The sequence below is a fragment of the Tersicoccus mangrovi genome, from assembly GCF_036881825.1.
Lineage (GTDB): Bacteria > Actinomycetota > Actinomycetes > Actinomycetales > Micrococcaceae > Tersicoccus > Tersicoccus mangrovi.
On record NZ_JBAJMW010000005.1, the window covers coordinates 346,030 to 403,700 of the forward strand.

The 57,671-nt window shown below is 72.4% G+C and carries 45 protein-coding genes, 1 tRNA gene, 1 pseudogene and 2 riboswitches (1 of these 49 running past the window's edge); of the genes and pseudogenes, 15 read left to right on the forward strand and 32 right to left on the reverse strand.

All coding sequences use genetic code 11. From position 1 onward, the window contains the following. The first annotated feature begins 126 nt into the window (after positions 1–126). Positions 127–768 carry a GntR family transcriptional regulator gene (locus V6N00_RS12140; protein ID WP_334232667.1) on the forward strand — a complete coding sequence of 214 codons (642 nt, stop codon included), beginning with the start codon at positions 127–129 and terminating at the stop codon, positions 766–768. A 27-nt stretch (positions 769–795) separates the two neighbouring features. Here V6N00_RS12140 and V6N00_RS12145 read toward each other — a convergent pair whose 3' ends face one another. From V6N00_RS12145 to V6N00_RS12155, 3 genes are all read right to left on the reverse strand, one after another. Further along, positions 796–3,378, reverse strand: a complete 2,583-nt coding sequence (locus tag V6N00_RS12145) for a GcvT family protein (protein WP_334232668.1) — start codon at positions 3,376–3,378, stop codon at positions 796–798. A 46-nt stretch (positions 3,379–3,424) separates the two neighbouring features. Beyond that, positions 3,425–4,561 (reverse strand): aromatic ring-hydroxylating oxygenase subunit alpha, encoded by a 1,137-nt coding sequence (locus V6N00_RS12150; protein ID WP_334232669.1) that lies wholly within the window; start codon positions 4,559–4,561, stop codon positions 3,425–3,427. Between the two features lie 113 nt (positions 4,562–4,674). Next, a complete protein-coding gene (locus V6N00_RS12155) occupies positions 4,675–5,967 on the reverse strand; it encodes an NAD(P)/FAD-dependent oxidoreductase (RefSeq protein WP_334232671.1) in 1,293 nt (430 codons plus the stop codon). A gap of 293 nt (positions 5,968–6,260) precedes the next feature. On the opposite strand from V6N00_RS12155, the gene V6N00_RS12160 reads away from it, so the two are divergent. Together V6N00_RS12160 and V6N00_RS12165 are read left to right on the forward strand one after the other, a co-directional pair. After that, complete coding sequence (locus V6N00_RS12160; RefSeq protein WP_334232752.1) at positions 6,261–6,599, forward strand: bifunctional 3-phenylpropionate/cinnamic acid dioxygenase ferredoxin subunit; 339 nt, start codon at positions 6,261–6,263, stop codon at positions 6,597–6,599. Between the two features lie 74 nt (positions 6,600–6,673). Then, complete coding sequence (locus V6N00_RS12165) at positions 6,674–8,584, forward strand: BCCT family transporter (protein WP_334232672.1); 1,911 nt, start codon at positions 6,674–6,676, stop codon at positions 8,582–8,584. Between the two features lie 77 nt (positions 8,585–8,661). Here V6N00_RS12165 and V6N00_RS12170 read toward each other — a convergent pair whose 3' ends face one another. Both V6N00_RS12170 and V6N00_RS12175 read right to left on the reverse strand, forming a co-directional pair. Further along, positions 8,662–10,089, reverse strand: a complete 1,428-nt coding sequence (locus tag V6N00_RS12170; RefSeq protein ID WP_334232674.1) for an LLM class flavin-dependent oxidoreductase — start codon at positions 10,087–10,089, stop codon at positions 8,662–8,664. Then, positions 10,082–11,488, reverse strand: coding sequence for an MFS transporter (locus V6N00_RS12175; RefSeq protein WP_334232676.1), 1,407 nt, complete (start codon positions 11,486–11,488; stop codon positions 10,082–10,084). The genes V6N00_RS12170 and V6N00_RS12175 overlap by 8 nt, the downstream gene beginning before the upstream one ends. Positions 11,489–11,524: 36 nt before the next feature. Next, positions 11,525–11,641: riboswitch (SAM riboswitch) on the reverse strand. A 191-nt stretch (positions 11,642–11,832) separates the two neighbouring features. On the opposite strand from V6N00_RS12175, the gene V6N00_RS12180 reads away from it, so the two are divergent. Beyond that, positions 11,833–12,525 carry an SDR family oxidoreductase gene (locus V6N00_RS12180; RefSeq protein WP_334232677.1) on the forward strand — a complete coding sequence of 231 codons (693 nt, stop codon included), beginning with the start codon at positions 11,833–11,835 and terminating at the stop codon, positions 12,523–12,525. Between the two features lie 148 nt (positions 12,526–12,673). On the opposite strand, the gene V6N00_RS12185 is transcribed toward V6N00_RS12180, so the two are convergent. From V6N00_RS12185 to V6N00_RS12205, 5 genes are all read right to left on the reverse strand, one after another. After that, positions 12,674–14,581, reverse strand: a complete 1,908-nt coding sequence (locus tag V6N00_RS12185) for an LGFP repeat-containing protein (protein ID WP_334232679.1) — start codon at positions 14,579–14,581, stop codon at positions 12,674–12,676. 242 nt (positions 14,582–14,823) lie between these two features. Then, entirely contained in the window at positions 14,824–15,738 is a 915-nt protein-coding gene (gene sucD, locus V6N00_RS12190; RefSeq protein ID WP_334232681.1) for a succinate--CoA ligase subunit alpha, read from the reverse strand. Between the two features lie 18 nt (positions 15,739–15,756). Further along, complete coding sequence (gene sucC, locus V6N00_RS12195) at positions 15,757–16,920, reverse strand: ADP-forming succinate--CoA ligase subunit beta (RefSeq protein WP_334232682.1); 1,164 nt, start codon at positions 16,918–16,920, stop codon at positions 15,757–15,759. A 235-nt stretch (positions 16,921–17,155) separates the two neighbouring features. Further along, positions 17,156–19,756, reverse strand: coding sequence for a DNA helicase PcrA (pcrA, locus tag V6N00_RS12200; protein WP_334232683.1), 2,601 nt, complete (start codon positions 19,754–19,756; stop codon positions 17,156–17,158). A 116-nt stretch (positions 19,757–19,872) separates the two neighbouring features. Next, entirely contained in the window at positions 19,873–20,091 is a 219-nt protein-coding gene (locus V6N00_RS12205) for a hypothetical protein (protein WP_334232685.1), read from the reverse strand. A 209-nt stretch (positions 20,092–20,300) separates the two neighbouring features. Between V6N00_RS12205 and V6N00_RS12210 the strand changes: the two genes are divergently transcribed. After that, positions 20,301–20,377 (forward strand) — tRNA-Arg (locus tag V6N00_RS12210). A gap of 54 nt (positions 20,378–20,431) precedes the next feature. Here V6N00_RS12210 and rraA read toward each other — a convergent pair. From rraA to V6N00_RS12245, 7 genes are all read right to left on the reverse strand, one after another. Continuing rightward, positions 20,432–20,965, reverse strand: coding sequence for a ribonuclease E activity regulator RraA (rraA, locus tag V6N00_RS12215; protein WP_334232687.1), 534 nt, complete (start codon positions 20,963–20,965; stop codon positions 20,432–20,434). Between the two features lie 68 nt (positions 20,966–21,033). Then, positions 21,034–22,935, reverse strand: coding sequence for an ABC transporter ATP-binding protein (locus V6N00_RS12220; protein ID WP_334232688.1), 1,902 nt, complete (start codon positions 22,933–22,935; stop codon positions 21,034–21,036). 179 nt (positions 22,936–23,114) lie between these two features. Next, positions 23,115–26,180 carry an alpha-mannosidase gene (locus V6N00_RS12225; RefSeq protein WP_334232689.1) on the reverse strand — a complete coding sequence of 1,022 codons (3,066 nt, stop codon included), beginning with the start codon at positions 26,178–26,180 and terminating at the stop codon, positions 23,115–23,117. A 66-nt stretch (positions 26,181–26,246) separates the two neighbouring features. Further along, entirely contained in the window at positions 26,247–27,494 is a 1,248-nt protein-coding gene (locus V6N00_RS12230) for a molybdopterin-binding protein (protein ID WP_334232690.1), read from the reverse strand. A gap of 178 nt (positions 27,495–27,672) precedes the next feature. Continuing rightward, positions 27,673–28,794, reverse strand: coding sequence for an NlpC/P60 family protein (locus tag V6N00_RS12235; protein WP_334232691.1), 1,122 nt, complete (start codon positions 28,792–28,794; stop codon positions 27,673–27,675). Positions 28,795–28,953: 159 nt separating this feature from the next. Further along, positions 28,954–29,697, reverse strand: a complete 744-nt coding sequence (locus V6N00_RS12240) for a C40 family peptidase (protein ID WP_334232692.1) — start codon at positions 29,695–29,697, stop codon at positions 28,954–28,956. A gap of 36 nt (positions 29,698–29,733) precedes the next feature. Beyond that, a riboswitch (cyclic di-AMP (ydaO/yuaA leader) is annotated at positions 29,734–29,878 on the reverse strand. 371 nt (positions 29,879–30,249) lie between these two features. Next, complete coding sequence (locus V6N00_RS12245) at positions 30,250–30,942, reverse strand: metal-dependent transcriptional regulator (RefSeq protein ID WP_334232693.1); 693 nt, start codon at positions 30,940–30,942, stop codon at positions 30,250–30,252. Between the two features lie 357 nt (positions 30,943–31,299). On the opposite strand from V6N00_RS12245, the gene serC reads away from it, so the two are divergent. Then, a complete protein-coding gene (gene serC, locus V6N00_RS12250) occupies positions 31,300–32,424 on the forward strand; it encodes a phosphoserine transaminase (RefSeq protein ID WP_334232694.1) in 1,125 nt (374 codons plus the stop codon). A 95-nt stretch (positions 32,425–32,519) separates the two neighbouring features. On the opposite strand, the gene V6N00_RS12255 is transcribed toward serC, so the two are convergent. The 3 genes from V6N00_RS12255 to V6N00_RS12265 are packed head-to-tail and all read right to left on the reverse strand — an operon-like array spanning position 32,520 to position 35,342. Then, a complete protein-coding gene (locus tag V6N00_RS12255; protein ID WP_334232695.1) occupies positions 32,520–33,773 on the reverse strand; it encodes an MFS transporter in 1,254 nt (417 codons plus the stop codon). Further along, positions 33,770–34,966, reverse strand: coding sequence for a DUF3027 domain-containing protein (locus tag V6N00_RS12260; RefSeq protein ID WP_334232696.1), 1,197 nt, complete (start codon positions 34,964–34,966; stop codon positions 33,770–33,772). The genes V6N00_RS12255 and V6N00_RS12260 overlap by 4 nt, the downstream gene beginning before the upstream one ends. After that, the gene (locus tag V6N00_RS12265; protein ID WP_334232697.1) at positions 34,959–35,342 is read right to left on the reverse strand and encodes a cold-shock protein; all 384 of its coding nucleotides are present in this window, start codon (positions 35,340–35,342) and stop codon (positions 34,959–34,961) included. The genes V6N00_RS12260 and V6N00_RS12265 overlap by 8 nt, the downstream gene beginning before the upstream one ends. A 233-nt stretch (positions 35,343–35,575) precedes the next feature. On the opposite strand from V6N00_RS12265, the gene V6N00_RS12270 reads away from it, so the two are divergent. The 6 genes from V6N00_RS12270 to V6N00_RS12295 all read left to right on the forward strand — a co-directional run bounded on the left by V6N00_RS12270 (position 35,576) and on the right by V6N00_RS12295 (position 42,883). Beyond that, complete coding sequence (locus V6N00_RS12270; protein ID WP_334232698.1) at positions 35,576–35,866, forward strand: hypothetical protein; 291 nt, start codon at positions 35,576–35,578, stop codon at positions 35,864–35,866. Continuing rightward, on the forward strand, positions 35,863–38,193 hold the full coding sequence (locus V6N00_RS12275; RefSeq protein WP_334232699.1) for a helicase-associated domain-containing protein: 2,331 nt from the start codon (positions 35,863–35,865) through the stop codon (positions 38,191–38,193). The genes V6N00_RS12270 and V6N00_RS12275 overlap by 4 nt, the downstream gene beginning before the upstream one ends. Before the next feature lie 49 nt (positions 38,194–38,242). Further along, positions 38,243–39,904 (forward strand): DNA repair helicase XPB, encoded by a 1,662-nt coding sequence (locus V6N00_RS12280; protein ID WP_334232700.1) that lies wholly within the window; start codon positions 38,243–38,245, stop codon positions 39,902–39,904. A gap of 119 nt (positions 39,905–40,023) precedes the next feature. Next, positions 40,024–40,734, forward strand: a complete 711-nt coding sequence (locus tag V6N00_RS12285) for a response regulator transcription factor (RefSeq protein WP_334232701.1) — start codon at positions 40,024–40,026, stop codon at positions 40,732–40,734. 12 nt (positions 40,735–40,746) lie between these two features. Continuing rightward, a complete protein-coding gene (locus V6N00_RS12290) occupies positions 40,747–42,327 on the forward strand; it encodes a sensor histidine kinase (RefSeq protein WP_334232702.1) in 1,581 nt (526 codons plus the stop codon). Between the two features lie 262 nt (positions 42,328–42,589). Continuing rightward, positions 42,590–42,883 carry a WXG100 family type VII secretion target gene (locus V6N00_RS12295; protein ID WP_334232703.1) on the forward strand — a complete coding sequence of 98 codons (294 nt, stop codon included), beginning with the start codon at positions 42,590–42,592 and terminating at the stop codon, positions 42,881–42,883. A gap of 176 nt (positions 42,884–43,059) precedes the next feature. Here the strand turns inward: V6N00_RS12295 and V6N00_RS12300 are convergent, their stop codons facing one another. The 7 genes from V6N00_RS12300 to V6N00_RS12330 form a co-directional block, all read right to left on the reverse strand. Continuing rightward, positions 43,060–44,079 (reverse strand): ribonuclease HI family protein, encoded by a 1,020-nt coding sequence (locus V6N00_RS12300; RefSeq protein WP_334232704.1) that lies wholly within the window; start codon positions 44,077–44,079, stop codon positions 43,060–43,062. A gap of 141 nt (positions 44,080–44,220) precedes the next feature. Then, positions 44,221–45,264, reverse strand: coding sequence for a cation diffusion facilitator family transporter (locus tag V6N00_RS12305; protein WP_416385087.1), 1,044 nt, complete (start codon positions 45,262–45,264; stop codon positions 44,221–44,223). Positions 45,265–45,410: 146 nt separating this feature from the next. Further along, complete coding sequence (locus V6N00_RS12310) at positions 45,411–45,785, reverse strand: ArsR/SmtB family transcription factor (RefSeq protein WP_334232705.1); 375 nt, start codon at positions 45,783–45,785, stop codon at positions 45,411–45,413. Between the two features lie 42 nt (positions 45,786–45,827). Next, entirely contained in the window at positions 45,828–46,712 is an 885-nt protein-coding gene (locus V6N00_RS12315; protein ID WP_334232706.1) for a DUF4031 domain-containing protein, read from the reverse strand. A 217-nt stretch (positions 46,713–46,929) separates the two neighbouring features. Further along, positions 46,930–48,558: a chaperonin GroEL gene (groL, locus tag V6N00_RS12320; protein ID WP_334232707.1), complete on the reverse strand. Its 1,629-nt coding sequence runs from the start codon at positions 48,556–48,558 to the stop codon at positions 46,930–46,932. A 279-nt stretch (positions 48,559–48,837) separates the two neighbouring features. Beyond that, on the reverse strand, positions 48,838–49,473 hold the full coding sequence (locus tag V6N00_RS12325) for a GNAT family N-acetyltransferase (protein ID WP_334232708.1): 636 nt from the start codon (positions 49,471–49,473) through the stop codon (positions 48,838–48,840). Positions 49,474–49,507: 34 nt separating this feature from the next. Continuing rightward, a complete protein-coding gene (locus tag V6N00_RS12330) occupies positions 49,508–49,804 on the reverse strand; it encodes a DUF3263 domain-containing protein (RefSeq protein ID WP_334232709.1) in 297 nt (98 codons plus the stop codon). A gap of 155 nt (positions 49,805–49,959) precedes the next feature. Here V6N00_RS12330 and V6N00_RS12335 point away from each other — a divergent pair, with 155 nt between their 5' ends. Beyond that, positions 49,960–50,634, forward strand: coding sequence for a uracil-DNA glycosylase (locus tag V6N00_RS12335; protein WP_334232710.1), 675 nt, complete (start codon positions 49,960–49,962; stop codon positions 50,632–50,634). 53 nt (positions 50,635–50,687) lie between these two features. Here the strand turns inward: V6N00_RS12335 and V6N00_RS12340 are convergent, their stop codons facing one another. The 5 genes and pseudogenes from V6N00_RS12340 to V6N00_RS12360 all read right to left on the reverse strand — a co-directional run bounded on the left by V6N00_RS12340 (position 50,688) and on the right by V6N00_RS12360 (position 55,753). After that, entirely contained in the window at positions 50,688–51,419 is a 732-nt protein-coding gene (locus tag V6N00_RS12340) for a DUF3349 domain-containing protein (RefSeq protein WP_334232711.1), read from the reverse strand. Then, complete coding sequence (locus tag V6N00_RS12345) at positions 51,419–51,718, reverse strand: hypothetical protein (RefSeq protein WP_334232712.1); 300 nt, start codon at positions 51,716–51,718, stop codon at positions 51,419–51,421. Before V6N00_RS12345 ends, V6N00_RS12340 begins: the two co-directional genes overlap by 1 nt. After that, positions 51,715–52,937, reverse strand: a pseudogene (locus V6N00_RS12350) (anion permease). The gene V6N00_RS12345 and the pseudogene V6N00_RS12350 overlap by 4 nt, the downstream one beginning before the upstream one ends. Before the next feature lie 138 nt (positions 52,938–53,075). Continuing rightward, on the reverse strand, positions 53,076–54,539 hold the full coding sequence (locus V6N00_RS12355; protein ID WP_334232713.1) for a threonine/serine exporter family protein: 1,464 nt from the start codon (positions 54,537–54,539) through the stop codon (positions 53,076–53,078). 140 nt (positions 54,540–54,679) lie between these two features. Then, positions 54,680–55,753 carry a lipid II:glycine glycyltransferase FemX gene (locus V6N00_RS12360; RefSeq protein ID WP_334232714.1) on the reverse strand — a complete coding sequence of 358 codons (1,074 nt, stop codon included), beginning with the start codon at positions 55,751–55,753 and terminating at the stop codon, positions 54,680–54,682. Between the two features lie 513 nt (positions 55,754–56,266). On the opposite strand from V6N00_RS12360, the gene V6N00_RS12365 reads away from it, so the two are divergent. Beyond that, complete coding sequence (locus V6N00_RS12365) at positions 56,267–57,004, forward strand: LysR substrate-binding domain-containing protein (RefSeq protein WP_334232715.1); 738 nt, start codon at positions 56,267–56,269, stop codon at positions 57,002–57,004. A gap of 92 nt (positions 57,005–57,096) precedes the next feature. After that, positions 57,097–57,671, forward strand: partial view of an ATP-dependent DNA ligase gene (locus tag V6N00_RS12370; protein WP_334232716.1) — the 5' portion only. It continues 478 nt past the right edge of the window; only the first 575 of its 1,053 coding nucleotides appear in the window; it begins with the start codon at positions 57,097–57,099; its stop codon lies off the right edge, out of view.

The window sequence follows — 57,671 nt, forward strand, 5'->3', positions numbered from 1 at the left end:
ACGCAGTGCGCATCCGTGCGAACACATCGGCGTTCCGCGGGGCCGACAGACATATCAGCGTACGGTGGACTTCTGTACCACTGTCACCACCTGTCTGCACCACTCACTGCGTCCACGGAGGTCCGGATGTCCCCCTCACCGGCCGGCTCCATGGCCGAGCACGCGTACCACGAGCTGCGCGCCCGCATCATCGACCTGCGCCTGCCGCCCGGCACCGCGCTGGACGAGGACCGGCTGCGCGGTGAGCTGGGCGTCGGCCGCACCCCCATGCGGGAGGCGGTCAAACGGCTCGAGGCCGAACGGATGGTCCAGGTCTACCCGCGGCGCGGGACCATCGTCTCCGAGGTGTCCCTGCTGGACCTGCGCGCCATCTCGGACGCCCGCCGCGTCATGGAGGCCTTCGCCGCTCGCACCGCCGCGGACCGGCTGGGCGAGGCGGACCGCGCCCGGATCGTCGACCTGCTGGACCGCGTCTCGGCGGCCGCGGACGTGCCGACCGCGCAGGCGCTCGCGTTCGACCGGGAGGTGCACCAGGTGATCTGGGCCGTGATGCGCAATTCCTACCTCGAGGACACGCTCAGCCACTACTTCGACGTCGCGCTGCGGCTGTGGAACTACGTGCTGGACCGCATCCCGTCCATGACGGCGAACGTGTCCGAGCACGCGGACCTGCTGCGGGCCATCCTCGACGCCGACGCCGAGGCGGCCGGCCGCCTCGCCGAACAGCACGTCACCCACTTCGAGACCGTGGTCCGCACGTCGCTCTGAGCGGCCCCGCGCGGAGGGCGAGGCCGCTCAGCCGCGCATCCGCTCCCCCGCCGGGTCCACGAGCGGCTCGGCCGTGACGGTCGCGGCGACGGGTCGGCCGAAGTACTCGATGGTCACCGCATCCCCCTCGGCGAGCCCGGCCGGCAGCCACGCGTAGGCGACGGGGCGGCCGACCGTGTACCCGAAGGCGGCACTCGTGACGTACCCCGCCGGTGCGCCGTCCACGAGCACGGGCTCCTTGCCCATCGGCACGCTCGTCCCGTCGTCGACGGTCAGGCAGGTCAGCCGGTTCGGGTCGGACCGCTGCGCGGCGGCCGCACGCCCGACGTAGTCGACCGGCGTCGTGGGGCTGAGCGCGAAGGCCAGACCGGCCGCCTCCGGCCCGTGCTCGGTCGTCATGTCGGTGCCCCATGAGCGGAAGCCCTTCTCCAGGCGCAGGGCGTTGAACGCGGCCCTCCCCGCGGCCACGACGCCGTGCGGACGGCCGGCGGCCCAGAGCGCGTCCCACAGGGCCAGTCCGTCCTCGGTGGCGGCGTAGAGCTCCCAGCCGAGTTCCCCGACGTAGGAGAGACGGAGCGCGCGGACCCGGATGCCGGCGATCTCGATGGTCGCCCCCCGGAAGTAGCGCAGGCCCTCGTCGGTCAGGTCCGCGTCCGTCAGAGTCGCGAGCGCCTCCCGGGCGTTCGGCCCCCAGAACCCGACGCAGCACGTCGTGTCGGTGATGTCGGTGACGGTGACGGGCGCGCCGCCCGCGGCGAGCGCGTCGTCGGCGGCCTTGACCAGCAGGTCCACGTCGATGCCGCCGTTGGCGCCGACCTGGAACAGCTCGTCCTCGATCCGGGCGACGGTGAGGTCGGAACGGATGCCGCCGGTGCCGTCGAGCGCGAGGCAGTACGTGACCGCGCCGACCGACTTGTCGACCTTGCCGCTGGTCAGGTGCTGCAGCAGCGGCAGCGCCCCGGGTCCGGCGACTTCGACCCGCTTCAGCGGCGTCATGTCGTACATCGCGAGCGCCGTGCGGGTCGCGTACGCCTCGGCCGCGGCGATCGGCGAGTGGAAGCGCGCCGACCACGGGTCGCGTGCGCGGGGCGTCCAGTCCTCCGGCAGGGCGTCGACGAGCGGGGCATTCGCCTCGTACCAGTGCGGCCGCTCCCAGCCGCCGGACTCGAGGAAGACGGCCCCGAGCTCCACCTGCCGCGAGTGGAACGGGGAGAGCCGCAGGTCGCGCGGGGAGAGGCGCGGCTGGAGCGGGTGGATGATGTCGTACACCTCGACGAAGTTCTGCGACGCGGTCTCGAGCACGTACGCCTCGTCCAGCTGCACCGCCTCGAACCGGGCGAGGTCGAGCTCGTGCAGGTCCACCTCGGGGTGCTCGTCGACGAGCAGCTGGGCGACGGACCGGGCGACGCCCGCCGAGTGGGTCACCCACACCGCCTCCGCCATCCAGAAGCCGCGCGCCTGCGGGGACTCCCCCACCAGCGAGCCGCCGTCGGGCGTGAACGAGAAGATGCCGTTGAACCCGTCGGCGATACCGGCGGCGCCGAGGGCGGGCAGCAGCTCGACGCTCTCCTTCCACGAGGGTTCGAAGTCCTCCGCCGTGAAGTCCAGCCGCGAGGGCATGGCCCCCGGGGTGACGGCGCCGGGGTCGGTGCGCGGGATGTCCTGCGCCGCGACCGGCATCGGCCGGTGCGCGTAGCTGCCGATGCCCACCGCGTCGCGCAGCTGCCGGTAGTAGAGGTCCCGGTCCTGGTGCCGCAGCATGGGCAGCACCGCGTCGACGCTGTTGTGTCCGGCGCCGCGCGGCACGTCCGCCAGCTCCGGCAGCGCCGTCGTCGTGACGTACTGGTGGGCCATCGGCACGAGCGGGACCGTCTGGCCCACGAGGTCCCCGACCTGCGGGCCCCAGAACCCGGCGCAGGAGACGACGACGTCCGCGTCGAGGGTGTCCTCTCCTCCCCCGGCCGCAGGGGCCACCCGCACCCCGCGGACCCGCCCGTCGCGCACGTCCACGCCGGTCACGCGGGTGCTGCCGACGAACCGGACGCCGCGCGAGCCGGCCCGGGCGATCAGCGCGTCGACCGCGCGGACGGCCGAGGCGAGCCCGTCGGACGGGATGTACAGAGCGCCGAGGACCCGGTCCGCGTCCAGCAGCGGGAAGCGGCGGCCGGCCTCGGCGGGGTCCACCAGGGTCGCGTCGACGCCCCACGAGCGGCCCCACCCGTGCTTGCGGTGCAGCTCGGCGAGCCGTTCGGGCGTCGTGGCCACCTCGAGTCCGCCGACCGCGGCGAAGGCATCCAGCTCCGTCAGCTTCGCGACGGTGTAGGTGGCGAGCTTCGTCATGGTCCGGGAGGTGTTGATCTGGAAGACGAGCCCCGGCGCGTGCGAGGTGGACCCGCCCGTCAGCGGCAGCGGCCCCTGGTCCAGGACGGTCACGTCGGTCCAGCCGCGGGCGGCGAGCTCGTCGGCGAGGTTGGCTCCGACGATGCCCGCGCCGATGATGACGACCCGTTTACCCCGGGACCGGGCGACCCCTCCGGCGGAGGAAGCAGCTGAGGACGCGGCGGACGTGGACGTGGTGGTGTCGGGACTGGTCGGGTGCTGCGAGGTCATGGGACTCCGATCGGGTCGGCCGGACGAGGCGGGCGCCGGTGGCGCGTCAGGTGGTCTCGACGTCGGCAAGGCGCTCGAGCACCCAGTCGTGGAAGAGCCCGATGTGGTGCTCGCTCGGTACCAGCACCCCGCCCTCGGCGTAGATGCGTGAGCCCATCGCGGGCTGGCAGCGCTCGCAGGCGTCGAAGTCCTGCTGGTTGACCCGGTGGAACAGCTCGACGGAGGCGGCCAGGTCCCGGCCGGACTCGACGACCGAGGGCAGGTACAGCCAGTCGCACTCGATCACGGTGTGGTCGACGGCGAGCGGGAACATCCGGTGGATGATGACGTGGTCCGGGACGAGGTTGACGAACACCGTGGGCTTGATGGTCACCGCGTAGTAGCGCCGGTCGTGGTCGTCGTCGACGCCGGGCAGCTTGTCGACGCCGGCGGATCCGTCGATCGTGAACCCCTGCACGTCCCCGCCGAACTCGGCGCCGTGGCCCACGAAGTACTGGGCGGCCAGCCCGTCGGCGAACTCGGGCAGCACCTCGGTCAGCTCGGGGTGGATGGTGGCGCAGTGGTAGCACTCCATGAAGTTCTCGATGATGAGCTTCCAGTTGGCCTTGACGTCGTAGACGATGCGCCGGCCGAGGCTCAGGTGCTCGATGTCGTACCCGTCGATGGCGTGCGCGTCGCCGAGTCGCTCCTCGATGGCGCCGACGACGTCCTCCTCGAACGACGGCGGCTCCGGCGCCAGGCACACCCACACGTAGCCGAGGTACTCGCGGACGGCGACGTCGACGAGCCCGTAGGCCTTCCGGTCGATGTCCGGCATCTTCGTCAGGTTGGGGGCGGCGATCAGCTTGCCGTCCAGGTCGTAGGTCCACGCGTGGTAGGGGCACTGGAACGCACGGTTCGCCTGTCCGGCGTCCTCCATGCACAGCTTGACGCCGCGGTGCCGGCAGATGTTGTAGTACGCCCGCAGCTCCATCTTCCGGTTGCGGGTGATGACGACGGACTCGCGGCCGACCTGCGCGGTACGCCACGCGCCGGGCTTGTCGAGGTCGTCCGCGCGGACGGCGCAGAACCACATCTGTTCGAAGATGCGGTCCTGTTCGGCGGCGAACACGGCCGGGTCCACGTAGGTGTGGCCGGGCAGGGTGGGAATGAGGCTCTCGGAGATCCGGGCCAGGGGGTTCATGGGTGCTCCGCTCGGGACGGGTGACGAAGGATAGAGATGGGCTCGTGTGCGGGTTCGGGAGAGAACCGGACGCCGCCGGCGCGGAAGGCCGGCCCGGAGGGCCGACAGGCGGGTCAGGACGCGAGCGCGGTTCCGGTGCCGTCGACCGTGCTGCCGACACTGCCGTCGGCCGCGCTGCCCGCGGTGCCGAGCGCCCGGCGGGCCCGGGTGAAGAGGCGCGGCGCGTTGACGCCGAGCACCGCGACGGGCCGGCCGGCCCGGTAGTAGCGGGCCAGGAAGGAGCGGTCGGCGAGGCTGCCCTCCTCGATCCGCATCTCGTCGTGCCCGGTGACGACCCCGGCGACCTGCAGCCGCAGGTCGTACTGATCGGACCAGAAGTAGGGGGCGCGGCACGGCCGCCCCGGCTCCTGCAGCAGCACGCCGGCGACCACGCCGGCCCGCTCGACGGCCCCGGTCCAGTGCTCGAGCCGGTGGTGGGCGCCGCGGGACGCGTCCCACCAGGCGGCGCAGTCACCGACCGCCACGACGCCGTCGACGACATCCTCCGTCTCGCCCTCGGCCCCGTCATCCACCGCGCGCAGCGCGCGGCCGGCCTCGTCGCACAGCACACCGCCGTCCGCGGCGAGCCGCAGGCCCGACCCCCCGAGCCAGCCGGTGGCGGCCCGGGATCCGATCCCGACGACGACCACGTCAGCCGACACCACGGTGCCGTCGCCCAACCGCAGCGCGGTGACCCTGGTACCAGTAATTTCTGTGCCGGTGCCGGCGGTGTCTGTATCTATGGCGGTGTCTGTATCGATGGCGACGTCGACGATGCGAGCCGGGGCGATCACCCGCACCCCGTGCGCGCGGTGCTCGCCCGCGAGGAAGTCGCCGATCGGCTCGCCGAGGGCGCGCCGCAGCGGCACTGCGTCCTGGCTCAGCAGGGTGACGTCGGCGCCCAGCGCCGCGGCACTCGCGGCGATCTCGGTGCCGATGAAGCCGGCTCCGACGATCACGAGGCGCCGGCCCGGGCCCAGGTCCGCGCGGAGCCGTTCGGCGTCGGCCATCGTGCGCAGCGTGTGCACGTTGAGCCCGACGGGCAGGAGCGGGTGGTCGACGGCGTCCGCCCCGGTGGCCAGCACGACGCCGTCGGCGGCCACCGTCGTCCCGTCCGCGAGGCTCACCCGGCGGGCCGCGGCGTCGAGCCCGACCGCGGGGGCGCCGAGAAGCCACCGTGCGCCGAGGTCCTCGTCCGTCTCGAGCGCCAGGTCGGCCGTCGAGCAGCTGCCGCGCAGGTAGTCCTTGCTCAGGGGCGGCCGGTCGTACGGGCGGTGGTCCTCCGCGCCCACGACGGTGACCTCACCGCAGAACCCGGCGGCCCGCAGTGCTCGGGCGGTGCTCAGCCCCGCCAGGGATGCTCCCACGATGATGATCGACTGCAAACGCTCCACCTCACGCGCCGCTGGTACCGGCCGACGGGCCGGGGAATCACGGCGACCGGGACGTTGCCGGAGCGCCGTCCGGGCCACCGATGCGGTCCAGCGTGCCGGTCCCGAGGAAGCCGTGTCAAGCATCCGCGGCAGGTGAAATTGATGTTTCGGCAGTCTTGTATATCTGTCACATACTTCTTACACGGAAAGGGTTGACGCGCGTCGGACGTGGCATCGATGCTGGTCTGATCACCGGGGTCCTGCCGGCTCCGGGGAAGGGAGTCACCGTGCACCGGGCCTGCTCACTGGACGAGCTTTCTCCGGGAGAATCACTGCGGCTGGAGACCACTCCACCGATCGCGGTGTTCCGGACCGACGACGGCGAGGTGTTCGCCGTCGACGACACCTGCACCCACCAGGACGCGTCCCTCGCGGACGGCTGGCTCGAGGGGTGCGAGGTCGAGTGCCCGCTCCACGCGTCGCGCTTCGATCTGCGGACCGGCCAGGTCGACGCGCCCCCGGCGAAGCGCCCCGTGCGGGTGCACCGGGTGGAGGTCGTCGACGGGGACGTGATGGTCGAGGAGTCCGCCGATGCGCCCAACCTGCCACCGGGAGTGAGTCTGTAGGGTGCCCGCGCGGCGCCGGGCGTCGCGAACCGCATGCACGGGGTGCAGCAGCGCGCTCCGGAGAGGGAGCTTCGATGAGCATCGATCACGACGAGACCGCCTCCCCGTTGAGCGAGCCCCCGCCGGAGGACGTCCCCCCGGTGCTGCTCGACGGCTCCGACACGGTCGCCGAGCAGGAGTCCGACCTCCTCGACACGCTCCGGCAGACCAGGCGCGAGGCGCGGCGCGGCTTCGCGGACGGTGAGGAGGTGGGCCGGCTCGACCCGTGGATCATCGGCATCGTCGGCGCCGTCGTGCTCGGGCTGGTGATCTGGGGCTTCCTCAGTCCGGGCACCCTGTCCACCGTCGCCAAGGGCGCCCTGACCTGGGTGCTCGACTCGGCCGGCTGGCTCTACGTGCTGGTGGCCTCCCTCTTCGTCGTCTTCGTCCTGTGGCTCGCACTCGGCCGGTACGGCCGGATTCCCCTGGGCCGGGACGGGGAGGCGCCGGAGTTCCGCACCGGCTCCTGGATCTCGATGATGTTCGCGTGCGGCATGGGCATCGGGCTCATGTTCTTCGGCGTCGCCGAGCCGCTCACCCACTTCGTGACGCCGCCGCCGGGAACGGTCGACGGGCGCACGCCCGCCGCGGTCCAGACGGCGATGGCCACGTCCCTGTTCCACTGGACCCTGCACCCGTGGGCGATCTACGCCGTCGTCGGCATCGCGATCGCCTACAGCACGTTCCGGCTCGGCCGGAAGAACCTGCTCTCGGAGGCGTTCGTCCCGCTGTTCGGGCGCCGCGGCGTCGACGGCTGGGGCGGCAAGGTGATCAACATGCTCGCGATCTTCGCGACGCTGTTCGGCTCGGCCGCCTCCCTGGGCCTCGGCGCCCTGCAGATCGGCGCCGGGCTGCAGTTCAACGGCGTGATCGGCGAGAGCGCCACCCCGGTGCTCGTGCTCATCATCGCCCTGCTGACCGCCGCCTTCGTCGCCTCGGCGGTCTCCGGCATCGAACGCGGCATCCAGTGGCTCGCCAACACGAACTCGGTGCTGGCCGTCGTGCTCGCGGTGTTCATCTTCGTGGTGGGCCCGTCGCTGTTCATCCTCAACCTCATCCCCGCGGCGGTCGGCGACTACTTCCGGGACCTGGCCGAGATGGCGTCACGGACCTCCGCGACCGGCGGGGACGGGATGGCCGCATGGCTCTCGGGCTGGACCATCTTCTACTGGGCGTGGTGGATCTCCTGGACGCCCTTCGTCGGCCTGTTCATCGCCCGGATCAGCCGCGGGCGCACCATCCGGCAGTTCGTCACCGGGGTGCTGCTCGTGCCCTCGGTCATCTCGGTCATCTGGTTCGCCATCTTCGGCGGCACGGCGATCTTCCAGCTCCAGCAGAACCCGGACGGCGGCCTGGCCGACGCGATCAGCGACTCGAGCTCGACGATCTACGTGATGTTCCAGAACCTGGCGCTGGAGCCGTGGCTGCTCGGCGCCCTCGTGATCCTCGCGATGATCCTGACGGCGATCTTCTTCGTCACCGGAGCGGACTCGGCGTCGATCGTCATGGGCTCGCTCTCCTCGAACGGCACGATGGAGCCCCGCAAGCCGCTCGTCGTGTTCTGGGGCGTGCTCATGGGCGCCGTCGCGGCGGTGATGCTCCTGGCCGGTGGGGACAAGCCCGACGAGGCCCTCACGGGGCTGCAGAACATGACGATCGTGTCCTCGCTGCCGTTCGTCATCGTGATGGTCCTGTTGTGCGTGGCGCTGGTGAAGGACCTGCAGCGGGACCCCATCTGGTTGCGGCGGCAGCTCTCCGAGTCGATCATGCGGCGGACCATCCGCGACGGGGTCGAGGAGCACGGGCACCAGAAGTTCGATCTGGTCACCCGCCGGTCCGACGCCCCGGAGACCGGCGCCATCCCGGCCGTCGACGCGACGGCGGGCGGCGAGCCGATCTACGCGGGCAGCAGCCGGCGGCTCCGATTCCCGTGGCAGCGGGAATGATCCCGCTGCCGGCATGAGAGCGACGAAGGGCGGCCACCGCGCGGTGACCGCCCTTCGTGCTGTCGTGCTGTCGTGTCTCAGACCCGGGCGTGCCGGAAGCCGGCCCCGTGGTGGTCGGCCGGCAGCGCCGGACCCGCACCGGAGAGCGTCTCACGCAGCGTCGCTCCGGCCCGGGCCGGCTCGAGCATGCCGCGGCGGAACAGCTCGGGGCTGACGCGGCGGACGAAGGACTCGGTGTCCGCGGGCCGCACCGCCGAGATGACGTTGAAGCCGTCGACGTCCGCCTCCGCGACCCAGCGCTCGAGCTCGTCCGCCACGGTCGCGCCGGAGCCGGTGATGACCGGGCCGCGGCCGCCGATGCCGACGAACTCGGCGAGCCGGCGCGGGGTCCACCGCGCGTCGGCGTCCAGCTTCGTGAACGCGGCGAGCGCGGACTGGTTGGCGTCCGTGACGGCGTGTTCGAGCGGCGCGTCTGGGTCGGCCGTGGACAGGTCCACTCCGGTCCACCCGGCGAACAGCGCGAGCGCGGCGTCGACGTCCACGTACGGCCGGTAGCTCTCCAGCCGCTCCCGGGCGGCCTCGTCGGTCCGGTCCGCGATCACCGTGACGCCGGTGAGGATCTTGACGCTGCGGGGGTCGCGGCCCTCGGCGGCGACCTGCTCCCGGATGGTCCGCACCCAGCCGGCCACGACCTGCGGGGTGTGCCCGATGAGGAAGATGGCCTCGGCGTGCCGGGCCGCGAACTGCTGCCCGCGGGAGGAGGCGCCGGCCTGGAACAGGTACGGAGTGCGCTGCGGCGAGGGCTCCACCAGCGCCGGGCCCGGCACGGAGAAGGCCTCGCCCTCGTGCCCCGCGCCGCGCACGCCCGCGGGATCCGTGTAGACGCCGGACTCCCGGTCGCGGCGGACTGCGCCGTCGTCGAAGGTCCCCTCCCAGAGTCTGTAGAGCACGTCGAGGTACTCCTCGGCCCGCTCGTACCGGGCGTCGTGACCGAGCTGCTGCGTGAGCCCCAGGTTCCGGGCCGCCGAGTCCTGGTAGGAGGTGACGATGTTCCACGCGAGACGGCCGCGGGTCACGTGGTCCAGGGTGCTCAGGCGCCGGGCCAGCAGATAGGGGTGTTCGTAGCCGGTCGACGCGGTGACGCCGAAACCGAGCCGCGTCGTGGCCTGCGCGAGCGCGGGCACCAGCACGGTCGGGTCCAGCAGCGGGTACTGCACGCCCCCGCGGACGGCCTCGTCGGCGCTGCCGCGGTAGACGTCGTACTGGCCGAGCACGTCGGCGAAGAACAGGTTGTGGAAGCCGCCCTGCTCGAGGGTCTGGGCCAGCTGCACCCAGTAGCCGATGTCGGTGTACTCGCTGCTGCGGTCCTCGGGGTGGCGCCACAGTCCCGGGCTCTGGTGCACCGGGGTGGGCATGTCGAAGGCGCTCAGCAGCAGGGGCCGCGTCTCGTTCGCTCGGTTCTCGTTCGGTCGGTTCTCGTTCGGTCGGGTCGAGCTGTCAGGCACGGGTGAATCCCTTCGTCTGTGAGGCCGCCGCCGCGCCGACACCGGCGGGAACCGGGTCGGAGCCGGTGACGGCGGCATCGGTCGGGGCGTCGGCGTCGAGCTCCAGCCCGGCGCGACGGGCGTCGCCCACCGGGTCGGCGGCGGCCGCCGCGGAGATCACGCTGGCGACGGCGAGCACGCTGATGTACGCGCAGATCAGCCACGGTGCGTTGCCGCCGAGGGCGAGCAGGCCGGCGGCGATGAACGGCGTGAGGCCGCCGGAGAGGATAGTGCCGATCTGGTAGCCGAGACTGACGCCGCTGTAGCGCACGTGCACCGGGAACTGCTCGGCGAACCACGCGGCCTGCGGGCCGTAGATGGCGTCGTGGATGCCGTTCATGGCCAGGATGTAGACCAGCGGCAGGAGGGCGAGCGGCCCGCTGTCGAGGAACACGAAGTACGGCCACACCAGCACCCCGCCCAGGGCGGCCGAGATGAGGCTGATGCGCCGTCGTCCCCAGCGATCGGACAGGCCGCCCCAGAACGGCCCCGAGATCAGGCCGAGCGCGGAGCAGATCAGCACCGCGGCCAGCACGCTGCCTGCGTCGCCGCGCTTCGCGGTCACGTAGGTGAGGGTGTAGACGGTCAGGATCGAGTAGATGGCCGGCTGGACGAGGCGCTGCCCGATCGCGACGAGCACGCCGCGCCAGTGGTGGCGCAGCACCTCGCGGACCGGGGCGGCCGCGGTAGTCCCGGCCTCCCGCACCTCGGTGAACTCGCGGGCGTCCTTGACGCCGAGCCGGATCCACAGGCCGACGGCGACGAGCAGGGCGCTGGCCAGGAACGGCAGCCGCCATCCCCAAGCGAGGAACGCCTGCTCCCCCAGCGCGGCGCGGCTGCCGGCGAACGCGGACGTCGCCAGCAGCATCCCCGCGGCCGAGCCGATCTGGGTGAAGCTGCCGAAGAAGCCCCGGTGCTGGGCGGGGGCGTGCTCGACGGAGAGCAGCGCGGACCCTCCCCATTCGGCGCCGGCCGACAGGCCCTGCGCCAGGCGCAGCACGATGACGGCGACGACGGTGAACCAGCCGCCGACCGCGAAGGTGGGCAGCAGCCCGATGCCGGTGGTCGCGACGCCCATCGTGAGCAGCGAGATGACGAGCAGCGACTTGCGGCCGATCCGGTCGCCGAGGTGCCCGGCGATGATGCCGCCGATCGGCCGGAAGAAGAAGGCGATCGCGAAGGTCGCAAAGGAGGCGAGGATCCCGCCCAGTGCCGAGCCGTGCGGGAAGAACTGGGTGGAGAAGATCAGGGCCGCGGCCGTGCCGTAGAGATAGAAGTCGTACCACTCGATGGTGGTGCCGACGAAGGCCGATCCGAGGATGCGCTTGCGGGTGAGCGCGCTCCTGCTGGCGTCGAGCATGGGTTCCCCCTTGGGAATCCGGGCGTGCCCTTCAGGCCGCCATCCTTGCCCACGGCGTTGGCACGCGGGCCGAATCGTCACCTGGGGCACCCCACGACAGCGGCGAGGGTTGCCGTCCAGCCGGCCAGGGCCGCATGGCTGGAACTCATGATTCTTCGTCGGCCACGCTAACGGCCGACGGCGAGGATGCGCGACCACCCGGCCGTCACGTTTCGTCATCCGCGCGTCCTGACCGACGTGGTAGCGGAGCCGACCGCCGGCCCACCGTACGATCGACGGCGAGAAGATCAGCAGGCTGACAGCGCCCACGCGCGACAGTGGGACGCCCACCGCAAGGGAGAAGCATGGAACTGACGGGCAACACCGTCCTCGTCACCGGCGGCGGCACCGGCATCGGCCGGACCCTGGCCGAGGAGCTGTGGCGACGCGGCAACACCGTCATCATCGCGGGCCGCCGGGCGGCCGTGCTGGACGAGGTCACGGCGGCGAACCCCGGCATGGAGAGCGTCGAGCTGGATGTCGCCGACCCGGCGAGCATCACCGCCGTCGCCACCGACCTGCTCGCCCGGCACCCGGACCTGAACGTGCTGGTCAACAACGCGGGCATCATGGTCGGCGACGACCCCGCGGCCCCGGTGGACGACGAGGACCTCACCCGCGTCGTGGGGACGAACCTGCTCGGCCCCGTCCGGATGATCTCCGCGTTCATCGACCATCTGAAGGCCACCCCGCACTCGGCGATCCTCAACGTGACGTCGATGCTCGGCTATGCGCCCCTGGCGTCGTCCTCGCTGTACTCGGCGACGAAGGCCGCGATGCACTCGTACACCTTGTCGCTGCGGTACCGGCTGGCCGGCGAGGCGCCCGAGATCATCGAGGTCGCCCCGCCCTACACCCGGACCGCGCTGATGCCGGTCAACCTGACCGATGCGCGGGCGATGCCTCTGGAGGACTTCCTCGCCGAGACGATGGCGGCGCTCGAGGCGGGCGAGGTCGAGGCGTACACACGGATCGGGCGCGAACGGCGCGACGCGTAGCGCACCGACGACATCGCCGCCACCGCCCGGCTCAACGACGCCCTGACGCACGCACCCGCGAACGACCACTGACACCCCTGACGACGACGGCCCGCCCCCGAGTGACCGGGAGCGGGCCGTCGTCGTGCGTGGTGCGTGGTGTGCGGAATCAGTACCCCACGCGGACGCCGGTCGCCGAGGACCAGGTGATTCGTCCGCCCTGGTAGTCCTGCTGGACCTGCCCCGCGGCGTTGACGTACTCGTCGGTCAGCGGGTAGCCGAGCCGCCCGTCCTGCGAGCCCTGCTTCGCCCAGGCGCCGCGGATGGCGCCCTGGACGATGTGCGCGCCGCTCGCGGAGGACCACAGGATCGTCGCGCCCTGGTAGATCTGGTAGACGCCGCCGTTGCGCAACCCGCGGACCTCATCCGTCGTCGGGTAGCCCAGCCGGCCGTTCTGGTAGTTCTGCCGGCCCCACGCGCCGCGGATCGCGCCCTCGGAGATCCGGGCGCCGGTGGCCGAGGACCACACGATGGTCGCCCCCTGGTACGTCTGGTAGACGCCCCCGGCGGCCTGCCCGGAGACCTCGTCGGTCGTCGGGTACCCGAGCCGGCCCTTCTCGAAGCCCTGCCGTCCCCACGCCCCACGGACCGCGCCCTTGGACACCATCGCGCCGGTGGCCGGCGAGTAGACGATCACGCCGCGCTGGTAGGACTGGTAGGCGCCGTCGTCCACGAGACCGCTGACGGGGGCGGCGAGGGCCGTGCCGAGCGCGTTGCGGGTCGCCGCCGCGCTGAGGAGGGAGGCCACCGAGAGGCCCCCGTCGGCGTCGACGGTCACGGTGGCCGACGTCGCGGTGATCGCCTCGATCTTCACGGTCGTGCCGGCGTGGGTCGTGAACGTCTGGCCGGCCTGCCAGGCCTGGTTGGTGGCGTAGTACCCGGAGAACGGGTGCGTGTCGGGCATGAGGATCAGCGAGCTCGACGCCGTCCGGCCGCCGAGCTGGACGATCTTGACGCCCTTGTTGCCGCCGACCGCGGTGTTGACGTCGTACCCGACGGGCAGCCGCAGTTCGAGGTAGTAGACCTCGCCGCTGCGGGGGTCGGTGAACTTGACCGCGCGGTTCGCCGCGGTGCCCTCCCACGCCGTCAGCGTGTAGGTCTTGCGCCCGACGGCGACGCCGGCGTCGAGGATCTCGTCACCGCGGCCGAATCCGCCGTAGTCCCAGAAGCTGGAGCTGATCGTGGGCAGGGAGTTCTGGGCGTATCCCATCAGGTCCGTCGTGTCGCCGTACTCGCGGATGGAGCAGCTGCTGTCGGTGAAGGAGCCGTCCGCTTTGGCGCCGACGTCGGAGGCGCCGCTGCCACACTGGAGCGCGTCGGCGTGCATCAGCCCGAGCGTGTGGCCGAACTCGTGGGCGGTGACGTTGTTCGTGAGGGTGTACGCGCCCGGCTTCGGCAGCAGGACCTCGCCGCCCGTGCCGTTGGTGGTCATGCCGTAGCCGAGCGTGCCGTACTCGAGCTGGGCGCCCGGGACGACGACCACGAGGGCCCGGTAGTCACCGGCGATCCACTTGTTGGCCTTCGTCAGCTCGTCGCTGACGGTGGTGAGGATCGTGTAGGAGCTCTGCGTGGAGGTGGCCGCCGACTTCAGGCCGGTGAGCGTGGAGGCGACCGTGAGGGAGACCCGCCCGTTGGTCATCGTGCTCCAGTAGGCGCTCGCGGCGGCGACCGCGTTCTTCGCCGCGGTGACGTCGGTGGCGCTCAGCGTCGTCGTGCTGTCCGCCAGCTGAACGGGCGCGAGGGTCACCTGGATGACCCCGGCGCGCTGGGCCGTCGTGCCGCCGGCGGCCTGCGCGGCCTGCCTCGCCTCGGCCGTCGTGCTGCCCTTGGGCGCCCGTCCGACGCCGGCGACGGACTCGGGGCTCCCGCCCGTGACGCCACCGATCGGGCCCGCCGGAGGCAGCCCGGGCGCCGGGCTCGTCGTGGCCGAGGCGGGAGCCACGAACACCGTCCCGACCGTGGTGATACTCAGCAGGAACGTCAGGACCAGGGCGGCAGGGCGGTGCAGCAAGCGCATCGGAAACTCTTCCGGTGGGGACAGGGGTCACCCTTCACTGTCGGCACGGCCCCCGGAATGTTAGGCGGTGCTCCTCTTCGCGGGCGCGTTCCTACCGGCGTGCGGCGTGTCGCCGGGCGGCGCGCCGGGTCGTCACCGGATGCCACGGCAGGCCCTGCGAGGACGGCCTGACGACGACGGCCCGCCCCCGGAGGATTCCGGGAACGGGCCGAGCGTGGTGGTGCCGTGTGGTGCGGGGTGGATCAGGCGGAGTAGACCTCGCGCAGCAGCGCGGCGGTCTCGGACGGGGTCTTCCCGACCTTGACGCCGGCTGCCTCGAGGGCCTCCTTCTTCGCCTGCGCGGTGCCCGCGGAGCCGGAGACGATGGCGCCGGCGTGGCCCATCGTCTTGCCTTCGGGAGCGGTGAAGCCGGCAACGTAGCCGACGACCGGCTTGGTGACGTTCGCCTTGATGTACTCGGCGGCCCGCTCCTCGGCGTCGCCGCCGATCTCGCCGATCATCACGATGGCCTTGGTCTCCGGGTCCGCCTCGAACGCGGCGAGGGCGTCGATGTGGGTGGTGCCCACGATCGGGTCGCCGCCGATGCCGATGGCGGTGGAGAAGCCGAGATCCCGCAGCTCGTACATCATCTGGTAGGTCAGGGTGCCGGACTTGGAGACCAGGCCCACGCCGCCCTTGCCGGTGATGTTCGCCGGGGTGATGCCGGCGAGGGCCTCACCCGGGGTGATGATGCCGGGGCAGTTGGGCCCGATGATCTGGGTGCGCTGCTTGCCGTTCTCGTCCGTCGTGGCCTGGGCGTGCGCCCAGAACTCGGCGGAGTCCTGCACGGGCACGCCCTCGGTGATGACGACCGCGAGGCCGATGCCGGCGTCGATGGCCTCCATGACGGCGTCCTTGGTGAAGGCCGGCGGCACGAACAGCACCGAGGTGTTGGCGCCGGTCTTCTCCATGGCCTCGGCGACGGAGCCGAAGACGGGCAGCTCGACGGCGTTGCCGTCCTTGTCGGTGTGGCTGACGGTGGTGCCGGCCTTGCGCGCGTTGACACCGCCGACGACGTCGGTGCCGGCCTTGAGCATCAGCGCGGTGTGCTTGGTGCCCTCGCCGCCGGTGATGCCCTGGACGATGACCTTGGAATCGGAGTTCAGAAAGATCGACATGGTGGTTGTTCTCGTCCCTTACTTCGCTGCGAGCTCGGCGGCCTTGTCGGCGCCCTCGTCCATGGTGGCGGCCTGCGTGATCATCGGGTGGGCGGCGTCGTCGAGGATCTTGCGGCCCTCGTCGACCTTGTTGCCGTCCAGGCGGACGACGAGCGGCTTGGTGGCCTCGTCGCCGAGGATCTCGAGCGCCTTGACGATGCCGTTGGCCACGGCGTCGCACGCGGTGATGCCACCGAAGACGTTGACGAACACACTCTTGACCTGCGGGTCGTTCAGGATCACGTCGAGGCCGGCGGCCATCACCTCGGCCGAGGCGCCACCGCCGATGTCGAGGAAGTTGGCCGGCTTGACGCCCGCGTGCTTCTCGCCCGCGTAGGCGACGACGTCGAGCGTGGACATGACCAGACCGGCGCCGTTGCCGATGATGCCGACCTCGCCGTCGAGCTTGACGTAGTTCAGGTCCGCCGCCTTGGCCTTGGCCTCCAGCGGGTCGGCCGCGGCCTTGTCCTCGAGGGCCTCGTGGCCGGGGTGGCGGAAGGAGGCGTTCTCGTCGAGGGAGACCTTGCCGTCGAGGGCCAGGATCTTCCCGTCGCCGGTCTTGACCAGCGGGTTGACCTCCACCAGGGTCGCGTCCTCCTCGGTGAAGACGGTCCACAGGCTCGTGATGGTGGCGATCACCTGGTCGCGGATGTCGGCGGGGAACCCGGCGGCGTCGACGATCTCGCCGGCCTTCGCGTCGTCGATGCCGACCGCGGGGTCCACGGCGATGCGGGCCAGGGCCTCGGGCCGCTCCACCGCGAGCTGCTCGATCTCCATGCCACCCTCGACGGAGCACATGGCCAGGTAGTTGCGGTTCGACCGGTCCAGCAGCACGGAGAAGTAGTACTCCTCGGCGATGTCGGCGCCCTGCGCGATCATGACCCGCTTGACCTCGTGGCCCTTGATGTCCATGCCGAGGATCTGCTCCGCATGGGCGCGGGCCTCGTCGGAGGTCTTCGCGACCTTCACGCCGCCGGCCTTGCCGCGGCCACCCACCTTCACCTGCGCCTTGACGACGGTGACCCCGCCGATCTTCTCTGCGGCGGCCTGAGCCTCGTCTGCGGTCTGCGCCACGATCCCGGCCAGCACGGGTACCCCGTGTGCCTCGAAGAGATCGCGCGCCTGGTATTCAAACAGGTCCACGGAAAGTGTCCTTCTACGTCGAAGTCGTCTGCGGTCCGGACCGGTCACCTGCGCGAAGCTGGGCGGAATGCGCCCCCGGCGACCGGGGCGGTGGAGCGATCGAGCTCGCGTGCTCCGTCGGTCAGTGTATCGCCCGGGCAGGCCCGGCCCCGCTCGATGACGGGGGTCCGTGAGCCGTCTCACACCCGGGACGACGCCACCGGCGCGGCCTCCCGGTCAGGGCGCCGGGCCCGCTTCAGCCGACCTTGGTCAGCGGGGCGTACCGCAACAGCAGCCGCTTCTCGCCCATGCTGAAGGACACCTTCGCGACGCTCTTGTCCCCCGCGCCCTCGACGCTGACCACGGTGCCGGGCCCGAACGTCGTGTGCTCGACCCGGTCCCCCGGGGTCAGGTGCGGGACCTCCTTGGCCGGCTGCACGCGCCCGACGGCGGCGGCACGCGACCCGGCGCCTCCGGCCGAGCGCGACCCGGCGCCGCGGGACGTACCGGCGCCCCACCAGGAGCCGGCCTTCTCGGCGCTGTCCCACGTGGTGGCCGCCATCCGCTGCGCGTTCGTCGTGGAGCCCTGCCGCTTCCAGTCGATCAGGTCGGCGGGCACCTCCTCGAGGAACTGGCTGGCCGGGAAGTACTGGGTCTGGCCCCACAGGCTGCGGTACTCGGACCGGGTGAGGTAGAGCCGGCGGCGGGCGCGGGTCAGGCCGACGTAGGCGAGCCGCCGCTCCTCGGCCAGCTCGGCGGGGTCCGTCATCGAGCGCTGGTGCGGGAACACCCCGTGCTCCAGGCCGGTGAGGAAGACGACGGGGAACTCGAGGCCCTTGGCGGTGTGCAGCGTCATCAGGGTGACGACGCCGAGCCGCTTGGCCTCGGCGACCTCGGCCTCCACCGAGTCCGGGGAGGACGGGATCTGGTCCGCGTCCGCGACGAGGGACACCTGCTCGAGGAACTGGGCGAGCGTGCCCTCGGGGTTCTCCTGCTCGTACTCGCGCACGACGGCGAGCAGCTCGGCGAGGTTCTCCACGCGCGACTCGTCCTGCGGGTCCTGGCTGCGGCGCAGCGACTCGAGGTACCCGGTCTGCTCGAGGATGGCCTCCAGCGCCGCGGAGGCCCCGGACGTCGCGGCGACCTCGGCCAGGTCGTCCATCAGCTGGACGAACTCGGCGACGAGCTTCGCCCCACGGGTCGCCATCGCCGGGGCCTCGTCGGCCCGGCGCAGGGCCGCCATGAAGGAGATACGCTCCCGTTCGGCGAGGGCGGCGACGGCGCCCTCGGCCCGGTCCCCGATACCGCGTTTGGGCTCGTTGAGGATGCGCCGGAGGTTGACGTCGTCGTCCGGGTTGACGAGCACCCGCAGGTACGCGAGGGCGTCCTTGATCTCCTTGCGCTCGTAGAACCGGGTGCCGCCGACCACCTTGTACGGCAGGCCCACCCGCATGAGGATCTCCTCGATGGAGCGGGACTGCGCGTTGGTGCGGTAGAAGACGGCGACGTCGCCCGGCCGGATGCCCTCCTCGTCCTGGAGGCGGTCGATCTCGGTGGCGATGAACCGGGCTTCCTCGTGCTCGTTCTCACCGGCGTAGCCGATGATGCGGGGGCCGGCGCCCTCGGCCGTCCACAGCCGCTTCTCGGGCCGGTCCGGATTGCGGGCGATCACGGCGTTCGCGGCCGAGAGGATCGTCTGGGTCGAGCGGTAGTTCTGCTCCAGCAGGATGGTCCGGGCCTGCGGGTAGTCCTTCTCGAAGTCGACGATGTTGCGCACGTCGGCGCCGCGGAAGGCGTAGATCGACTGGTCGGAGTCGCCGACCACGGTCAGCTCCCCCGCCTCCTCGCCCTCGCGCTCACTGTCGCCGACGAGTTCGCGCACCAGCGCGTACTGCGCGTGGTTGGTGTCCTGGTACTCGTCGATGAGGATGTGCCGGAAACGCCGCCGGTAGGACTGGGCGACCGCCGGGAACGCGCGCAGCAGGTAGACCGTCTGGGCGATCAGGTCGTCGAAGTCCATGGCGTTGGCCTGGCGCAGCCGCTGCGTGTAGCCGCGGTACACCTCGGCGACGGCGGATTCCATCGGGTTGGTCAGGTCCGCGCGGCCGCCGAACTCCTCGTCGTCGACCAGCTCGTTCTTCAGCGCGGAGATGCGGTGCTGGATCGACCGTGGCGGGAACCGCTTGGGGTCCAGGTCGAGGTTGCGGGCGACGAGCGTGATGAGCCGCAGCGAGTCCGCGGCGTCGTAGATGGAGAAGTTCGAGTTCAGCCCGACGGACGCGGCCTCCCGCCGCAGGATCCGCACGCAGGACGAGTGGAACGTCGAGATCCACATCATCTTCGCGCGACCGCCGACGAGCTCCTCGACCCGCTCGCGCATCTCGGCCGCGGCCTTGTTGGTGAACGTGATCGCGAGGATCTCGCCGGGGTGCGCGCGGTGGGTGGCCAGCAGGTAGGCGATCCGGTGGGTCAGGACCCTGGTCTTGCCCGAGCCCGCACCGGCGACGATGAGCAGCGGGCCGCCCGCGTGAGTGACCGCTTCCTCCTGCTGCGGGTTCAGCCCCTCGAGCAGGGCACGGGCCCGCGGAGAGTCCTTCGGGTCGCGCCCGGCGTCGGGCTGCAGGACGGCGGGGCCGCTGTCGTCGCGGTCCCTGCCGGCGTCGGGCTGGAGCACCGCCGGCCCGCGGTCGTCGGAGCGGCGCTGATCGGGACGGCTGCGCTCGTGCTGGTCGTCGCGCCCGCCGCTGCGCGGCCGGGGGCTGCGCGAGCCGGCGCCACCGGCGACGGCGGTGCCGCCGCGCTCGTCCGCGGTGTCGCGCTGGGTGCCGGGGGTGAAGCTGTCGAAAAGGTAGTCCATCGCTCTTCCAGCCTAGACGCGCGCACCGACAGTCGGGGGCGCACCCGCCGGGACCCGCGTACTCGGTCCGGGCCACGCCCGCACCGAGCGGCCGGGTGAATCAAGGAAGGTGGAATTCACCCGGCACGTGGACTCGGCACCGGTGTGATCACCAGTTCCCGATCTGCATCGCGGCGGTTGGTCATGATCGCGAGTAGTTCTTCAGCGACCAGGAGACATATCCGGGCTCGCTCGTCGACGGCCGGATCGGCGAGAAGAGCCTCGTCCCTGAGCTGTCGGGCGAATACGGTGATGTCGCCGAGCTTGTCACCCGTCGACTGCCGGATGATCCTCATCGGTGCTCCCTTCCCTGACCGTCTCCAGGCCTCGACCTCGCGTCACCGGAGACCGGCCGCGCTCGACAGTAGGGCTAGGAACTGAACGTGACCTGACGACAAGCGGAATGCTGCCGGGGTACCGGTGCCCTCGCTCGACCTCGTCGGCCCGCTCGGATCGGGGCACGCCCGGATCGACCGGCTAGACTGAGGCACGCCCATCCGGGCACGCCTCTGTAGCTCAGTAGGATAGAGCGGCCCTCTCCTAAAGGGCAGGCCGTCGGTTCGATTCCGGCCAGGGGCACCATGCCGGTGCTGTCCCGCTGCCTTCCCCGACTGCGCCGTCCCGCTCCGGCCCGGGTCAGCGCTCGACGACGATCCCGTCCTCGTCGGCCCACACCGTGACCCCCGGCCGGAACACCACGTCGTCGATGGTCACCGGCACGTCCACCTCACCGGCCCCGTCCTTGGCGCTCTTGCGCGGGTTGCTGCCGAGCGCCTTGACGCCCAGGGGCAGCTCCGCCAGGGCGGTCCGGTCCCGGACGGGTCCGTTGATGATGACGCCGGCCCACCCGTTCTCGACCGCGGACGCCGCGATCATGTCGCCCATCAGCGCCGTGTGCATCGAGCCGCCGCCGTCGACCACGAGCACCGCGCCATCACCCGGGCTCGCCAGCGTCGTCTTGACCAGGGCGTTGTCGTTCCGGCACCGGACGGTGCGGACGGGCCCGCTGAACCGGGTCCGTCCCCCGAGGTCGAGGAACGGCAGGTCGACGGACTGCAGCGTCTCCCCGCGTTCGTCCCACAGGTCGGCCGTGGCCTGATCCGTGGTGGTGTCGGGCGCGGTGCTCGGTGGGATGCTGCCGGGCGGGGTGCTGGACGGGGTGCTGGTCATGGCGGCGGCGCCTCTCGGTCGGTCGTCGATGGGTCTCATCGGGTCGGGTGGGCCTCGCCGGGCCCGGCTCAGCTGCTGGCGGCCAGGGACGCGCCGTGCGGCCCGGTGTCCTGCGAGGCGAATTGGGTGGCGTGCAGTTCGGCGTACCGGCCGCCCGCGGCGAGCAGCTCCAGGTGCGTGCCGCGTTCGACGATCCGGCCGCCCTCGACGACGAGGATCGCGTCGGCCGCCCGGATGGTCGAGAGCCGGTGCGCGATGACGAGCGCGGTGCGGCCCGCGAGGGCCTCCCCCAGCGCCGCCTGCACCGCGGCCTCGTTCGTCGAGTCCAGCGCGGACGTCGCCTCGTCGAGGATGACGACGCGCGGGTGCGCCAGCAGGAGGCGGGCGATCGTCATCCGCTGCCGTTCACCGCCGGAGAGCCGGTAGCCGCGCTCGCCCACGACGGTGCCCAGCCCGTCGGGCAGCGCCCGGATCACGCCGTCGAGCCGGGCCCGCCGCAGCGCGTCCCAGATCTGCTCGTCGGAGGCGTCCGGGCGGGCGAGGGCCAGGTTGGCCCGCACCGTCTCGTGGAACAGGTGCCCGTCCTGGGTGACCATGCCGAGGGTGTCGCGCAGCGAGGCGAAGGCCACGTCCCGCACGTCGACGCCGCCGTAGGTCACGGCGCCGCCGGTGACGTCGTAGAGCCGGGCCACCAGCTGCGCGATGGTCGACTTGCCCGCCCCGGAGGACCCGACGAGGGCCACGGTCTGCCCGGGTTCGATCGTGAAGGAGACGTCGTGCAGGACCTCCTCGCCACCGCGGGTGTCCAGCGTGGCGACCTCCTCGAGGGAGGCGAGCGAGACGTCCTTGGCCGCCGGGTAGGCGAAGGTCACATGGTCGAATCCCACCGCGATCGGGCCGGCCGGCAGGGGCTCCGGCTGCTCCTTCTCGACGATCAGCGGCTTGAGGTCGAGGATCTCGAACACCCGCTCGAAGCTGACGAGGGCGCTCATCACCTCCACCCGCGCGCTGGCGAGGGCGGTCAGCGGCACGTACAGCCGGGTCAGCAGCAGGGCGAGGGTCACGACGTCGCCCGGGTTGAGGGAGCCGACGATCGCGAGGAAGCCACCGAGTCCGTAGACGAGGGCCAGCGCCAGGGCCGAGACGAGCGTCAGGGCGGTGACGAACACCGTCTGCAGCATCGCGGTCTTCACGCCGATGTCCCGCACGCGGCCGGCCCGCAGCGCGAACTCGGCGGACTCGGCCTCGGGCTGGCCGAACAGCTTGATCAGGGTGGCACCGGGCGCGGAGAACCGCTCCGTCATCTGCGTGCTCATGGCGGCGTTGAGGTTGGCCGCCTCCCGCTGCAGGGACGCGAGCCGGCCGCCCATGCGCCGCGCGGGGATGAGGAAGAGCGGCAGCAGGATCAGGGCCAGGAGGGTGATCTGCCACGAGATGCTGATCATCACGCCGACGGTGAGGATGAGGGCGACGACGTTGCTGACGACGCCGGAGAGCGTGCCGCTGAACGCCCGCTGCGCGCCGAGCACGTCCGAGTTCAACCGGCTCACCAGCGCGCCGGTACGGGTGCGGTTGAAGAAGGCGATCGGCATCCGCTGCACGTGGTCGTACACGGCGCGGCGCAGGTCGAGGATGAGACCCTCGCCGATGCGGGAGGAGAACCAGCGGGTCAGCAGGCCCAGACCCGCGTCCGCGAGCGCCGCGACGGCGATCAGCACCGCCAGCCAGGTCACCGTGCTCACGGAGCGGCGCCCGGTGATGGCGTTGACCACCTCGCCGGCGAGGACGGGGGTCAGCACCGCGAGGACCGCGGAGGCGACCGACAGCACGACGAAGACGATCAGCCGTGTCCGGTGCGGGGCCGCGAACGCCATGATGCGGCGGAACGTGGCCGGTGAGAACTTCCGCCGCTCTCCCGTGTCCGAGACCATCCGCCACAGGGACGAATGGGCGGCCCCTTCCATACTCATCGTGTCTCGCTCCCTCTCCGGTGCGCCGGCGCCGGTCCATGCACGGGACGCACCCCGCTCCGTGTCCCCCGGGGTGCGCCGTTCTGTGTCCTGCTTCCAGTCAACCACCCGCCACCGACAGCTGTTCCGCCGATGGGCTCCTCCGGCCGTCCTGGCAAGGAACGGCCCGGATACCGGCGTCAGGCGCGACGGAACCGGAGGGTGGACAGGGTGAACGGGTCGGCGACGACGGTGACCGTGGTGCCGTCGACGGTGACGCCGCGACGCGGCTCGATCGGGCGTTCGAGCAGGTCGGTCGTCTCCACGGAGCGGCAGGCGAACCCGGGCTGCAGCACTGCGGTGGACCGGGCGCCGTGGGCCTCGTGCAGGCGAACGATCACGTCCCCGCTGCCGTCGAGGGCGAGCTTGACGGCGTCGATCACGAGCCCGTCGCCGTCCAGGCTCACGAGCGGCTCGACGGCGACGCCGCGATCCGTGCCCCGGCGGACCAGTCCCGCCGTGGCCTGCCCGAGCCGCACCGCCTCCGGGATGCCCGCGCCGGGTGCCACCGTGACGGTCATCCGCTGCTGCCCGCGATCGGCGAACGGGTCGGGGAAGACCGGCGCGGTGAGCAGGGAGACGCGGGGCACGGTCGTGGTGCCGCCGTCGGGCCGGACCGTGCGGGTGACGTCGTGGCCGTAGCTCGAATCGTTGCCGATGGCGACCCCGTACCCGGGCTCGCCGACGTGCAGCCACCGGTGCGCGCAGATCTCGAACCGGGCCGCGTCCCAGGACGTGTTCGTGTGGGTGGGCCGCTGCACGTGCCCGAACTGGGTCTCCGCGCTGGAGACGTCGGCGCGCACGTCGAGATCGAAGCCGAGCTTGAGCAGCTTCTCGTGCTCCTGCCAGTCGATCTCGTGCTCGATGCGCAGGTGCGGCTCCCCCGCGGCCAGGACGATGCGCTGCCGGATCCGGGTCGCGCCCACGGAGCGGTCGACGACGACGGTGGCCGCGTCGGGGCACGATTCCACGGTGACGGCGTCCACCTCCGTCAGCTCCCGCACCGTGTTGCGGTAGAAGCCGTCCAGGTCCCACGCGTCCCACTCGTTGGGGGTGTCCCGGTGCAGGCTGAGCAGGTTCCCGCGCCCGCCCGGCGCGATCGCCTCCCGCCCGGTGGCGGCATCGCGCAGCGAGACGATGAGCCCGCGGGCGTCGACGACGGCGCGGACGAGGCCGTTGTCCAGGACGGCGCCGCCGTCCTGCTCCGTCACGGTCGCCGGGGTCGTCACGGCCGTCGGGACGCCGGCGCCGAACGGGGCGACGCCGCGGACCGGGAAACCGGTCGCATTGAACCAGCAACCGGCCGACCCGCTGCCGTCCGTCGACGTCCCGTCGTCCGTCGAGAGCGCGGCGAGGGCAGCGAGGGCGGCCGCGATCAGCTCCTCGCAGGCGGCGGCCACCGCGTCGTGGTTCCGCTCGGCGTCCTGGTGCACCCAGGCGATCGCGCTGCCGGGCAGGATGTCGTGGAACTGCAGCAGCAGCACCATCCGCCACAACCGGTCCAGCTCCTGCGCAGGGTACGCCGCGCCGGTCCGGACGGTGGCCGTCGCGCACCACAGCTCCGCCTCGTGCAGCAGCGCCTCGCAGCGCCGGTTGCCCCGCTTGGTCCGGTGCTGGGCGGTGAAGGTGGCCCGGTGCTTCTCGAGGTACAGCTCCCCCACCCACACGGGCGGCCGGACGTACTCCGCCTCCGCCCGGGTGAAGAAGGACGCCGGGGTGTTCAGCTCCATGCTGGGCGCCCCCTCGAGGGACCGCCATCGCGAGGCGGCCGCGAGCATGAGCCGGTTGGGCCCGCCGCCGCCGTCGCCGTAGCCGAAGGGCACGAGCGAGATCGTGGCCCGGCCCTTGTCCCGGAAGTTGCGCTCGGCATGGGCCACCTCGGAGGCCAGCAGCTGCGCGTTGTACATGTCGACGGGCGGGAAGTGCGTGAACAGGCGGGTGCCGTCCAGCCCCTCCCAGAGAAAGGAGTGGTGCGGGAACGCGTTGGTCTGGTTCCACGAGATCTTCTGCGTGAGGAACCAGCGCATGCCCGCGGCCGCGACGATCTGCGGCATCGCCGCCGAGTAGCCGAACGAGTCCGGCAGCCACGCCTCCTCGCCGTCGACACCGAACTCGTCGAGGAAGAAGCGCTTGCCCTCGATGAACTGCCGGGCCATCGCCTCGCTGCCCGGCATCGTCGAGTCCGCCTCGACCCACATGCCGCCGACGGGCACGAACCGGCCGTCCGCCACCCGCTCCCGGATCCGCGCGAACAGGTCGGGGTAGTGCTCCTTGATCCAGGCGTACTGCTGGGCGGAGGAGGCGACGAACACGAAGTCCGGGTCCTCGTCCATGAGCGTCAGCGCGTTGGCGAAGGTACGGGCACACTTGCGCATGGTCTCCCGGACCGGCCACAACCACGCGGAGTCGATGTGGGCGTGACCCGTGGCCACGAGGTGGTGTGCCGAGGCGCTCGCGGGCCGGGACAAAACGTCCCGCAGGTGCTGGCGGCCGAGGGCGGCGGTACCCGGAACGTCGTCCGGGTCCATCGCGTCCATCATCGCCTCGGTCGCGCGGAGGATCTCGTGCCGGCGGGGCGCGTCCACGGGCAGTTCCGCCATCAACCCGTTGAGCACCCAGCAGTCCCGGTAGAGCTCCTCGACGTCGCGGGACACGTGGGCGAGGGCGATCTCGCCGAGCACGTACCGCGGCGTCGCCGGCGCGGTCGCGGGGTCGCCGAGCGGGGTCGGCTGGAAGGTCCAGCCCTGGGTGAGGTCGGGGTTGGCGGCGGCCTCGACGTAGAGGTCGACGCCGCCGGACCCGTCGGTGGCCAGCAGCCGGCCGGGGATCGCGTTGTTGCGGGGGCTGATGCCGGTCAGGACGGTGCCGTCGGGCCGCCAGGCCAGGCCCTCGCACTGGAAACCGGGACCGTCGCCGGTGAACCCGAGGTCGACGAGCAGCACGAGGTCCTCGAGCGGGACACCGTCGGGCAGGTCCGCGGTCAGGTGCAGCCACGTCGTCGACCAGGGCGGCCCCCACGGGCTCCCCGCGGGCCGCTCGGTGTAGGCCGCGGTCGCCGCGATCGCCTCGGCGGCGGGCACCGGTTCGCCGGGCACGTCCCAGCCGGTCACGCGCACGGGCCAGCGCTGCCCGAGGACGGCCGGCTCGAGTCGCTGCCGGAGGAATCGGTAGAGCCGCCGCTCGGTGATCACGCGGTCGTCATGCACGGCGTCACGCCTCTCGTCTCGTCATGCTGGTGGTCGTCCTGCTGGTTCCGGTGGTGCTCGGGGAGGTCACCACGGCAGCGTGAGCTCCTCCAGCACGTCCCCGGTCTCGGCGCCGTCGCGCGGGCAGACGAGGACGCCGTCGGCCTCGGCGAATCCGCGCAGCATGCCGGCGGCCCGCCAGGGGCTGGGGAGCGCGACTCCGTCGTCGAGCGTGTAGGGGATGAGCCGGGTGCGCAGGCCCGCGGGCAGGTCCGCGCCGAGCCGGACGTGGCCGGGCCGGGGAAGATCCGCACCGGCGAGCCCGGCGAGCAGCGGCTCGACCAGGGTCAGCATGCCGGTCATGGCCGCGAGCGGGTGGCCGGGCAGGGCGACGAGCATGCGCCCGTCGGCGAGCCGGGCGAGCAGGAGGGGGTGCCCGGGCTGCACGGCGACGCCGTCGATGAGGATCTCCGCCCCGGCGGCGGCCAGCGCGCCGCGGACCTCGCGGCGGGAGTGGGTGCCGGTGCCGCCCGTGGTGACGACGACGTCGCCGGTGGCCTCGCGGATCTGGTGCTCGTCCTGGGCGTCGGTGCCGAGCTGGGCGAGCAGCGCACGGTCGTCCAGCCCGACGTGGTGGGTGCCGATGACGAGACCGCCGAGGGCCTCGACGTAGGACCCCAGGTGCGGGCCGAGCACGTCACGCACGGTGCCGGCCTCGGGCACGCCGTGCTGTTCGAGCCCCGCGCCGGTGATGACGAGGGTGACGCGGGGGCGGCGCAGCACCGCGAGCGTGTCCAGTCCGCACGAGGACGCCCAGGCCAGGTGCGCCGGGCTCAGGAGCGTCCCGGCCGTGAGCACGACGTCGCCGGGCTCGGCCTCCTCCCCGGCGCGGCGCACGTGCTCCCCCGGTGCCGGGCCGTCCTCGCCCGCGTGGTCCGCCCGGGTCAGGCGACCCGCCTCGTCCACCCGTCCGCGATCACGGACCAGCACGGCCGCGGTCCCGGACGGGACGAGGGCTCCGGCGGACACCTGTACGGCCTGGTCCTCGTCGAGCGTCAGCCCTCGGATCCAGCGCATCCGGGCCAGCACCGCGTCCTCCGCGGTGTGACCGGGTGCGGCGTCGGCCTCGAGCACCGTCCACGGTCCGGCGCCGGAGACCGCCCAGCCGTCCATCACGGCGGAGTCGACGTGCGGCACCGGCGCGACGGCCGCGACGTCCGCGGCGAGCACCCGGCCGATCGCCCGGTCCACCGGGACCGTCTCGGGCACGAGCGGCTGGACGCTGCCGTGGGCGAGCTCGCGCGCACGTGACCAGGCCAGGCTCGTGTAGGGCACTGCCACCCTCCGTCGGGATCGTCGCGTCGGGATCCCGTTCTCCCGGGGATCCGTGGTCCGGCTCCGACCCTAACGCAGGCCCCCGACCGGATTCCGGGGAGGGCCCCGGCCCACGATCACCCCGGGGAACGACGACGACCCCCCGCCGTGAGGCGAGGGGTCGTCGAGGGAGAGTCGATCAGCGAAGCCGGATGAACACCGGGCCGGAGCCCACGTTCGCGCTGAACTTCACCGTCTGATTGCCGTTCCAGCCACCGTGCACGGCCATGCCGTTGCCGATGTAGACGGCGATGTGGGCCTGCCCACCGCCACCGTCGGCGTAGTAGATCAGGTCCCCGGGCTGAGCCTGGGAGGCCGGGATCTGCGAGCCGAGCTGGACGTAGTCGGCCGGCCAGCCGTGGAAGTTGATGCCCACGGCCTTGATCGCGTTGGTGACCAGCATCGTGCAGTCCTGCGTGACACCGAGCTGCGCGAGCGCCGCGTTGGCGACCGCCGCGCCCTTGCCCGAGGCCGACGACTGCTGGGACGGGGCGGACACCGTCTGCACCGTCGCCTGCTGGGCGGTGGCCTGACGCTGTTGCGCCTGCTGCGCCTGCTGGGCGGCAGCGGCACGCTGAGCGGCGGCCTGCTGGGCAGCGGCAGCACGCTCGGCGGCGGCCTGCTGGGCGGCAGCAGCACGCTGAGCCGCGGCCTGCTGGGCAGCGGCAGCACGCTCGGCGGCGGCCTGCTGGGCGGCAGCGGCACGAGCGGCCGCGGCCTGCTCGGCCTGGTGCGCCTGTGCCGTGGCGGCGTGCTGGGCAGCAGCAGCGCGCTGCGCCGCCGCTTCTTGCTCGGCGGCGGCCCGCGCGGCGGCGGCACGCTGAGCGGCGGCGGCCTGCGCAGCGGCGGCGCGCTGAGCGGCAGCGGCCTTCACCGCCGCGGCGTGATCGGCCGGCGCCTGCTGCTCGGCCACCCGCTTGCCCAGCGCCTGCACGGCGGCGGTCTTGACGGCCGGCTTGGCCTTCGCCGCGCTCGTGGAGGCCACGGCGGTGCGCTGGAAGTCGAGGGAGGCGGTGGCCGGCGCGGTGACCGAACCGACCTTGCCGGCGGCGACGGCCTGGCTGGCCGGCTGCACGGCGGCGGACTGCTGCGCGGTCTCCGCGTGCGCGGCGACGCCGGACACCAGGACCAGACCCGACGCGGCTGCCACCACGGCGGCCCGACGGCCGACCTTGCCGGACTGCAGGGTGATGGCCTGCGCCAGCGCGGCGGCCGTGCGGGGAGCGGCCGTGCGGTGGCGACCGGTGGAGGGAGTGGACATTCTTCTCTCTTTCAGTGTCGCGGGTCCGTAGGCGTCACGCGGACGCCCGGCGTCACTGCCGTCAGGCAGAACGGACCTACCGGTGGGCTTACCGGAGGGGGCAGGACAGCATTCACCCCCTCCGGTGAGAGTCACCGAAGGGGGTGAAGGGGAGCTGGATCAGCCCAGGGTGTAGTAGCCGTCGACCGACATGGCGCTGACCGGGTGCAGGAGGGTGCCCTGCTGCGGGTTCAGCGCGCTGATCTCCATGCCGTTGCCGACGTAGATGCCGACGTGCGAGCCACCGTTCTGGACGATGAGGTCACCCGGCTTCGGCGCCGAGGTCGGGGTCATCGCGGTCCACTGGTAGGTGCGCGGGATGCTCTTGCCGGCCTGGGCGTAGGCCCACTGCACGAAACCGGAGCAGTCCCAGCCCGAGGTGGAGGTGCCGCCCCAGACGTACGGGTGACCGATGCCGGCGTAGGCGGCCGAGACGATCGACTGGTTGCCACCGGTGGAGGTCTTCGCGGCGGAGGCCAGGCTGACGTTGGCGGTCTGCGCACCTGCGGCCGGGGCCGCGGCACCCGCGGCGCTGTAGCTCGCGGTCGGCGTGGCGCCGGTCGGGGCCGGGGCGGTCTGAGACCCGGTCAGACCGAAGTAGCGGTACCCGTCCTGGATGTTCGCACCGTTCCAGGTGTAGGTGATGCCGTTGGAGGTCCACGTGTAGTGACCGGCCGACGAGGCGGCGGTGGTGGCCTGGGGCGTGGTGGCGGTGGTGTTCTCGTAGTACGCGCTGGCGTTGGCCGGGGCGACCGAGACGGCCAGCAGACCGGCAGCAGCAGCGGCGACGGCGCCGCCCCGGACGACGCCGCGGTTCTCGGCGGCGGCCTTCGAGGCGTTGGTCAGGTGATCCCGACCGGTCATGGTGGCGCGGTGACGGGCAGTCGATGACGACATGGATTTACCTCTCCCTGGTGTCTACGGGGTGAGCTGTCGGGTTCGGGTGGGAGGCACCCGGTGTCCGTGATCCGGACACTTGACCCCAAGGCCTCGAGGAGGCCACAAGTGGTTCCCCCGTCCCTGCCAAAAGAAGCGTTTGAACGGACCGGTCCCGGTGGCAGGGTTAGACAGCCGGGACGGGGTGCGCTCCCCAGAGTGGGGCGGGCACGGCTACGACCGTACCGTAGTGCAATCGAAATGTCACGTTCCGATCACGGACGGGGTGACGAACCCCGTGGGATCGCCGACGGGTCGACAGACGGCCCGCCGCGATCGACCCCGTCAGGCGGGCGCTGACCGGCGCCCGCGCTGCTGCCTGCCTCGGTGCGGACGACGGCGCCGCCGCGCGCGACAACGAGGATGGACCGAAGGTGGTCTCGAACGAGTGTCGACTCCGGCGGGGACGGTTCTCGCTCGTCGCCGATTCGTTACCGATCTCACGCTCCCTGCCGGACACCGCCCGGACGGTGCGGGGCGTCAGTGATCGAGCACGAATATGTGGCCGGCCATCTCGTTGGCCAGCTCGAGCGTGCCCTGGTCGGCGGAGGCGATACGCACGTACCGGCCGGCGGGACTGACCCGCACCTGCGCGCCGGGGCGGATGCCGTACTCGGCCATCTGGGCGAGGAACTCGGGGTCGAACTGGACGGGCTCGGCCAGCCGGGCGATCTGGACGGTGATCTCGCCCTCCGCGGCCGCGACGCGCGCCGTCAGCGGCGTCACCCCGTCGGTGAACCGGCCGGCGTCCGGGCCGCCGATCTCGGTCAGCCCGGGAATGGGGTTGCCGTAGGGGGACTCGGTGGGCTGGTGCAGCAGGCCGAGCAGGCGACGTTCGACGCGCTCACTCATGACGTGCTCCCAGCGGCACGCCTCCTCGTGGACGTACGCCCAGTCCAGGCCGATCACGTCGTGCAGCAGGCGCTCGGCGAGGCGGTGCTTGCGCATGACGCCGGTCGCCCGGTGCCGCCCGGACTCGCTCAGGTCCAGCCGGCGGTCCTCCGTCACGTGCACGAGGCCGTCGCGCTCCATCCGTGCCACCGTCTGGGACACGGTCGGCCCGGAGTGCCCGAGCCGCTCCGCGATCCGCGCCCGCATGGGGACGATGCCCTCCTCCTCGAGCTCGAGGATCGTGCGCAGGTACATCTCGGTGGTGTCGATGAGATCCGTCATCGTCCGCCTTCCCTCCTGCTGCCCGGCCCGGAACCCGGCCCACGCTCGCACCGGTGTGCGGGGCGGGGCCGGAAGAACGCTAGCCATTCTAGACACGGGCGCAGGGCACCCCCGCAACGCTGCGGCGCCGTTCGGGGACCGCCGCGCGGCCGGCCGGGCCCGGGTCGCGGGCGGCCGTGTGACGCCACCCGACTGGGCTCCACCGCCGCACCTGGGGGAGAATGCTCCCGGAAGCCGTGTCTCCGGCTCCTGCGCATCCGCGCGTCGAGGCACGCACCGTCGTCGTCCGCCAGCCCCTCGGGCCGTTCCGACCGGCGACCGTTCCCGTCCCACCACCGACGCGAAGTGAGTCTGCCCATGCCTGACCTGACCATCCCCGCCGATCTCCTGCCGGCCGACGGACGCTTCGGCGCCGGCCCCTCGAAGGTCCGCCCCGAGCAGCTGGCGGCCGTCGCCGACGCCGCGCCGCGCGTGATCGGCACCTCCCACCGGCAGGCCCCGGTCAAGGACCTCGTCGGCCGGCTGCGGGAGGGTCTCGCGGACCTGTTCTCCCTGCCGGAGGGTTACGAGGTCATCCTCGGCATCGGTGGCGCGACCGCGTTCTGGGACATCGCCGCTTTCGGCCTCGTCGAGTCCCGGGCCCAGCACCTCAGCTTCGGCGAGTTCAGCTCCAAGTTCGCCGCCGCCACGGACCGGGCGCCCTTCCTGGAGGCCTCCTCGATCATCGCCTCCCCCGCCGGCACCCGTCCGCAGGCGGCCGCCGAGGCCGGCGCCGACGTGTACGCCTGGGCGCACAACGAGACCTCGACCGGCGTCGCGGCCCCGGTGCAGCGGGTGGACGGAGCCGACGACGGCGCACTCGTGCTCATCGACGGCACCTCGGCCGCGGGCGGCCTCGCGGTCGACGTCACCCAGAGCGACGTCTACTACTTCTCCCCGCAGAAGAACTTCGCCTCGGACGGCGGCCTGTGGCTGGGCCTCTTCTCCCCCGCGGCGCTGGAGCGGGCCGAGCGGATCGCGGCGTCGGACCGCTGGATCCCCGACTTCTTCTCACTGCCGACCGCGATCGACAACTCCCGGAAGAACCAGACGTACAACACGCCCGCGCTCATGACCCTGGTGAGCATGGACGCCCAGGTGCAGTGGATGCTCGGCAACGGCGGGCTGGCGTGGGCGGCCGAGCGCACGGCCGACTCCGCGTCCCGCCTGTACACCTGGGCCGAGGCGAGCGACGTCGCGCAGCCCTATGTCCAGCGCGCCGAGGACCGCTCGAACGTCATCGTCACGATCGACTTCGACGAGTCCATCGACGCCGCGCGGATCGCCGCGGTGCTGCGCGCCAACGGCGTCGTCGACGTCGAGCCCTACCGCAAGCTCGGCCGCAACCAGCTGCGCGTGGCCACGTTCGTCGCGATCGAGCCCGAGGACGTCTCGGCGCTGATCCGCTGCATCGACTGGGTGCTCGAGCACCTCGCCGACTGAGCGGCACCCGCTCACCGACGTCGGAGGGCCCCGGGATTCCCGGGGCCCTCCGTGTGTCCGTACCCGTCTTCCGTGCTCGAGCTCGGCGCCTCCCGTCAGCGGTGGATGCTGAGGGGGAAGCGCGCCGTGCGGTCGAACGCGAGGTGCAGGTGCTGACTGCGCCAGTACCAGACCAGCCCCACGAGGGCCGCGGCGATGCCCGACGCGGCACCGGCGGACAGCGCCCAGGGCGGCCCGAACGAGTCCGAGATCCAGCCGACGACGGGCGCACCCAGCGGCGTACCACCCATGAAGATCGCGAAGTAGAGGGCCATCACGCGGCCGCGCATCACCGGATCGGTGCTGGTCTGCACGTAGGCGTTGGCCGAGGTCATCACCGTCAGGGCGGTGAGCCCGCACAGGATGAGGGCTCCTCCGAAGAGCACCGGGTTCGGGGCGAGCGCCGCCAGCACGCAGGCGAGACCGAAGAGGCCGCCGGCGCCGAAGATGAACCGGAGACGCGGGCGTTCCCGGCGGGCGGAGGCGAGCGTGCCGGCGACCGACCCGATCGCCATGACGGAGGACAGCGCCCCGAACCCGTCGGCCTGCAGCCCGAACTCGGTGCGCGCCATGCCGGCGATGAAGACGGCGAAGTTCATGCCGAACGTGCCGATCAGGAAGATGGCGACCAGGACGGCGATGATGTCCGGGCGGCTGCGCACGTACTGGAATCCCTCGCGGATCAGCCCGCGCCCGGCCTTCGCCCGGGGCAGCACCCGCAGTTCGCCGGTGCGCAGCGCGAGGATGGCGCCGATCATGACGACGAAGCTGAGCGCGTTGAGCAGGAACACCCAGCCCGAGCCGATCGCGGCGACGAGGACGCCGGCGACGGCGGGCCCGATCATGCGGGCCACGTTGAACGACATGCTGTTCAGCGCCACCGCGTTGGGCACGAACTCGTCGCGCACCAGTTCCGAGACGACGGTCTGCCGTGCGGGTCCGTCGAGCGTCGCGACGATGCCGAGGCCGAGCGCGAAGGCGTACACGTGCCAGAGGTCGGCCGTCCCGGTGATGACCATCGCTCCCAGCCCGACGGCGAGCAGCGCCATCGCCGCCTGGGTGCCGATGAGCAGGTGACGGCGGTTCATCCGGTCCGCGAGCACCCCGGAGACGGGGGCCAGGAGCAGCTGCGGGCCGAACTGCAGGGCCATCACGACGCCCATCGCGGTGGCGTCCTGGTGCGTCAGCTCGTTGTAGACGAGCCAGTCCTGCGCCGTCCGCTGCATCCAGGTGCCGACGTTCGACACGAGCGCGCCGATGCACCAGAGCCGGAAATTGATGAACTGGAGCGATCGGAACGTCGACTTCACGCCTGGGGGGCCTCCTCGGCCTGATCTGCGGCTGCCCGAGCGACGGCGTCCTCGGTGTCCTCCTCGATGCGGACGTCCTCGGCCTCCGCGGACAGGTCCGCGGACGGCTCGTCGTCCTCCTCGCCCGGCAGGTCGCGGCCGTCCGTCTCGGGCTTCGCGAGCAGCGTCGCGTCGTCGTCGACGATCTCGGCGTCGTCGCCGGCGTCGTCCGGGGCTTCGCTGACGTCGGACACGGAGGTGTCGGTGTCGGTGTCGGTGGCGTCGGACCCGGACGTCTCCGCGGCGCTGGTCTCCGCGGCGCTGGTCTTCGCGGCCGGGGTCTCCGGAGCGTCGGCAGGGTCGGTCTCGGGGGCGGCCGTGCGCTCGGCACCGGCGTCGTCCGTGCTCTCCCTCGCCGCGTCCGCGGCCTCGGAGGTCGTTGCGGCGGCGCCGTCGGTCGCGGTGTCCGCGGCACCGGGGGCCTGTGCGTCCGATGCCGGCACTGCGGATCCCGGTGCGTCCTGGGCGGCCGCGCCGTCCGACGCCTCGGCCTCGTCCCCCTCGTGGTCCTCCGGCCGCAACCGGTCCGCCCAGGGCACCCACGGCGGGGCGAGCAGGGCGCCCTCCCCCGGGGTCAGGCCGATCTCGCAGACCGTGACGGCGCGGGAGCGGGGCGCGCGGGCCAGGACGACGAACCAGTTCCAGCCGATGTAGCCCGGCAGCAGGGAGGCGAAGGCGTGGGTGACGAGGCGCTCGCCGTCGACGGCCGTCCCGAGGTGCTCGCCGACCTGCTCGTCGCGGGCGATGTCGGCAAGGGCGGCGCGCGCGGTGTCACGCGCCTCGATCAGCACGGCGTCGGGCCGGGCACGACGACGTGCCGCGGCGCGCGCCGGGGCCGCCGCGGGCGTCGCGGCATCCTCAGCGACGGCGTCGTCGGTCGCAGAGGCCTCGGCGGTCGCGGAGGCCTCGGCGGTCACGGGCGCGGCAGAGTCCTCGACCGCAGGTGCGGCAGAGTCGTCGGCGTGGGCGTCAGCGTCCTCGGTCGCGGCATCCTCGACAGGTGACGAGTCGGCGGCGTCGGCGTTCTCCGGCGTCGAGTCGGTGTTCTTCGCGGGTGCGACCGTGCCCTCGTCCTCCGTGGTGGTTCCCGCGTCGTCCGTCGTGACGGTCGCGGTGTCGGTCTCCGGCTGCTCCGGTTCGAAGGACTCAGGCATCGAGATCGTCAGCGACCCGGCGCAGGAGGGAGGCGACCTTCGTGGCGGACCCCTTCTCGGGGTACCGGCCGCGACGCAGCCCGTTGGAGACCTGGTCGAGCACCTTGATCAGGTCCTCGGTGATCGCGGCCATGTCCTCGGCGGGCTTGCGGGCGGCGCGGGCCACGGACGGCGGCGTGTCGAGCACGCGCACGGAGAGCGCCTGGGCTCCCCGCTTCCCGTCCGCGATGCCGAACTCCATCCGGGTGCCCGGCTTGACCTCCTTGTGGTCCGCCGGCAGGGCCGAGGCGTGCAGGAACACCTCTCGCCCGTCGTCGGTGGCCAGGAACCCGAAACCGCGGTCCGCGTCGAACCACTTCACCTTGCCGATCGGCACGTCTACCTCACTCCTTCGGCGTGCGTCCCCCGCACTGCCGATCATCGGTGCCGGGGCGCGCGCCCCGGCCGTGGCGGCCGCACGCCCGAGTCCGTGCACCCGGGCGGATCAGTATCCGGCTGGGAACAGCCCCATGCCAGAGCGTCGACGGCGGCCCGCCGGAAAGTCTGTTCCTTCTAGGTTAGCCGCTGTGGCCGAGAGCACGGTCGTCGCCCGCTGGTAGCGTGGTCACCATGTCCTCGCGTCCTTCCGCGCGCGGGACGACGCCGTCCGTGGCCACCACCGACGCACCGCCCCGACCGGCCCGCCAGGCGGTGGCGATCGTCGCCGCCGTCGTCGCACTCGTCTCCGTCGCCTCCCTGCTGGCCGTCCTCCTCCTCACCATGGCCGACGCCCACCCCTGGACCGGACTGTCCTGGATCGCGATGCTCGGCCTGCCCGCCGCGGTCGTCCTCGGCGTCGTCCTGATGGTCGACGCCGTCCGCAGCCGCCGCATCACCGCCGGGCGGCGCGGCCGCCCGTGAGCGAGGTCGTCGACCTCGCCGCCGAGCTCGCGGCGTCCCCTGATTCCGATCTCGTCCGGCTGCTGCTGGCTCGGCCGGATCTGCTCGCCGGTGCCACCGACGTCGCCGCGCTCGCCGCGCGCGCCCTGTCCCGCCTGTCCATCCAGCGGGCCCTCGAGACGCTGGACCGGCCGCACCTGGGCGTCCTCGAGGCCGCCGTCGTCCTCGCGGAGCTGCACGGCGGCGCCGCGCCGGTCGAACGCCCCGACCTGGCTGCGGCTCTGCCGGACGTCCCCACCCCGGCGCTCGACGCCCTGGTCGCCGAGCTCGCCTCCCTCCGGCTGCTGACCGCGGACGACGACGGCGCCGTCCGGCCCGCCGGCGCCCTGACCGACGCGCTGGGGCACCACCCCGCCGGCCTCGGCCGCAGCCTGCCTCGCCTGCTGGCCGGTTCCCCGACCGCCGTGACCACCCGGCAGCGGATCCCGGCGGTCCGCAGCGCCGGCGGCGCGGGAGCGGTCGAGGACGTCCGCGCCCTGCTCACCACCGCGCCCGAGGGGACGGTCGCGCTCCTCGACCGGTTCCGCGTCACCCCGGTCGCCGAACTGCGGAACGCCACCCGCGCCGTCGAGGACCCCGCGAGCACCGCCACGGACCCCGTCGGCTGGCTGCTGCACGTCGGCGTGCTCGTTCCCCTCGACGGCGAGCACGTCGAGCTCGCCCGGGAGGCCGGCCTCGCGGCGCGCGGCGGCGCCGTCCACCCGCACCTGCCTCTCGATCCCCCACCCGTCGGTGGCCGCCGCGTGTCCGCCGCGGTGCGGGACAACGCCGCCCTCGCCGCGGTCACCGAGGGCCTGCGTCTGCTCACCGTGCTGCACGACGAGACGTCCCGCCGCCCCCTGGCCACGCTGCGGGCCGGCGGCGTGGGCGTCCGCGAACTGCGCCGGATCGCGCGGCTGCTCGGCGTCGACGATCCGACCGCGGGCGTGCTCGTCGAACTGGCCGCCGTGCTCGGCCTCCTCGTCCCGGACGAGGCGCACCCCGAGCACCGCGCCGTCCCGGACCACCCCTGGCTCGACGCCCCGCGCGCGGAGCAGTGGACCCTGCTGGCCGCCGCCTGGCGCGCGTCGCGTCGCGTGCCCGCCCTCGTGACGACGACCCGCGGCGACGGCAGCGTCGTCGCCCCGCTGTCCGCCGAGGCGGGACGCGCGGATGCGAGCGCCGTCCGGGAACGGCTGCTGACGACCCTGGCCGAGCTGTCGACTGCCGAGCCCGGTGCCGCCCTGACCGAGGAGGTCGTGCGCGAGCGGGTGTCCTGGCGGTGGCCGCGCGTCGCGGCACGGGCGCTGCCCCTGATCCCCGCCGTGCTGACGGAGGCGCGCGTCCTCGGGTTGACCGGGGCGTCGGCCCTGACCGACGCCGGCCTACTGGTCGCGTCGGGCGACGACGCCGGCGCCACCGCCGCGCTGGAGGCCGCGCTGCCGCCCCCGGTCGAGACCGTGCTCCTGCAGGCCGACCTGACCGCCGTCGCCCCCGGCCCGCTCAGCCGGGACGCGGCGCGCTCGCTCGCGGCCATGGCGGACCGGGAGGGGCGGGGCCCCGCCGAGCAGTACCGGTTCTCCGCCGCCTCGATCCAGCGCGCTCTCGACGCCGGAGGGGACGCTGCCGGCCTGCTCGAGCGTCTGCGCGACCTCAGCCCGGGCCCGCTGCCGCAACCGCTCGTCTACCTCGTCGAGGACACGGCCGCGCGCAGCGGCCGCGTCCGGCTCGGCGGTGCCGCCGGGTACGTCACGGTGAGCGAGCCGGCAGAGCTGGACGCCCTGCTCGCCCTCGCCGACGGCGCGGGCGTCGATCGGCTGCGCCTTCGCCGGCTGGCGCCCACCGTCGCCGTCAGCACGCTGGCCCCCGAGGCCCTGCGCGCCGAGCTGGACCGGGCCGGCGTGCACACGACCCGCGACGACACCGTGCACCACACAGCCGACACCGCGTCACCCCCGCCCCAACTGGTCGCCGGGCCGTCGGCCGACGTCGTCCCGTCACCCGCGCCGGACCCGGCGGCCGAGGCCGCCGAGGTCGTCGCCGCCATGCGCCGGCGGGCGGCGGACCCGTCCGCGCCGCACCGCCCGGACCCGGAGACCGCGACCCTGCTCGACCTGCACCTGATCCGTGCCGCCAGCCGGGACGGACGGGCGCTGACCGTCGTGACTGTGGACTCGACCGGGAATCAGCGCCGCGACGTGCTGGTTCCCCTCTCGGTCTCCGGCGGGCGGCTGCGTGCCTTCGCTCCCCACCGGGACGCCGAACGGGTCATCAGCCTTCCCCGCATCGTCGAGGTGCTGCCGGCATGATGCCGTTCCGACCGACCCCCGTCCTACCGTCGACCCCGAGGTACCGCCCGTGAGCACCGGCCCCCTGATCGTCCAGAGCGACAAGACCATCCTGCTGGAGGTCGATCACGAGCAGGCCGACGAAGCCCGTCGCGCGATCGCGCCCTTCGCGGAGCTGGAGCGGGCGCCCGAGCACATCCACACCTACCGGCTCACCCCGATCGGCCTGTGGAACGCCCGGTCTGTGGGACTCGACGCCGAACAGGTGCTCGACACGCTGCTGCGCTACTCCCGGTTCCCCGTGCCCCACGCCCTGCTCGTCGACATCGAGGAGACGATGTCCCGGTACGGCCGCGTGGTTCTCGAGAAGGACGAGCTGCACGGGCTCGTGCTGCGCAGCGAGGACTACCCCGTGCTCGAGGAGATCCTGCACGCCCCGAAGATCGAGCCACTGCTCGGTCCGCGGATCGACGGGGAGACGGTCGTCGTCCACTCGTCCCAGCGCGGCGCGCTCAAGCAGGCCCTGCTGCGGCTGGGCTGGCCGGCCGAGGACCGCGCCGGCTACGTGGACGGCACGCCCCATCTGATCGGGCTCGACGAGCGCGACTGGGCGCTGCGCCCGTACCAGCAGCAGGCGATCGAGAATTTCTGGGCCGGCGGCTCCGGCGTCGTCGTGCTGCCCTGCGGGGCGGGCAAGACGCTGGTCGGGGCCGGCGCGATGGCGGTCGGCTGCACGACGACGCTGATCCTCGTCACCAACACCGTCGCGGCCCGGCAGTGGAAGGACGAACTGCTGCGCCGCACCACCCTGACGGAGGACGAGATCGGCGAGTACTCCGGCGCGGTCAAGGAGGTCCGGCCCGTCACCATCGCCACCTACCAGGTGCTCACGGTCAAGCGCGGCGGCCTCTACCCGCACCTCGAGCTGGTCAACGAGAACGACTGGGGCCTGATCATCTACGACGAGGTGCACCTGCTGCCCGCGCCGATCTTCAAGCTGACCGCCGACCTGCAGGCCCGTCGCCGGCTCGGGCTGACGGCGACCCTGGTGCGCGAGGACGGCCGGGAGGGCGAGGTGTTCTCCCTGATCGGGCCCAAGCGCTACGACGCGCCGTGGAAGGACATCGAGGCGCAGGGCTACATCGCACCCGCGGTCTGCGTCGAGGTCCGCGTCGATCTGCCCCGCGACGAGCGGATGGCCTATGCGATGGCCGACGACGCCGACAAGTACCGCCTCGGCGCCACGAGCGAGACGAAGCTGCGGGTGGTCGAGTCGATCGCCCGGCACCACGCCGGTGAGCAGACGCTGGTGATCGGCCAGTACCTCGACCAGCTCGACGAACTCGGTCAGCGGTTGGACGCCCCGGTGATCAAGGGCACGACGTCGGTGGCGGTCCGGCAGCGCCTGTTCGACGAGTTCCGCGCCGGTGAGCTCCGCACCCTGGTCGTCTCCAAGGTCGCCAATTTCTCCCTCGACCTGCCCGAGGCGACGGTCGCCATCCAGGTCTCCGGCGCCTTCGGGTCCCGGCAGGAGGAGGCGCAGCGCCTGGGCCGTCTGCTCCGCCCCAAGGCGGACGGCCGGGCGGCGCACTTCTACACCGTCGTCGCCCGCGACACCCTCGACCAGGAGTACGCCGCCCGGCGGCAGCGCTTCCTCGCCGAGCAGGGGTACGCCTACGAGATCGTCGACGCCGACGACGTACCGGCAGACCGCGAGGACACAGGCGCCTGACACGCGCCGCCGGAGCCCGGCCGGCGTCGACGAGCCGCCACGGCGGGTGCTCGGCTGCCCACAGCGTCCTTGCGATCGGCGCTCAGCCGGTTCACAGCGAAAACCGAGAGAATCGTGGTGTGAAAAGCACCCAGCCCGAAGCCCGACTGCTCGTCGTCGACGACGAACCGAACATCCGTGAGCTGCTGTCCACGTCCCTGCGGTTCGCCGGTTTCGACGTCGTCGCCGCCGGCAACGGCCGGGACGCGCTGACCGCTGCCGAGACGCACAACCCGGACCTCGTCGTCCTCGACGTGATGCTGCCGGACATGGACGGGTTCACCGTCACCCGCAAGCTGCGCGCCTCCGGCCGCCACTGCCCCGTTCTCTTCCTGACCGCGCGGGACGACACCGAGGACAAGGTCACCGGCCTCACCGTGGGCGGCGACGACTACGTCACCAAGCCGTTCAGCCTCGACGAGGTCGTCGCCCGCATCCGCGCCGTCCTGCGCCGCACCCAGCCGCTGCTCGACGACGAGGCGATCATCCGCGTCGACGACCTCGAGCTGGACGACGACGCCCACGAGGTGCGCCGCGGCGGCGAGGTCATCGAGCTCTCCCCCACCGAGTTCAAGCTGCTGCGCTACCTCATGCTCAACCCGAACCGGGTGCTGTCCAAGGCGCAGATCCTCGACCACGTGTGGGAGTACGACTTCAACGGCGACGCCTCCATCGTCGAGTCCTACATCTCGTACCTGCGCCGCAAGATCGACCGCAACCCGGACGTTCCCGCCCTGATCCAGACCAAGCGGGGCGTCGGCTACCTGTTGCGCACCGCCGACCGGCGGTAGGGCGGCCGCTCGGTGCTGAACCGGTGGAAGAACGCGTCGCTGCGTTCCCAGCTCGTCGCGATGACGTCGGTGTTGATCGCCATTGTCATCGCGCTGCTCGGCACGCTCACCGTCACCACCCTGAAGAACACGCTCGTGCAGCGGGCGGACTCGGACCTGCTCAACTACACGCCGTCGATGTCGCTGTACCTGTACCAGGTCAGCCAGGGGTCGATCGAGCCGTCGTTCAACCAGCTCGTGTTCAGCCGGTTCTACGGGCTGCAGATGGACGCGGCGGGCAACATCGTCACCCGCACGTCGCGCACGTCCGGCACGGCCGACGTCCCGCAGATCCCCCGCATGACGGTGGACCAGGTCCGGGCGACGCCCAACGGGTTCAACGTTCAGGGGTCGACGCGGGGCAGCACCGGATGGCGCGTCCTCGTCCGGCCGCTGGAGACGGGCAACGGCTCCGTCGCGATCGCCACCCCGTTGAACGAGGTCAACGAGGTGGTGGAGTCCGCCGCCTGGTTGATCCTGCTGCTCGGCGTCGCCCTCGTGACCCTCTCCTCCGCGGTCGCCTATCTCGCGGTCACCCGCGCATTCCGGCCGCTGGTCAAGGTGGAACGCACCGCCGCGGCGATCGCCGCCGGTGACCTCTCCCGCCGCCTCGAACCGGCCAGCCCGCAGACCGAGATGGGACGCCTGAGCCGGTCCCTGAACGCGATGCTCGCCCACATCGAGACGGCGTTCGCCGCGCAGAAGGCCTCCGAGGCCAAGATGCGCCGGTTCGTCTCCGACGCCTCTCACGAACTGCGCACCCCGCTCGTGACCATCCGCGGGTTCTCCGAGTTCTACCGGCACGGCGGGCTGCGCACCGAGGAGGAGGTGAGCACCGCGATGGGCCGCATCGAGAGCGAGGCGACCCGGATGAGCGAGCTGGTCGAGGACCTGCTCGTTCTCGCCCGCATCGACGACGCACGGCCCGCCCGCCAGCGCCCGTTCGACCTGCTGCTGCTCGGCAACGACGCCGCCGTCGACGCGCGGGTCAACGCCCCGGGACGCCGGGTCACGGTGACCGGGCTGGACGGCGGTAGCCCGCGCAACGCTCCGGTGCTCGGCGACGAGAGCCGGCTGCGCCAGGTGGTGGGCAATCTGATGACCAACGCCCTGCGGTACACGCCGGAAGGGTCCCCGATCGACATCGCCGTCGGTACCGTCGAGACGGTCGGCGGTGCGATGGACTCCGTGATCGAGATCCGCGACCACGGACCCGGCATCTCGGACGCCGACGCCGCACGCGTGTTCGAGCGGTTCTTCCGGGCGGACACCTCCCGCACCCGCGAGACGGGCGGCAGCGGCCTGGGCCTGGCCATCGTGGCCGCCATCGTCGCGCAGCACGACGGGTCGGTGCGCCTGTCCGAGACCGCGGGCGGCGGCGCGACGTTCAGCGTCCGGCTGCCGTTCTCGGCGCACGATCTGGCCGAGGAGCTCACCGCGACGGACGGCGCCGACGTCGATCCCGACGCGTCGGCCGATGCGGAAGCCTCCGGCAGTACGGCGACGACGGCCACCGGCCGCCTGCGCCGCGCGCTGCGCCGCGGTGTGCGCTGAGGCAGACGCGACGGGCGTCGGAGTGGTGCCGGCTCGTCGGTGCCGCCGACCTCGTGGATCGGGCGCCGGGTCGCGGGTCCGCACCGACGTCGCCCTTTCCAGCGGCCGCGCGGGTGGGTGCCATCACGTCGCGCTCCCGGCTTCTCCCTCCCCAGGCAACCGTCGTGTCGCCGTCGTCCACAGGCCGAGTTCCCCGCCGATCGGGGGCGGTGCCGCGCTCCTACGCTGGCGGCATCCCACAGACGGAGAGGACGGGATCACGATGGCAGTGTTCACGGTGGACAGCGCGGCCCTGCAGGCCAACAGTGCGGCGGTACGGGGAACGGTGGAACGGATCCGGGCGGAGGTCGCCACCATGCACGCCGGTCTGCAGGCCCTCGAGGGCTCCTGGACCGGTCAGGCGTCCGCTCTTTTCCAGGGCGTGGTGGCCCAGTGGCGGACGACCGAGGCCACGGTGGAGTCCTCGCTCGAGTCGATCACGGCCGCGCTCGACGCGGCGGCCGCCGGCTACGAGGAGGCGGAGGCCCGGAACGCGGCACTGTTCCACGCCGGCTGAGCGGCGCGCCGTCCCGGTGCGAGCGATGACGTCCGGAAGGGTCAGCTTCCGCCCCGTGCGTGCGATGACGTCCGGCTGGTCCGGGCTGTGCCCGGTGCGGCTCGACCTCGGCTCACTCGTTCATGCCGCCGAGGGGTGACACCGGCCGGGTGCGGTACCGGCGAGTGCCCGCCGGGTCAGGTGGTCGGAGTGCCCTGGTGGAAGCGGAGGCGCCACTGCTGGCCGTCGCGTACCCACCAGGAACTGCGCAGCGCCGACTGCCCGTCGCGGGTACTCCGCCACACGAGCAGGATGGTCGTCGCATCGATCCGGTCGACCTGGACCTGCTCGAACTGCACCGGGCTCGTCTCGCCGTTGCTGACGAGGTCGATGATCGAGTCGCGGTCCCACAGTCGTCCCGAGGAACCGACCTCGAGGAAGTCCGGGTGCAGCAGGGCGGCGAGCCGGGCGACGTCGGCGCGCACCGCGGGGTCGAGGAGTTCCTGCTCGTACTGGGCGACGAGTTCCTCGTCCTCCAGCCGGGCGATGTCGGTGTCGTCGGCGAGCACGGAGAACAGGTCGGCCTCGAGGTCATCGCCGCCGCCGAACAGACCCGGTGCGGCCTCACGCTCCCGGACGGCGGTCGTCGAGGTCGCGGCGTCGCTCGTTCCGGAGGCGCCGGTCCGCGGGCCGGCCGCTGCGGCGGCGGTGCCGGTGGACGCTGCGCTGGTCGGTGCGGTGCCGGCCGTTCCGGGCAGCCGGAAGCCGGGGCCCGAGTCCACCGGCAGGGATCGGGCGTACGAGGTGGCGGCGGCGCGGGCACGGTCGTCAGCCGCCTCGTTCAAGTCGTGCCCGGCGTGGCCCTTGACCCAGTCGAAAGCGACGTCGCGCCCGGCGATCGCCGTGTCGATGCGCTTGAGCAGGTCGACGTTCAGCACCGGCTTGCCGTCGGCCTTGCGCCAGCCCTTGCGCTTCCACCCGGGCATCCACTTCGTGACGCAGTTGATCACGTACTGCGAGTCGCACAGGATCTGCAGCCGCTCGGTCACCCCGGCGGTGGACTCGAGCAGATCCAGCACGGCCATGAGCTCACCCATGTTGTTGGTGCCGTGGGGCCAGCCGCCGGCCGCCCAGCAGGTCTCGTCCACGTACCAGGACCACCCGGCCGGGCCCGGATTGCCGAGGGCGGAGCCGTCGGCGGCAGCAATGATCGTCATGGTCTCCATCCTGACAGAGCGCACCGACAGAGCTCGCCGAGCCTGGCCTCACCGCGCGCGATCCGGCCCGGTGTCACCGGTCCGGTGCCGGCGTTGCGACCCCGGTGTGCCGGTCCTCGTCCAAGAGCGAAGCGTGATCCGTCAGGCCGAGGGAACCGGCCGGAGGGTGAAGCTGTCGACACCGGGAAGCTGGTCCACGAGCGCGCGTTGGGCCTCGACGACGATTGCGTCGGCCTCGACCAGCCGCTCGGTGCCGACGCGGACCACGGCGTCGCCCACGATGCGGTGGCCGATCCACCGCACCCGCACCTGGTCGACGTCGAGCACGCCCGGGGTCGCGGCGAGCGCGTGTTCGGCGCGGTCCACGAGGGCCGGGTCGATCCCGTCGAGCAGCCGGGAGCCCACACTGCGGGTGGTGCCCCACAGCAGGACGAGGATCGCGATGGCGATGAGGATGCCGATGATCGGGTCGGCGAGCGGGAAGCCGAGCCACACGCCGGCGGCACCGAGGACGACGGCGAGCGAGGTGAAGCCGTCCGTCCGCGCGTGGACCCCGTCGGCGACCAGCGCCGCGGAGCCGATCCGCCGTCCCACTCGGATGCGGTAGACGGCGACCGCTTCGTTGCCGATGAAGCCGACGATGCCGGCGACCGCGAGCCACCCGAGGTGGTGCACGGGCTGCGGATCGGTCAGGCGCTCGACCGACTGCCACACGGCGACGACCGCCGAGAGGGCCACGACGACGAGGATGAACAGGCCGGCGAGGTCCTCGGCCCGCCCGTATCCGTAGGTGTAGCGACGCGAGGCCGGGCGCCGCGCGAGCGCGAACGCCACCCACAGCGGGACGGCAGTCAGGGCGTCGGACAGGTTGTGCACCGTGTCGGCGAGCAGCGCGACGGAGCCGGTGTTCAGCAGGATGGCGAACTGGACGGCCGTGGTCGCGAGCAGGGCGAAGAGGCTGACCTTCAGCGCCCGTACCCCGGCACGGGAGGCGGTCAGTGCGTCGTCGATCGAGTCGGCAGCGTCGTGTGAGTGGGGAACGACGAGCTCGTGGAGGAATCCGCGGATGCCACCGCCGTGGCTGTGCCCGTGGTCGTGGTGCCCGTGGTCGTGGTGCCCGTGGTCGTGCCCGTGGTCGCGGCCCTCGTGCCCGTGGCCGTGACCGTGGCCGCCATGCACGTACACGTCGTGATCGTCGTGCTCATGCCCGTCGCCGTCATGCTCGTGACCGTCGTGCTCATGCCCGTGGCCGTCGTGCTCGTGGTCACGCTCATGATGCACGTGATCCTCCGGACCGACCTCCGCGGCCTCGCCCACCCGGCGGGAGCCGCTCACGAGGCGCCCGCCGCGTCGGCCTCGGTGTGGTGGTGGCGCGGGGTCCCGCCGAGCGAGTGCTCGGCCTGGAAGATCGCGTCCGTCACGAGCTGACGGGCATGCTCGTTCTCGAGCCGGTAGAACACGCGGGTCCCGTCCTGGCGGGTGCCCACGATGCGCGCCAGGCGGAGCTTCGCCAGGTGCTGCGACACCGACGACGGTGACTTGCCCACCGCCTCGGCGAGATTGTTGACGCTCAGTTCGGCGGCGTCCCGCAGCGCCAGGACGATCCGCACCCGGGTGGCGTCGGCGAGCATCGCGAACACCTCGACGGCGAGTTCGACGTAGTCGCTGTCCGGGTGTCGACCGCACCGAGGTTTATCTGCATTCATACGCAGATTCTAAAGGAAGTCGCGAACGACAACGGTTCGGCGTCAGACGCGCCGTTCCTCCGCGAGGTTCCGCCGCGCCGCCTCCTCCCACCGTTGCTTCCCGAGCCGCGTGTGGAACAGCGGGTCGAGGGCCAGCAGGTGTTCCACGACAACCTGGCGGCCGGTGGCGAACACCTCGTCGGACAGGTGCGCGTACTCGGCGCGGACGTCGGCCAGGTAGGACCGGTACCCGGCCTCGTCGCGCCCGAGCACGGCAAGGTCGGCATCGCACAGTACGCGCCCGGCGGCGTCGTCGTCGCCCGGGGCGTGGCCGGCGGTCAACCGGACCAGTCGGGCGACCTCCGCGACCTCGGCGTCGTCGAGGCCGGCCGCGGTCAGGGTCCGCTCGGCGAGCTGCGCGGACTGCTCCTCGTCCTCGCCGGCCACCCCCCGGTACACCGCGTCGTGGAACCAGGCAGCCAGCCACACGGACCGCGGCAGGGCGCCGAAGTCCTCGCCGCCGTACTCGAGGGCACCGAGGGCGTTCAGGCACGCGAGCAGGTGCCGGACGTCGTGGTACCGCCGGTGCGGTTCACCCCACCGGGACAGCAGCTCCTCCCCGAGCCGCCGCTGCCCGGGCAGGAGGACGTCCCAGCGGTGACGCAGGACGAGGGCCACCCGACGGGGCCGGTCGACGGCGCGGATCCGCAGGCCGCTCGCGATCAGCCGACGGGTCAGCTCGCTGCCCTCGACCGGCACGGCGCCGAGCGCCACGGCCCGGTCGTGCAGGCGGGCGGGAACGTCGTAGTGGTCGCCGTCGAAGGCCCGCTCGCTCAGCCCCAGCCGGCGGGCGGCGGCGTGCAGCTCGGCGAGGTCGGCGTCGGAGACGAGGTGGGAGAACTCGGTGCCGTGGGCCGGCCAGCGGGGCGGATCGATCAACACGGTCATCCCGCCGAGTCTAGGGGCGCCGGGACACCGCGCCGCGGCCACCGCGCACGCACCAGAGCCCGAGCTTCGAGGGGCTTGGTCGGGACAGAGCGCCCGGTCCCCCGTGGCGCCACCCGTGAGTGGGACGGAGTGCAACGACAGCGGCCCGGGAACGACGGAACCCCCGGACCGTGCGGTCCGGGGGTTCCGTTCAGGTGCTGCGAGAGAGCAAGTCGGCTCAGAAGCCGCCCATGCCACCCATCTCGTCGGCGCCGGGGCCGGCCGGGGCGGCCTTCTCCGGCTTGTCGGCCACGACGGCCTCCGTGGTGAGGAACAGGCCCGCGATGGACGCGGCGTTCTGCAGCGCGGAGCGGGTGACCTTGACCGGGTCGTTGACGCCGGCGGCCAGCAGGTCCTCGTACTCGCCGGTCGCGGCGTTCAGGCCGTGCCCGGAGGGCAGGGTGGCGACCTTGGCGGCCACGACACCCGGCTCCTCGCCCGCGTTGAAGGCGATCTGCTTCAGCGGGGCGGAGATGGCGACCTTGACGATGTTGGCGCCGGTGGCCTCGTCACCCTCGAGGGTGAGGTTGGCGAACGCCTTCTCGCCGGCCTGGATGAGGGCGACGCCACCACCGGCGACGATGCCCTCCTCGACGGCGGCCTTCGCGTTGCGGACGGCGTCCTCGATGCGGTGCTTGCGCTCCTTCAGCTCCACCTCGGTGGCGGCACCGGCCTTGATCACCGCGACACCGCCGGCGAGCTTCGCCAGGCGCTCCTGCAGCTTCTCGCGGTCGTAGTCCGAGTCGGAGTTCTCGATCTCGGCGCGGATCTGCTTGACACGGCCGGCGATGGCCTCGGCGTCACCGGCACCCTCGACGATCGTGGTCTCGTCCTTGGTGACGACGACCTTGCGGGCGCGGCCCAGCAGGTCGACGGTCGCGTTCTCGAGCTTGAGGCCGACCTCCTCGGCGATGACCTGGCCACCGGTGAGGGTGGCGATGTCGGCCAGCTGCGCCTTGCGGCGGTCGCCGAAGCCCGGGGCCTTGACGGCGACGGACTTGAAGGTGCCACGGATCTTGTTGACCACGAGGGTGGCCAGGGCCTCGCCCTCGACGTCCTCGGCGATGATCAGCAGCGGCTTGCCGGACTGCATGACCTTCTCCAGCAGGGACACGAGGTCCTTCACGTTGGAGATCTTCGAGTTGACGATGAGGATGTAGGGATCCTCGAGGACGGCCTCCTGGCGGTCCGAGTCGGTCACGAAGTACCCGGAGATGTAGCCCTTGTCGAAGCGCATGCCCTCGGTGAGCTCGAGCTCGAGGCCGAAGGTGTTGGACTCCTCGACGGTGATGACGCCTTCCTTGCCCACCTTGTCGAGTGCCTCCGAGATCAGCTCACCGATCTGGGTGTCGCCCGCGGAGATCGAGGCCGTGGCGGCGATCTGCTCCTTGGTCTCCACCTCCTTGGCGGTGGCCAGCAGCTCGGCGGTGACCGCGTCGACGGCCTTCTCGATACCGCGCTTCAGGGACAGCGGGTCCGCACCGGCCGCGACGTTGCGCAGGCCTTCCTTGACCAGCGCCTGGGCGAGCACGGTGGCCGTGGTGGTGCCGTCACCGGCGACGTCGTCGGTCTTCTTGGCGACCTCCTTGACGAGCTCCGCGCCGATCTTCTCGTAGGGATCCTCGAGCTCGATCTCCTTGGCGATGGACACACCGTCGTTGGTGATCGTGGGGGCGCCCCACTTCTTCTCCAGCACGACGTTGCGACCGCGCGGGCCGAGGGTGACCTTGACCGCGTCGGCGAGGGTGTTCAGGCCCCGCTCGAGGCCGCGGCGGGCCTCTTCGTCAAAACTGATGATCTTTGCCATCTGGCTGTCGTCCCTCCCGGACAGTGGTGACTGTCGAGTCGTTAGATGAACGTGGCCGCCTCGATGCCCGCGACGGACGATCGACACGGATCCCACCATGGAAGTGCGACCCGCCCGATCTCACCGCGGCAGCCGGTGCCCGATCCCCGGTCCCTGCCGCTCCGGCGAGCCGGACGCTGGCAGTCGACGTGATCGAGTGCTAACACCATCATTAGCACTCGGCATGGGTGAGTGCAAGCGCTCGGAGGCCCCGCTGCACGGGTTTCGCCGAGGGCGGGATCAACCCCGCCGGGCGGTCTCCCACTCCTGCCGCAGGACGCCGAACACGACCGCGTCGTAGAGCTCGCCGTCAACCAGCCGCGCGTTGCGGAAGCGGGCTTCCTCGCGGTAGCCGAGCTTCGGGCCGATCCGGCACATGCCGACGTTGCCGCTCCAGGTGGCGTAGTCGAGCCGGCCGACGTCGGTGGTCGCGAAGAGGTAGTCGGTCCACAGGCTCATCGCCTCGGTACCGTGGCCGCCGCCCCACCGATCCGGCGGGTAGACGCCGATGCCGATCCGGATCCACGGCAACGCGTACGTGCCGGTCCCCGGGGCCACGTCGTCGGGCCGGTTGGTCTTCTCCTCGTGGTACCAGGAGACCTGGCCGAGGAAGGCGCCGGTCGTGACGTCGACGATGGGCAGGGACAGCCGCGGGGACGGCCAGTCGTTCGCGTCCACCGCCTCGTGGAGGAATCGGCAGTAGCTCTCGGCGCCCTCGGTGGTCCAGCGCTCGAAGTAGGGGGCGTCGGTGCGCTGCCAGGCGTGCACGCCGCCGTCGGCCGGTGGGCGGATCCAGGTGAGCAGGGCATCGACGTCGGCGTGAGTCCAGTCGCGCAGCGTCACCCGGCTGCCGACGATCTGCACGGGCTCGCTCATCCTCCGGTCCGGACCTGGTCGCGGGGCGACGGGCTCAGGCGGAGCCGCCGAGCCGGCGCTCGGTGCGGGCGCGCTGGCGGGTCGCCCGCTGCCGGCGGAGGCGCTTGACCAGCATCGGGTCGTGGGCGAGCGCGGCCTCGGTGTCGATGAGGGCGTTGAGGATCTGGTAGTAGTGCGTCGCCGAGAGGTCGAACGTCTCCCGGATGACCTGCTCCTTGGCCCCGGCGTACTTCCACCACTGACGCTCGAGCGTCAGCATCGCGGTGTCGCGCTCGGACAGCGTCGGGGTCGCGGCGTCGTGTGTTCCGCGCGCGCGGTCGTCCGCGTTCATCGCACCCCTCTCCACCCTGACTCTCCACCCCTGATGTTCCAGGTGCCGGGCACGACGGCGCCCGGACTCCCCACCAGCGTACCGGCGAATCACACGCGTGTCATTCGCCTCGGGCGAGGAGCTCGGGCGGGGCCGTACCGGGCACAATGGGGGCCATGCCGAAACCGCTCACCGACCTCGTCGCTCCGGACTGGGCGGAAGCCCTCGCCCCGGTCGAGCCCGCCATCCACGCGATGGGCGACTTCCTGCGCGAGGAGGTCGCCGCCGGCCGCGGCTACCTCCCGGCCGGGGACCGGGTCCTGCGCGCCTTCGCGCAGCCCCTCGCCGACGTGCGCGTGCTGATCGTCGGTCAGGATCCGTACCCGACGCCGGGCCACCCCGTCGGCCTGTCCTTCGCCGTCGAGCGGGATGTGCGGCCGCTGCCGCGCAGCCTGGCCAACATCTACCGCGAGCTGCAGAACGACGTGGGCCAGGCTCCCGCGGAGCACGGGGACCTGAGCGCCTGGAACCACCAGGGCATCATGCTGCTGAACCGGGTGCTGACGGTCCGGCCGGGGGAAGCCGGGTCCCACCGGGGCAAGGGCTGGGAGGCGGTCACGGAGGCCGCGATCCGCGCGCTGGTGGCCCGGGACAGCCCGCTCGTGGCGATCCTGTGGGGCCGCGACGCGCAGAACCTCTCGCCGCTGCTCGGGGACACCCCGCAGATCGCCTCGGCCCACCCGAGCCCGCTGTCGGCGTCCCGCGGCTTCTTCGGCTCCCGCCCGTTCTCCCGCAGCAACGCCATGCTGGCGGAGCTGGGCGCACCGGAGGTGGACTGGTCGCTCTCCTGACCGGCGCGACGGCACGACGGGCGTGGCTGAGCCGCGCGACGGAGCGGTCCCCGTCAGGGAGCGGTGTCGCTGTCGTGCCGCTGGTCGCCCAGATGCTGCTGCCGGTCGTCCAGATGCGCGGCGAGATGCTCGCTCACCCGCCGGATGTCCTCCTCGGAGGGCAGCTGGTCGGTCACCCGGACGATCCGGTCGCCGACCTGCACCCGCGACGGGGCGACGAGGCCGCCGTCGGCGAGTTCGCGGGCCACCTGCGCCACCTCGTCGTCGCTGAGCCGCCGGCGCAGCAGGGCGAGCAGGGGCACGTAGTCGTTCTCGGGAACGCCCGCGGGGTATCCCTCGCGCAGCCAGCCGACGAGTCGGGAGACGACGGCGCCCTTCCGCCCGCCGGTACCGGCGTCGGTGCTGTTCCCGCCCTCGGCCGGGGGCTCCGTGCGGCCCGGGTCCCCGAGCGGCCAGCCCCCGGCGGCGAGCCGGGCGGAGACGCGAGCGATGTCGGCCGGGTCCGGCCCGCCGAGCAGTTGGGTGCGGATCGCCCGCTCCACCTGCTCGGTGGTGACGGTGTCCGCGCGATGCCCGGCGTCGGCGAGATGCTGCGCGACGAGGAGCACCTCCTCGGTGGTCAACCGGCGGCCCAGCACGCCGAGCAGCGTCACGTAGTCCGTCTCCGGGACGCCCTGCGGGTACCCGGCACGCAGCCACCCGACCACGCGCCGGACGAGTGAGGCGCGGGGTGGCACCGAGGCCGGCTCCCGCCTGACGTCGTCGTGCTCGTCCTCCCCCGCCATCAGTGGCCCTTGAAGGCCGGCAGGCCGTTCTGGAAGGTGAGGGACAGGCCCAGTCCGCTGCCGACGATGAAGGCCAGGGCGAGCAGCACGACGAGCACGCAGAGCACCATCAGCGCGATCCCGCCCACCCGGGCGGCGGGGCGGGCAGGCGCGGCGTCGTCCTCGGCGGCGCCGCCCTCGCCGGCGGCCAGCAGCCGGATGCCGACGGCGAAGATCGCGGGCAGCCCGGCGCCGAACGCGATGCCCCACAACAGCACCTGCCAGGCGGCCGTACCGAACAGTCCGACCATCGAGCTCATCGGGCACCTCCGGTGCTCACGGGCGCGGCATCGGTGGTCGACCCGCTCCAGTCGTCGTTGACGTTGTCGGCGTGGACGGGCCGGCGGCGGGACCGCACCCACATCCAGCCCGCCAGCAGCAGCAGGATGACGACGATGGCGATCGCCCCGGGCAACCCGCCGATCAGGTGCGCGATCCACCAGGTGGCGGCGCCGACGATCGCCGCGCACGGCAGGGTGATCAGCCAGGCGATCACCATGCGCCCGGCCACGGCCCAGCGGACCTCGGCCCCCGGCCGGCCGAGTCCGGTACCGAGGATGGATCCGGTGGCGACATGGGTCGTGGAGAGGGCGAACCCGAGGTGGCTCGAGGTGAGGATGACGGCCGCCGACGCGCTCTCGGCCGCCATGCCCTGCGGGGAGGTGATCTCCACCAGGCCTTGCCGAGGGTGCGGATGATGCGCCAGCCGCCGAAGTAGGTGCCGAGGGAGATGGCGAGCGCGCAGCACAGCTTGACCCAGAACGGCACCGCACCGGTGTCCGTCCACGCCCCGTAGGCGAGCAGGGCAAGGGTGATGACGCCCATGGTCTTCTGCGCGTCGTTCGTGCCGTGGGCGAGGGAGACGAGGGAGGCGGTGCCGATCTGGCCCCACCGGAAGCCGCGCTCGCTCCAGCGTCTGGTGACGCCGGCGGTGATCGCGAAGACCAGCCGGGTGCCGATCGCCGCGACGATCGCGGCGACCACCGGGGAGAGCAGCGCGGGCAGGATCACCTTGCCGATGACCCCGTCGAGCTTGGTCCCGTCCCCCGCCCAGTTGACGCCGGCGAAGCCGAGACCCGCGATGGTGGCGCCGATGAGCCCACCGAAGAGCGCATGGGAGGAACTGGACGGAAGACCGAGCAGCCAGGTGAGCAGGTTCCACACGATCCCGCCGATGAGCCCGGCGAGGACGATCACGAGCAACGCGTGGCCGTGTTCTGCGGTCAGTTCCGGCCGCGGCGCGCCGGAGGAGGACTGGATGTGGACGACGGCGTTGGTCACCGTCAGGGCCACCTCGACGCTGAGGAAGGCGCCGACCAGGTTGAGGACGCCGGAGAGGGCGACCGCCACCTTGGGTCTGAGCGCACCGGTGGCGATCGACGTGGCCATCGCGTTCGCGGTGTCGTGGAAGCCGTTGGTGAAGTCGAACGCCAGCGCGGTGACGATCACGAGCACCAGCACGATCAGTTCCGGGTTCACACCCGCCAGCGTCCTCGCGCCAGCCGGAGCCGGTCAAGAGCCGACGGCGCTCCCCCGCCCGGCACGGCCAAGAGTTCATCCACCGTTCACCAGAGGACGGGCTCACCGGGACGGGCTCCCCGGCGTGGCGGGACGGGCTCAGCGGCGGCGGTTGCGCCGTCGTCGCTCCCCCGGGCCCTTGGCGAACGGCCGGGCGAGGTTGTCGCCGAGCACGACGCCGGCGGCGAGGGCGAGGATCACCGTCATCGCGTAGAAGAGGGTCGAGGCGCCGACGGTCAGGTCGGAGCCCTCGATGGAGATGCCGTACACGGCCTGGAAGATGCTCATCCCGGGGAACATGAACATGAGGGACGGGACGGCGATCACCGCGGACGGCGCATTCATCCGCAGCGCCACGATGCGGGCCGCCATCCCGATGAAGACGCTGGCGACGGCGGGCGAGAGGCGCTGGCCGAGGCCGGTCGAGCCGGCGACGATCATGACGAGATACGCGGCCGCCGTGACCCCGGCGGTCGGCAGCAGCAGCGCGGGCCGGGTCTGCAGGACGATCGCGATGAGCGCGGCGGAGACGGCGGAGAGGACGACCATCACCGGCCACGGCGGGCTGTTGATCGCGCCCGTGACGTCGATGTCCAGGCGAGGCACGCCGAGGTTGACCCCGACGACGAGCGAGATGGCGATGCCGGCCGCGATCGCGGCGAACACGAGCATGGCCGAGAGGTAGCGGCCGGCGGCGCTGACGGGGAAGCCGTTGACGGCGTCCTGCGTCGCGGAGACCAGCCGCATGGTCGGCAGCAGCAGGATCAACCCACCGGCGATCACGAGGCCCTGGGCCACCGGCACGTGGAAGACGCCGGCGACCTGCGCCAGGCCGGCGATGATGGCCGAGGCCGCCGCCACGGTGAAGAACTCCGGGATGCGCCACGCGCCGAGACGCTGCTGCACCACGGTCACCAGCGCGGTCGAGACGAACGAGAGCAGGCAGGCGACGAGGCCGCCGCCGAGGAACAGGACGATCGCCGTCGTGAAGCCCGCGGACGCGAGCCGCACCGCCCACCGGGGGAACGGCTTGTGCCGGGAGGTGATCTCCTCCATCCGGATGCCCGCGGTCTCCCGATCCAGGTCGCCGACGATGATGTCGGAGACCAGCGCGTGCAGGTCGGCCAGCGCCGCGTAGTTGTCGGACCAGGAGCGGACCACGCGCAGCACCGTGATCGGGGTGATGTAGGGGCCCGCGTAGTTGATGGTGACGGACTGGTTGTTGATGTCGACGTCGACGTTGCGCAGTCCGAACGAGGCGGTCACCGCGATGACGCTCGTCTCCACCTCCAGCGCGCCGGCCCCGTACCGGAACAAGGACTCGGCCAGTTCCAGGGCGAAGTCGAGGGTCTTGCGGGCGCTGTCCTCGACGGCGTCGACCCGGATCGTCGGGTTGGCGTAGGGGCTGCCGGCGAGGCGCTCGACCAGGCTCATCGGCGCCGTGGGCGGGGCGTCGCCCTGGATCAGCCGCCGCAGCACCCGCTTGGCCGCGTAGTTGGAACGCGACTGGGCGGACCCGGGCAGCGTGACCGGGCGGGTGGCGGGCCCGGTCTTGACGGCCATGACGCGAGGGTTCCGCCGGGTCGCCGGGTCCCGGCGATCGATCCGTCGGGTCTGCCCGGTGGGCTGGTTCGCTGACACCTCGTCCTCTCCCGCGGTGCGTGGGTGGTCCTGCCTGGGCCGCTGCGCCGGCGGCCTGTCGATCAGTAGAAGGGCTGGTGGTGCTGACGCCACCAGATCTGCCGGAACACCCGTTCGCCGATGCTGCTCCACACCCGGTACGCCACGGGCTCGAGGGGAAGGTCCCAGCAGCCGAGGTAGTCGATCACGGTCTTGGTGAAGCTGGTCTTGAACAGGCCGAGCCCGTGGTGCGGGTGGGTGGTGTCCTTGAGCCGGTCCGACGGCGGGGTCCCGCAGAAGTCGTACTCGACGATGCCCTCGGCCTTGAGGTCGTTGATGGCCGTCCACTGCACCAGGTGCGAGTCGCCGTAGGCCTTGCGCTTGGGGACGGAGCCGCCGTCCTTGTAGGTGCCCTTGCGCCCGTAGTTGATGACGAAGGCGCCGACGGCGGGGGCGCCGTCCTCGAACACGAAGTACATCCGGCCCTGACCGCGGTCGACGAAGTTCTGCCAGAACCGGCGGTAGTACTCGTAGGAGCGCAGGGCGACGTTGGCCTTGCCCTGCCCGACCTGGCTCATCATGGCGAACATCTGCCGGTAGGTCTCCTCCTCGGCCGGCATCCGCACGACCTCGACGCCCTCGCGCTCGGCCCGGCGGATGGCGTTGCGGCCCCGGGAGTGCAGGGTGCGCAGCAGGGCCCGCTCGTCGGGGGTGACGTCGAGGACGGCGGTGCTGTCGTTGGGCTGGATGTTGAAGGTCTTGACCAGGCCGGCACGGGCGAGGACCGCCCGCGAGCGCTCGTCGTCGACGATGTCCGGCTCGACCTTCACCGCGAACACGCGCAGCTTCTCCCGGCGGACGAGATCCTTGACGGCCTCCAGGGCGTCGACGACGGCGGCGGCGTCCCCCACGTCCGGGCCCTTGATCAGGTACCAGAGCCGGCCCAGCGCCGGGAAGGTCTTCTCCAGGGCCAGGGCGACCGAGGTGACGTCGGCGGACTCGAGCACGAGGTACCGCGGGGCCCAGCCGTGCCGCTTCTTCACGTCGATGAAGGCCTCCGACTGCAGGAGGTTGCCTCCGCCCGGGTTGGCGAGCACGTGCTCGTCCCAGTGGGCGATCTCCTCGTCGGTGGCGAATCGGGCGGTGAAGGCGGCCAAGGCAACTCCAGATCGTGTCGGGAACTGATCGGTGGAGCCGGCGGTCTGATCGGGGACCCGCGCCGACCCGGCGATCAGTCTACCGACGGGCGCCCGTCCTCCCGGTCAGGCCGTCCGCCCGGCGGCGTCACGGACGGACGCGGCTGAACTCGGCGGGTCGCGGCACCGGAGAAGTCAAGGGTTTCCCCTCTATCGGCGGGCGGTGCCGGACGGCCAGCATGGATGTCGCAGGGAATGGCATCGGGTGGCGATGAGGGGTCGTCGCCACCCGTGCGGGCGAGGGGGACCCGCCAGGCGGTGGACAGGCAGGGCACGGACGGGTGCTCTGCCCGTCCACCGCCTCCCTCATGTCCGGGGTACATCACCGCGGTGCCGGGGCCGGACATCGCTGGCTCGCGGTCTTGCCGACTGTCTCGACCGGCTGGTTCGCCCGGTGTTTCGCTGCAGCGGCGCCCCGCTCGTTAGGGTTGCTCCTGCTGCTCGGACGAGGGACGCCGGGCCGGGAGGGCCATCATGATTGAGAACCTCGACTTCGGTTTCGTCGAGGGCACGACGCCGGGCAAGTGGGTGCGTCGCTGGCACGAGCGCCACCCCGAGATCCCCCTCGTCGAGCATCCGCTCCCGACGCGCGACCAGCTCGCCGCCCTGACCGAGCGCCGCGTGCGGCTGCTGCTCGGGCGGGACCTGCAGCGCACCGAGACGATGCACGTGATCGAGCTCTACGTCGAGGAGATGGCGGTCGCCGCCGCGCGGGACCACGTCGTCGCCGCCTTCGACGCCGTCACCCTCGCCGACCTCGAGGACGAGACCCTCCTGGATCCGGGCGAGCTGAGCACCGCCGGCCTGCTCGACGTCGTCGCCTCCGGTGCCGGCGTCGCCGTCCTGCCCGCTCCGCTGGCCCGCGCGGTCAACAACCGGGACGTGGTGCTGCGGCCCGTGATCGACGCGGAGCCGACGCGGATCGGCGTCGCGTGGTGGGCCGACGACGAGGACCCGGTGATCGAGGAGTTCATCGGGGTGCTGCGCGGCCGCACCGCGAGCAGCTCCCGGCAGCCCCTCGCCGGCCGCGAACCGGCCGAGGGGCCGCGCCGCGGGGCCGGTGGCCGGACCGGCGGAGCGACGGGGTCGGGGACGTCCTCGACGGGCTGGGGCGGTGCCCGGGCGAGCGGGTCGGGGGGCAAGGGCTCTGGGTCGGGACGTGGCCGGCAGCCCGGCGGCCGCACCTCCGGCCGGCGCGGCCCACGCCGCTGACGGCGCCCCGCCACGCGTCCACCGGCCGTGGCGGCGTCGTCTCCGTGGCGGCGTCGTTGGCGCCGGCCCCTCCCGCCCGTCACAATCGGTCCATGACCGCTCTGCGCGCCGACGACCCCGTCGCCCCCATGCTCGCCAAGGCCGTGGCCACGGTGCCCGCCCCGGACAGTGTGGCCGGCGGCCTGCAGTACGAGCCGAAGTGGGACGGGTTCCGGGCGATCATCTACGCCGCCGGCACCGACGTGCAGATCGGCAGCCGCGGGTCCAAGATGCTCACCCGTTACTTCCCCGAGGTGGTCGCGCAGATCGCCGAGCAGATCACGGTCCCGTGCGTGCTCGACGGCGAGCTCATCGTCCGCACCGGCGAGCGCGGGTCCGAGCGACTGGACTGGGAAGCGCTCAGCCAGCGCATCCACCCCGCCGCGAGCCGGGTGAAGAAGCTCGCCGAGGAGACCCCGGCGTCGTTCGTCGCCTTCGACCTGCTCTCCGAGGGCAGCACCAGCCTGCTCGGCGAGCCGCTGTCCGAACGGCGCGCGCGTCTGGAGAAGCTCGTCGGCCCGCTGACGGCGCCGCTCCACCTGAGCCAGACGACCGACGACCTGCCCACCGCACAGCGCTGGCTGGAGGAGTTCGAGGGCGCTGGCCTGGACGGCGTCGTCGCCAAGGC

Coding starts and splice junctions, on each gene's coding strand:
- V6N00_RS12150 (WP_334232669.1), bottom strand. CDS start 4,561: ATGAACCCCCTGGCCCGGATCTCCGAGAGCCTCATTCCCACCCTGCCC.
- V6N00_RS12260 (WP_334232696.1), bottom strand. CDS start 34,966: ATGCCTGAGTCCTTCGAACCGGAGCAGCCGGAGACCGACACCGCGACC.
- V6N00_RS12345 (WP_334232712.1), bottom strand. CDS start 51,718: ATGAGCTCGATGGTCGGACTGTTCGGTACGGCCGCCTGGCAGGTGCTG.
- serC (WP_334232694.1), top strand. CDS start 31,300: ATGCCTGACCTGACCATCCCCGCCGATCTCCTGCCGGCCGACGGACGC.
- V6N00_RS12335 (WP_334232710.1), top strand. CDS start 49,960: ATGCCGAAACCGCTCACCGACCTCGTCGCTCCGGACTGGGCGGAAGCC.
- V6N00_RS12355 (WP_334232713.1), bottom strand. CDS start 54,539: ATGGCCGTCAAGACCGGGCCCGCCACCCGCCCGGTCACGCTGCCCGGG.
- pcrA (WP_334232683.1), bottom strand. CDS start 19,756: ATGGACTACCTTTTCGACAGCTTCACCCCCGGCACCCAGCGCGACACC.
- V6N00_RS12330 (WP_334232709.1), bottom strand. CDS start 49,804: ATGAACGCGGACGACCGCGCGCGCGGAACACACGACGCCGCGACCCCG.
- V6N00_RS12325 (WP_334232708.1), bottom strand. CDS start 49,473: ATGAGCGAGCCCGTGCAGATCGTCGGCAGCCGGGTGACGCTGCGCGAC.
- V6N00_RS12270 (WP_334232698.1), top strand. CDS start 35,576: ATGTCCTCGCGTCCTTCCGCGCGCGGGACGACGCCGTCCGTGGCCACC.
- groL (WP_334232707.1), bottom strand. CDS start 48,558: ATGGCAAAGATCATCAGTTTTGACGAAGAGGCCCGCCGCGGCCTCGAG.
- V6N00_RS12310 (WP_334232705.1), bottom strand. CDS start 45,785: ATGAATGCAGATAAACCTCGGTGCGGTCGACACCCGGACAGCGACTAC.
- V6N00_RS12205 (WP_334232685.1), bottom strand. CDS start 20,091: ATGAGGATCATCCGGCAGTCGACGGGTGACAAGCTCGGCGACATCACC.
- V6N00_RS12245 (WP_334232693.1), bottom strand. CDS start 30,942: ATGACGGATCTCATCGACACCACCGAGATGTACCTGCGCACGATCCTC.
- V6N00_RS12180 (WP_334232677.1), top strand. CDS start 11,833: ATGGAACTGACGGGCAACACCGTCCTCGTCACCGGCGGCGGCACCGGC.
- V6N00_RS12220 (WP_334232688.1), bottom strand. CDS start 22,935: ATGAGTATGGAAGGGGCCGCCCATTCGTCCCTGTGGCGGATGGTCTCG.
- V6N00_RS12315 (WP_334232706.1), bottom strand. CDS start 46,712: ATGACCGTGTTGATCGATCCGCCCCGCTGGCCGGCCCACGGCACCGAG.
- V6N00_RS12340 (WP_334232711.1), bottom strand. CDS start 51,419: ATGGCGGGGGAGGACGAGCACGACGACGTCAGGCGGGAGCCGGCCTCG.
- V6N00_RS12295 (WP_334232703.1), top strand. CDS start 42,590: ATGGCAGTGTTCACGGTGGACAGCGCGGCCCTGCAGGCCAACAGTGCG.
- V6N00_RS12240 (WP_334232692.1), bottom strand. CDS start 29,697: ATGACCGGTCGGGATCACCTGACCAACGCCTCGAAGGCCGCCGCCGAG.
- V6N00_RS12235 (WP_334232691.1), bottom strand. CDS start 28,794: ATGTCCACTCCCTCCACCGGTCGCCACCGCACGGCCGCTCCCCGCACG.
- V6N00_RS12185 (WP_334232679.1), bottom strand. CDS start 14,581: ATGCGCTTGCTGCACCGCCCTGCCGCCCTGGTCCTGACGTTCCTGCTG.
- V6N00_RS12140 (WP_334232667.1), top strand. CDS start 127: ATGTCCCCCTCACCGGCCGGCTCCATGGCCGAGCACGCGTACCACGAG.
- V6N00_RS12365 (WP_334232715.1), top strand. CDS start 56,267: ATGATTGAGAACCTCGACTTCGGTTTCGTCGAGGGCACGACGCCGGGC.
- sucD (WP_334232681.1), bottom strand. CDS start 15,738: ATGTCGATCTTTCTGAACTCCGATTCCAAGGTCATCGTCCAGGGCATC.
- V6N00_RS12145 (WP_334232668.1), bottom strand. CDS start 3,378: ATGACCTCGCAGCACCCGACCAGTCCCGACACCACCACGTCCACGTCC.
- rraA (WP_334232687.1), bottom strand. CDS start 20,965: ATGACCAGCACCCCGTCCAGCACCCCGCCCGGCAGCATCCCACCGAGC.
- V6N00_RS12175 (WP_334232676.1), bottom strand. CDS start 11,488: ATGCTCGACGCCAGCAGGAGCGCGCTCACCCGCAAGCGCATCCTCGGA.
- V6N00_RS12165 (WP_334232672.1), top strand. CDS start 6,674: ATGAGCATCGATCACGACGAGACCGCCTCCCCGTTGAGCGAGCCCCCG.
- V6N00_RS12300 (WP_334232704.1), bottom strand. CDS start 44,079: ATGACGATCATTGCTGCCGCCGACGGCTCCGCCCTCGGCAATCCGGGC.